The organism is Streptomyces sp. NPDC050535, from assembly GCF_044457665.1.
Lineage (GTDB): Bacteria > Actinomycetota > Actinomycetes > Streptomycetales > Streptomycetaceae > Streptomyces.
Map to the genome: position 1 here is coordinate 168110 of NZ_JBITHE010000005.1, position 56746 is coordinate 224855.

The 56746-nt window shown below is 70.4% G+C and carries 50 protein-coding genes and 1 tRNA gene (2 of these 51 cut by a window edge); 24 read left to right on the top strand and 27 right to left on the bottom strand.

Annotated features, from left to right (window positions below; translation table 11 throughout):
- The 3 genes from ACIBLC_RS13885 to ACIBLC_RS13895 form a co-directional block, all read left to right on the top strand.
- Window positions 1-1071, top strand: partial view of an acyl-CoA dehydrogenase gene (locus ACIBLC_RS13885; RefSeq protein ID WP_399211117.1) — the 3' portion only. It extends 771 nt beyond the left edge of the window; 1071 of the gene's 1842 nt are visible here — the last part of the coding sequence; its start codon lies off the left edge, out of view; it ends in the stop codon at window positions 1069-1071.
- Between the two features lie 170 nt (window positions 1072-1241).
- The gene (locus ACIBLC_RS13890) at window positions 1242-2549 is read left to right on the top strand and encodes a M18 family aminopeptidase (RefSeq protein ID WP_399211118.1); all 1308 of its coding nucleotides are present in this window, start codon (window positions 1242-1244) and stop codon (window positions 2547-2549) included.
- A gap of 100 nt (window positions 2550-2649) precedes the next feature.
- Complete coding sequence (locus ACIBLC_RS13895) at window positions 2650-2895, top strand: DUF6458 family protein (RefSeq protein ID WP_399211119.1); 246 nt, start codon at window positions 2650-2652, stop codon at window positions 2893-2895.
- A gap of 166 nt (window positions 2896-3061) precedes the next feature.
- Here the strand turns inward: ACIBLC_RS13895 and ACIBLC_RS13900 are convergent, their stop codons facing one another.
- Window positions 3062-3454, bottom strand: a complete 393-nt coding sequence (locus tag ACIBLC_RS13900) for a cupin domain-containing protein (RefSeq protein WP_399211120.1) — start codon at window positions 3452-3454, stop codon at window positions 3062-3064.
- Between the two features lie 204 nt (window positions 3455-3658).
- On the opposite strand from ACIBLC_RS13900, the gene ACIBLC_RS13905 reads away from it, so the two are divergent.
- Window positions 3659-4618: a GlxA family transcriptional regulator gene (locus ACIBLC_RS13905; protein WP_399211414.1), complete on the top strand. Its 960-nt coding sequence runs from the start codon at window positions 3659-3661 to the stop codon at window positions 4616-4618.
- Window positions 4615-5109: an LURP-one-related/scramblase family protein gene (locus ACIBLC_RS13910; RefSeq protein WP_399211121.1), complete on the top strand. Its 495-nt coding sequence runs from the start codon at window positions 4615-4617 to the stop codon at window positions 5107-5109. The genes ACIBLC_RS13905 and ACIBLC_RS13910 overlap by 4 nt, the downstream gene beginning before the upstream one ends.
- Window positions 5110-5213: 104 nt before the next feature.
- On the opposite strand, the gene ACIBLC_RS13915 is transcribed toward ACIBLC_RS13910, so the two are convergent.
- A complete protein-coding gene (locus ACIBLC_RS13915) occupies window positions 5214-6026 on the bottom strand; it encodes a carbon-nitrogen family hydrolase (protein ID WP_399211122.1) in 813 nt (270 codons plus the stop codon).
- A 154-nt stretch (window positions 6027-6180) separates the two neighbouring features.
- Here ACIBLC_RS13915 and ACIBLC_RS13920 point away from each other — a divergent pair, with 154 nt between their 5' ends.
- Entirely contained in the window at window positions 6181-7005 is an 825-nt protein-coding gene (locus tag ACIBLC_RS13920) for a maleylpyruvate isomerase family mycothiol-dependent enzyme (RefSeq protein WP_399211123.1), read from the top strand.
- A 107-nt stretch (window positions 7006-7112) separates the two neighbouring features.
- Here the strand turns inward: ACIBLC_RS13920 and ACIBLC_RS13925 are convergent, their stop codons facing one another.
- Together ACIBLC_RS13925 and ACIBLC_RS13930 are read right to left on the bottom strand one after the other, a co-directional pair.
- The gene (locus tag ACIBLC_RS13925) at window positions 7113-8411 is read right to left on the bottom strand and encodes a nitrate/nitrite transporter (RefSeq protein ID WP_399211124.1); all 1299 of its coding nucleotides are present in this window, start codon (window positions 8409-8411) and stop codon (window positions 7113-7115) included.
- The gene (locus tag ACIBLC_RS13930; protein WP_399211127.1) at window positions 8408-9088 is read right to left on the bottom strand and encodes a GntR family transcriptional regulator; all 681 of its coding nucleotides are present in this window, start codon (window positions 9086-9088) and stop codon (window positions 8408-8410) included. The genes ACIBLC_RS13925 and ACIBLC_RS13930 overlap by 4 nt, the downstream gene beginning before the upstream one ends.
- 184 nt (window positions 9089-9272) lie before the next feature.
- Between ACIBLC_RS13930 and ACIBLC_RS13935 the strand changes: the two genes are divergently transcribed.
- Entirely contained in the window at window positions 9273-10169 is an 897-nt protein-coding gene (locus ACIBLC_RS13935; RefSeq protein ID WP_399211128.1) for a D-alanyl-D-alanine carboxypeptidase family protein, read from the top strand.
- 155 nt (window positions 10170-10324) lie between these two features.
- Here ACIBLC_RS13935 and ACIBLC_RS13940 read toward each other — a convergent pair whose 3' ends face one another.
- Genes ACIBLC_RS13940 through pdhA (ACIBLC_RS13950) form a run of 3 tightly spaced genes read right to left on the bottom strand, consistent with a single transcriptional unit; the run spans window position 10325 to window position 14023 of the window.
- Window positions 10325-11806 carry a dihydrolipoamide acetyltransferase family protein gene (locus ACIBLC_RS13940; RefSeq protein WP_399211129.1) on the bottom strand — a complete coding sequence of 494 codons (1482 nt, stop codon included), beginning with the start codon at window positions 11804-11806 and terminating at the stop codon, window positions 10325-10327.
- A gap of 10 nt (window positions 11807-11816) precedes the next feature.
- On the bottom strand, window positions 11817-12797 hold the full coding sequence (locus ACIBLC_RS13945; protein WP_399211130.1) for an alpha-ketoacid dehydrogenase subunit beta: 981 nt from the start codon (window positions 12795-12797) through the stop codon (window positions 11817-11819).
- Window positions 12798-12799: 2 nt separating this feature from the next.
- The gene (gene pdhA, locus ACIBLC_RS13950; RefSeq protein ID WP_399211131.1) at window positions 12800-14023 is read right to left on the bottom strand and encodes a pyruvate dehydrogenase (acetyl-transferring) E1 component subunit alpha; all 1224 of its coding nucleotides are present in this window, start codon (window positions 14021-14023) and stop codon (window positions 12800-12802) included.
- A 380-nt stretch (window positions 14024-14403) separates the two neighbouring features.
- Here pdhA (ACIBLC_RS13950) and ACIBLC_RS13955 point away from each other — a divergent pair, with 380 nt between their 5' ends.
- The 3 genes from ACIBLC_RS13955 (at window position 14404) to ACIBLC_RS13965 (ending at window position 16761) form a co-directional block, all read left to right on the top strand.
- Window positions 14404-15069 carry a response regulator gene (locus tag ACIBLC_RS13955; RefSeq protein ID WP_399211132.1) on the top strand — a complete coding sequence of 222 codons (666 nt, stop codon included), beginning with the start codon at window positions 14404-14406 and terminating at the stop codon, window positions 15067-15069.
- 96 nt (window positions 15070-15165) lie between these two features.
- Window positions 15166-15600, top strand: coding sequence for a pyridoxamine 5'-phosphate oxidase family protein (locus tag ACIBLC_RS13960; RefSeq protein WP_399211134.1), 435 nt, complete (start codon window positions 15166-15168; stop codon window positions 15598-15600).
- A gap of 102 nt (window positions 15601-15702) precedes the next feature.
- Window positions 15703-16761 (top strand): phosphotransferase, encoded by a 1059-nt coding sequence (locus ACIBLC_RS13965; RefSeq protein WP_399211416.1) that lies wholly within the window; start codon window positions 15703-15705, stop codon window positions 16759-16761.
- Window positions 16762-16903: 142 nt separating this feature from the next.
- On the opposite strand, the gene ACIBLC_RS13970 is transcribed toward ACIBLC_RS13965, so the two are convergent.
- Window positions 16904-18481 (bottom strand): protein kinase, encoded by a 1578-nt coding sequence (locus ACIBLC_RS13970; protein WP_399211136.1) that lies wholly within the window; start codon window positions 18479-18481, stop codon window positions 16904-16906.
- A gap of 411 nt (window positions 18482-18892) precedes the next feature.
- Here ACIBLC_RS13970 and ACIBLC_RS13975 point away from each other — a divergent pair, with 411 nt between their 5' ends.
- Complete coding sequence (locus ACIBLC_RS13975; protein ID WP_399211137.1) at window positions 18893-20548, top strand: protein kinase; 1656 nt, start codon at window positions 18893-18895, stop codon at window positions 20546-20548.
- A gap of 152 nt (window positions 20549-20700) precedes the next feature.
- Here ACIBLC_RS13975 and ACIBLC_RS13980 read toward each other — a convergent pair whose 3' ends face one another.
- Entirely contained in the window at window positions 20701-21231 is a 531-nt protein-coding gene (locus ACIBLC_RS13980) for a bacterial proteasome activator family protein (RefSeq protein WP_399211138.1), read from the bottom strand.
- A gap of 158 nt (window positions 21232-21389) precedes the next feature.
- Between ACIBLC_RS13980 and ACIBLC_RS13985 the strand changes: the two genes are divergently transcribed.
- A complete protein-coding gene (locus ACIBLC_RS13985) occupies window positions 21390-21833 on the top strand; it encodes a hypothetical protein (RefSeq protein WP_399211139.1) in 444 nt (147 codons plus the stop codon).
- Between the two features lie 197 nt (window positions 21834-22030).
- Here the strand turns inward: ACIBLC_RS13985 and ACIBLC_RS13990 are convergent, their stop codons facing one another.
- Window positions 22031-23011 carry an NAD(P)H-quinone oxidoreductase gene (locus ACIBLC_RS13990; protein WP_399211140.1) on the bottom strand — a complete coding sequence of 327 codons (981 nt, stop codon included), beginning with the start codon at window positions 23009-23011 and terminating at the stop codon, window positions 22031-22033.
- 243 nt (window positions 23012-23254) lie between these two features.
- Here ACIBLC_RS13990 and ACIBLC_RS13995 point away from each other — a divergent pair, with 243 nt between their 5' ends.
- Window positions 23255-24298, top strand: coding sequence for an ATP-binding cassette domain-containing protein (locus tag ACIBLC_RS13995; RefSeq protein ID WP_399211142.1), 1044 nt, complete (start codon window positions 23255-23257; stop codon window positions 24296-24298).
- Window positions 24295-25143, top strand: a complete 849-nt coding sequence (locus ACIBLC_RS14000) for an ABC transporter permease (RefSeq protein ID WP_399211144.1) — start codon at window positions 24295-24297, stop codon at window positions 25141-25143. The genes ACIBLC_RS13995 and ACIBLC_RS14000 overlap by 4 nt, the downstream gene beginning before the upstream one ends.
- A 13-nt stretch (window positions 25144-25156) precedes the next feature.
- On the opposite strand, the gene ACIBLC_RS14005 is transcribed toward ACIBLC_RS14000, so the two are convergent.
- The 6 genes from ACIBLC_RS14005 to pdhA (ACIBLC_RS14030) form a co-directional block, all read right to left on the bottom strand.
- Window positions 25157-26266, bottom strand: a complete 1110-nt coding sequence (locus ACIBLC_RS14005; protein ID WP_399211145.1) for a potassium channel family protein — start codon at window positions 26264-26266, stop codon at window positions 25157-25159.
- Window positions 26263-27804, bottom strand: a complete 1542-nt coding sequence (locus ACIBLC_RS14010) for a molybdopterin molybdotransferase MoeA (protein ID WP_399211147.1) — start codon at window positions 27802-27804, stop codon at window positions 26263-26265. Before ACIBLC_RS14010 ends, ACIBLC_RS14005 begins: the two co-directional genes overlap by 4 nt.
- Window positions 27801-28907: an NTP transferase domain-containing protein gene (locus tag ACIBLC_RS14015; RefSeq protein WP_399211148.1), complete on the bottom strand. Its 1107-nt coding sequence runs from the start codon at window positions 28905-28907 to the stop codon at window positions 27801-27803. Before ACIBLC_RS14015 ends, ACIBLC_RS14010 begins: the two co-directional genes overlap by 4 nt.
- Before the next feature lie 63 nt (window positions 28908-28970).
- Entirely contained in the window at window positions 28971-30530 is a 1560-nt protein-coding gene (locus ACIBLC_RS14020; protein ID WP_399211149.1) for a dihydrolipoamide acetyltransferase family protein, read from the bottom strand.
- Window positions 30530-31534, bottom strand: coding sequence for an alpha-ketoacid dehydrogenase subunit beta (locus ACIBLC_RS14025; RefSeq protein WP_399211150.1), 1005 nt, complete (start codon window positions 31532-31534; stop codon window positions 30530-30532). Before ACIBLC_RS14025 ends, ACIBLC_RS14020 begins: the two co-directional genes overlap by 1 nt.
- Complete coding sequence (gene pdhA / locus ACIBLC_RS14030; protein WP_399211153.1) at window positions 31531-32694, bottom strand: pyruvate dehydrogenase (acetyl-transferring) E1 component subunit alpha; 1164 nt, start codon at window positions 32692-32694, stop codon at window positions 31531-31533. Before pdhA (ACIBLC_RS14030) ends, ACIBLC_RS14025 begins: the two co-directional genes overlap by 4 nt.
- A gap of 175 nt (window positions 32695-32869) precedes the next feature.
- Between pdhA (ACIBLC_RS14030) and ACIBLC_RS14035 the strand changes: the two genes are divergently transcribed.
- Window positions 32870-33370 (top strand): Lrp/AsnC family transcriptional regulator, encoded by a 501-nt coding sequence (locus tag ACIBLC_RS14035; RefSeq protein ID WP_399211154.1) that lies wholly within the window; start codon window positions 32870-32872, stop codon window positions 33368-33370.
- Between the two features lie 161 nt (window positions 33371-33531).
- On the opposite strand, the gene ACIBLC_RS14040 is transcribed toward ACIBLC_RS14035, so the two are convergent.
- Together ACIBLC_RS14040 and ACIBLC_RS14045 are read right to left on the bottom strand one after the other, a co-directional pair.
- Entirely contained in the window at window positions 33532-34122 is a 591-nt protein-coding gene (locus ACIBLC_RS14040) for a TetR/AcrR family transcriptional regulator (RefSeq protein WP_399211155.1), read from the bottom strand.
- Complete coding sequence (locus ACIBLC_RS14045; protein ID WP_399211156.1) at window positions 34119-35633, bottom strand: 3-hydroxyacyl-CoA dehydrogenase; 1515 nt, start codon at window positions 35631-35633, stop codon at window positions 34119-34121. The genes ACIBLC_RS14040 and ACIBLC_RS14045 overlap by 4 nt, the downstream gene beginning before the upstream one ends.
- A 159-nt stretch (window positions 35634-35792) precedes the next feature.
- Here ACIBLC_RS14045 and paaN point away from each other — a divergent pair, with 159 nt between their 5' ends.
- Window positions 35793-37499, top strand: a complete 1707-nt coding sequence (gene paaN / locus ACIBLC_RS14050; RefSeq protein WP_399211157.1) for a phenylacetic acid degradation protein PaaN — start codon at window positions 35793-35795, stop codon at window positions 37497-37499.
- A gap of 30 nt (window positions 37500-37529) precedes the next feature.
- On the opposite strand, the gene ACIBLC_RS14055 is transcribed toward paaN, so the two are convergent.
- Genes ACIBLC_RS14055 through ACIBLC_RS14065 form a run of 3 tightly spaced genes read right to left on the bottom strand, consistent with a single transcriptional unit; the run spans window position 37530 to window position 40650 of the window.
- Window positions 37530-38348: a TrmH family RNA methyltransferase gene (locus ACIBLC_RS14055; protein ID WP_399211158.1), complete on the bottom strand. Its 819-nt coding sequence runs from the start codon at window positions 38346-38348 to the stop codon at window positions 37530-37532.
- Window positions 38345-39568 (bottom strand): HTTM domain-containing protein, encoded by a 1224-nt coding sequence (locus ACIBLC_RS14060; protein WP_399211159.1) that lies wholly within the window; start codon window positions 39566-39568, stop codon window positions 38345-38347. The genes ACIBLC_RS14055 and ACIBLC_RS14060 overlap by 4 nt, the downstream gene beginning before the upstream one ends.
- Window positions 39565-40650, bottom strand: coding sequence for a DUF5819 family protein (locus ACIBLC_RS14065; RefSeq protein WP_399211160.1), 1086 nt, complete (start codon window positions 40648-40650; stop codon window positions 39565-39567). Before ACIBLC_RS14065 ends, ACIBLC_RS14060 begins: the two co-directional genes overlap by 4 nt.
- 430 nt (window positions 40651-41080) lie before the next feature.
- On the opposite strand from ACIBLC_RS14065, the gene ACIBLC_RS14070 reads away from it, so the two are divergent.
- On the top strand, window positions 41081-42211 hold the full coding sequence (locus ACIBLC_RS14070) for an acyl-CoA dehydrogenase family protein (RefSeq protein ID WP_399211161.1): 1131 nt from the start codon (window positions 41081-41083) through the stop codon (window positions 42209-42211).
- A 50-nt stretch (window positions 42212-42261) separates the two neighbouring features.
- Here the strand turns inward: ACIBLC_RS14070 and ACIBLC_RS14075 are convergent, their stop codons facing one another.
- From ACIBLC_RS14075 to ACIBLC_RS14090, 4 genes are all read right to left on the bottom strand, one after another.
- Complete coding sequence (locus tag ACIBLC_RS14075; RefSeq protein ID WP_399211417.1) at window positions 42262-42591, bottom strand: rhodanese-like domain-containing protein; 330 nt, start codon at window positions 42589-42591, stop codon at window positions 42262-42264.
- Between the two features lie 103 nt (window positions 42592-42694).
- A complete protein-coding gene (locus ACIBLC_RS14080; protein ID WP_399211419.1) occupies window positions 42695-43498 on the bottom strand; it encodes a hypothetical protein in 804 nt (267 codons plus the stop codon).
- Window positions 43499-43980: 482 nt separating this feature from the next.
- The gene (locus ACIBLC_RS14085) at window positions 43981-45471 is read right to left on the bottom strand and encodes a DUF2252 domain-containing protein (protein WP_399211162.1); all 1491 of its coding nucleotides are present in this window, start codon (window positions 45469-45471) and stop codon (window positions 43981-43983) included.
- 259 nt (window positions 45472-45730) lie between these two features.
- On the bottom strand, window positions 45731-46093 hold the full coding sequence (locus ACIBLC_RS14090) for a winged helix-turn-helix transcriptional regulator (RefSeq protein ID WP_399211163.1): 363 nt from the start codon (window positions 46091-46093) through the stop codon (window positions 45731-45733).
- Window positions 46094-46256: 163 nt separating this feature from the next.
- Here ACIBLC_RS14090 and ACIBLC_RS14095 point away from each other — a divergent pair, with 163 nt between their 5' ends.
- Entirely contained in the window at window positions 46257-46910 is a 654-nt protein-coding gene (locus ACIBLC_RS14095) for an FMN-dependent NADH-azoreductase (RefSeq protein WP_399211164.1), read from the top strand.
- A 262-nt stretch (window positions 46911-47172) separates the two neighbouring features.
- Here the strand turns inward: ACIBLC_RS14095 and ACIBLC_RS14100 are convergent.
- Window positions 47173-47255, bottom strand: a tRNA-Leu gene (locus ACIBLC_RS14100).
- A gap of 578 nt (window positions 47256-47833) precedes the next feature.
- Here ACIBLC_RS14100 and ACIBLC_RS14105 point away from each other — a divergent pair.
- The 6 genes from ACIBLC_RS14105 to pknB all read left to right on the top strand — a co-directional run bounded on the left by ACIBLC_RS14105 (window position 47834) and on the right by pknB (window position 55993).
- Complete coding sequence (locus ACIBLC_RS14105; RefSeq protein WP_399211165.1) at window positions 47834-48691, top strand: FhaA domain-containing protein; 858 nt, start codon at window positions 47834-47836, stop codon at window positions 48689-48691.
- Window positions 48692-48701: 10 nt separating this feature from the next.
- Window positions 48702-49223 (top strand): FHA domain-containing protein, encoded by a 522-nt coding sequence (locus ACIBLC_RS14110; protein ID WP_383678850.1) that lies wholly within the window; start codon window positions 48702-48704, stop codon window positions 49221-49223.
- A 128-nt stretch (window positions 49224-49351) separates the two neighbouring features.
- On the top strand, window positions 49352-50881 hold the full coding sequence (locus tag ACIBLC_RS14115; RefSeq protein ID WP_399211166.1) for a Stp1/IreP family PP2C-type Ser/Thr phosphatase: 1530 nt from the start codon (window positions 49352-49354) through the stop codon (window positions 50879-50881).
- 26 nt (window positions 50882-50907) lie between these two features.
- Window positions 50908-52344: an FtsW/RodA/SpoVE family cell cycle protein gene (locus ACIBLC_RS14120; protein WP_399211167.1), complete on the top strand. Its 1437-nt coding sequence runs from the start codon at window positions 50908-50910 to the stop codon at window positions 52342-52344.
- Window positions 52341-53831 (top strand): peptidoglycan D,D-transpeptidase FtsI family protein, encoded by a 1491-nt coding sequence (locus ACIBLC_RS14125; protein ID WP_399211168.1) that lies wholly within the window; start codon window positions 52341-52343, stop codon window positions 53829-53831. Before ACIBLC_RS14120 ends, ACIBLC_RS14125 begins: the two co-directional genes overlap by 4 nt.
- 170 nt (window positions 53832-54001) lie before the next feature.
- Window positions 54002-55993 carry a Stk1 family PASTA domain-containing Ser/Thr kinase gene (gene pknB, locus ACIBLC_RS14130; protein ID WP_399211169.1) on the top strand — a complete coding sequence of 664 codons (1992 nt, stop codon included), beginning with the start codon at window positions 54002-54004 and terminating at the stop codon, window positions 55991-55993.
- A gap of 215 nt (window positions 55994-56208) precedes the next feature.
- Here pknB and ACIBLC_RS14135 read toward each other — a convergent pair whose 3' ends face one another.
- Window positions 56209-56746, bottom strand: the 3' portion of a protein-coding gene (locus ACIBLC_RS14135; protein ID WP_399211170.1) for a class E sortase. It continues 209 nt past the right edge of the window; only the last 538 of its 747 coding nucleotides appear in the window; its start codon lies off the right edge, out of view; the stop codon is at window positions 56209-56211.

The following is a 56746-nucleotide window of genomic DNA, read 5'->3' on the forward strand; positions in this document are numbered from 1 at the left end:
ATGGGGATCAAGGCCTCCAACACCTGCGAGATGACCTTCGGCGACCGGCACCCCGCCAAGGGCTGGCTGATCGGCGACAAGCACGACGGCATCCGCCAGATGTTCCGGATCATCGAGTTCGCCCGCATGATGGTCGGCACGAAGGCCATCTCGACGCTGTCGACGGGGTACCTGAACGCCCTGGAGTACGCCAAGGAGCGCGTCCAGGGTCCCGACCTGGCGAACTTCATGGACAAGGCCGCGCCCAAGGTCACCATCACGCACCACCCGGACGTACGCCGCTCGCTGATCACGCAGAAGGCGTACGCCGAGGGCATGCGCGCGCTGGTGCTGCACACCGCGGCCGTCCAGGACGAGATCGCGGTCAGGGCCGCGGCGGGCGAGGACACCGCGCGCCTGCACGCCCTCAACGACCTGCTCCTGCCGATCGTGAAGGGCTACGGCTCCGAGAAGGGCTACGAGCAGCTCGCCCAGTCCCTCCAGACCTACGGCGGCTCCGGGTTCCTCCAGGAGTACCCGATCGAGCAGTACATCCGCGACGCCAAGATCGACACCCTGTACGAGGGCACGACCGCGATCCAGGGCCAGGACTTCTTCTTCCGGAAGATCGTCCGCAACCAGGGCGCGGCGCTGAACTCCCTCGCCGAGGACATCAAGGAGTTCCTGGCGCTCGGCACGGGCGGCGAGGAGCTCTCCGCGGCCCGCGAGCAGCTCGCCGAGGCGGCCGTCGAGCTGGAGGCCATCGTCGGCCTCATGCTCACCGACCTCGCGGCGACCGAGCAGGATGTCAAGAACATCTACAAGGTGGGCCTGAACACGACCCGGCTGCTCATGGCCTCCGGTGACGTGGTCGTCGGCTATCTGCTGCTGCGCGGTGCCGCGGTCGCCGCCGAGCGGCTGGAGAAGGCCTCGACGAAGGCCGTCTCCGCCAAGGACGTCGCCTTCTACACCGGCAAGATCGCGGCAGCCAAGTTCTTCGCCGCCACCGTCCTGCCGGGTGTCACCGGTGCGCGCAAGCTCGCCGAGGGTGTCGACCTGGACCTGATGGAGCTGGACGAGGCGGCCTTCTAGGGCCCGGGGCCCAAAGCCTCGTCGCGTAGCACTCCGGGACAGGGCGGACACCTGACCGGAAGCTGTCCTTCCGGTCAGGTGTCCGGTCATGTCCGCCCTTCACAACCCCGTTACGAGGGCCCACTCCCATCCCCGGGAGTGGGCCCTTGAGCGTAGTTAAGGTGAACCCCATGAGCACTCCCTCCCGCTTCGACCGCGGCCACACCGACGACCTCATGCCGTTCCTCGCGGCGAGCCCGACGCCGTACCACGCGGTGGCGAACGCCGCCGAGCGGCTGGAGAAGGCCGGATTCCGTCAGGTCGCCGAGACCGACGCGTGGGAGGGGACGAGCGGCGGGAAGTACGTGCTGCGCGGGGGGGCGCTCATCGCCTGGTACGTGCCCGAGGGCGCCGAGGCGCACACCCCGTTCCGGATCGTGGGCGCGCACACCGACTCCCCCAACCTGCGGGTGAAACCGCGCCCGGACAGCGGCGCGCACGGCTGGCGGCAGGTGGCCGTGGAGATCTACGGCGGGCCGCTGATGAACTCCTGGCTGGACCGGGACCTGGGCCTGGCGGGCCGGCTGACGCTGCGGGACGGCTCGACGCGCCTGGTGGACATCGACCGGCCGCTGCTGCGGGTGCCCCAACTCGCCGTCCATCTGGACCGTTCCGTGTCCACCGAGGGCCTGAAGCTGGACAAGCAGCGTCATCTCCAGCCCGTCTGGGGTCTGGGCGACGACGTCCGCGACGGCGACCTGATCGCGTTCCTGGAGGAGGAGTCGGGGCTGGCGGCAGGCGAGGTGACCGGCTGGGACCTGATGACCCACTCCGTCGAACCGCCCGCCTACCTGGGCCGCGACGAGGAGCTGCTGGCGGGCCCGCGCATGGACAACCTGGTGTCCGTGCACGCGGGTGCGGCGGCGCTGGCTGCGGTCGGCACGGCCGACTCCGGGCAGTCCTACCTCCCGTACATCCCCGTCCTCGCCGCCTTCGACCACGAGGAGAACGGCTCGCAGAGCGACACCGGCGCCGACGGGCCTCTGCTGGGCGGGGTCCTGGAACGTTCGGTGTTCGCGCGCGGAGGCGCGTACGAGGACCGGGCGCGAGCCTTCGCCGGCAGCGTCTGTCTGTCCTCCGACACGGGTCACGCCGTCCACCCCAACTACGCGGAGCGGCACGACCCGACGCACCACCCGCGCGCGGGCGGCGGCCCCATCCTCAAGGTGAACGTCAACAACCGCTACGCCACGGACGGTTCGGGCCGCGCGGTCTTCGCCGCCGCCTGCGAGAAGGCCGGCGTGCCCTTCCAGTCCTTCGTCTCCAACAACGCCATGCCCTGCGGCACCACGATCGGCCCCATCACCGCGGCCCGGCACGGAATCAAGACCGTCGACATCGGGATCGCCATCCTGTCCATGCACAGCGCGCGCGAACTGTGCGCCGCCGAGGACCCGTTCCTGCTGGCCAACGCGATGGTGGCGTTCCTGGAGGGCTAGCGGGACCGGATGCCTCCACATCCGGCGCATGGTCAGGTCCCTTGCGGGTACTTGGAGTTGGCCAGAACGACACCGAGTGGAATGCAGGGAGGCGACACCCATGGGCCTGGGCGGATGCATCATTCTGATTGCCGCAGGAGCGATCCTCACCTTCGCGACCGACTGGGACATGCAGGGGGTCAACCTCGACCTGGTCGGCCTCATCTTCATGATCGTCGGACTGATCGGGGTCGCGACGTTCAGCAGCATGGCCAGGCGCAGGCGCGTGGTGATGCAGCCGAGCACCCCGGTGATCGAGGAGGAGCGCCCCCACCGGGGCGGCTACAACGACGGCTACGGCGCCTGAGCAAGGCGTTTGAGCAGGACTCTTGAGCACGGCTCTTGAGCGTGCGGAGCGGATCGGGCGCGGGAGAGATCGATTCCCGCGCCCTCGCCGTTGCCGGGACCTAGGTCCTGTCGTCAAATTCCCGTCTGCCGCGCTCCGGGCGACGACGGGAATTTGACGACAGGACCTAGGCCAGGGTGTGGCCCGTCGTCGCGTCCACGTGGTCCGGAACCTCTTCGTGGCGGTCGCCGACGGTGAGGGTGCCGGTGGGCTCGAACATCAGGATCGAGGCGCCGGTGGAGGCGGTCGGCTTGTGTTCGGTGCCGCGCGGGACCGTGAAGACGGAACCCCTGGGCAGGACGACCGTCCGCTCACCAGCCGGCTCCCGCAGGGCGATGGCCAGCTCGCCGTCCAGGACCAGGAAGAACTCGTCCGTGTGGTCGTGCACGTGCCAGACGTGTTCGCCCTCGACCTTGGCCACGCGTACGTCGTAGTCGTTGACGGCGGTGACGATGCGAGGGCTCCAGAGGTCGGAGAAGGAGGCGAGGGCGGCGGTCAGGGAGACGGGTTCGTTGGCCATACCGTCATCCTCGGCGGTGGTCCGCCCGCCGCACGAGTGCTAGAAATCGCACATGCCGCAAGGATCCTCGCACGGCCCGTCGCCGGTGCCATCCCAACCACCCTCGCCGGTGCCACCCCGACACCTCTCGCCGGTGCCGACGCGGCAGCCTTCGCCCGCGCCGCCGCCGTACCCGACGCCGGCACGCCCCCGCACCGCGTCGCCGTGATCATCGACGAGGGTACGAACCCGTTCGAGGTAGGTGTCGCGACCGAGTTGTTCGGGCTGCCGCGGCCCGAGCTGGGCAGGCCTGAGCCGCTGTACGAGCTGACCCTGTGCGGCCCCGCGCCCGGCGTGCGGATGAACCACGGGTTCTTCTCGCTGGCCGGCCTGCCGGGGCTCGACTCGGTGGACGACGCGGACACCCTGATCGTGCCGGGCCGCCCGGACAACGTCGTACCGCGCCCCGCCGCCGTGCGCGCCGCGATCCGGCGTGCCCACGCGCGCGGCACCCGGATCGTGAGCTTCTGCACCGGCACCTTCGCGCTCGCCGAGGCCGGGCTGCTCGACGGGCGCCGGGCCACCACCCACTGGCGCTGGGCGGACTCCTTCCGCGAACTGCATCCGAAGGTCCTGCTGGAGCCCGACGTGCTCTTCGTGGACGAGGGAGACGTGCTGACGGCGGCCGGCAGCGCGGCCGCGCTGGATCTCGGCCTGCACCTCGTCCGGCAGGACCACGGCGCCGAGACCGCCAACGCGGTGTCCCGGCGGCTGGTGTTCGCCGCGCACCGCGACGGCGGGCAGCGGCAGTTCGTCGAGCGGCCGATGCCCGACGTACCGGACGAGTCGCTCGCCCCGCTGCTGGCCTGGGCACAGGAACGGATCGGCGAACCGCTCACCGTCGCGGGCCTCGCGGCGCGCGCCGCGGTCAGCCCGGCCACACTGCACCGGCGCTTCCGGGCCCAGCTCGGCACCACCCCGCTGGCCTGGCTCACCGGGGAGCGCGTCGCGCTGGCCTGCCGGCTCATCGAACGCGGCGAGGAAAGGCTCGACGTCGTCGCGGCACGCAGCGGTCTGGGGACGGCCGCGAACCTGCGCGAGCGGCTGCGGCGCGCGACCGGACTCAGCCCGTCGGCCTACCGGCGGCGTTTCGGACCGCCCGCCGGGGAAGCGGTGAAGACATGAGATTCCTCGTACGCGACCGGCTCCTCGGCATCGGTGACGACTACTGGATCGAGGACGACCACGGAAACAAGGTCTTCCTCGTCGACGGCAAGGCGATGCGGCTGCGGGACACCTTCGAGCTGAAGGACACCCGCGGGCGCGTCCTCATCGACATCCACAAGAAGATGCTCGCCCTGCGCGACACGATGATCATCGAGCGGGACGGCAACCCGCTGGCGACCGTCAAACGCAAGCGCCTGTCCCTGCTCCGCAACCACTACCGGGTGTCCCTGGTCGACGGCACCGAACTCGACGTCAGCGGCAAGATCCTCGACCGCGAGTTCGCCATCGACTACGACAACGAACTCCTCGCCCAGATCTCCCGCCGCTGGCTCCATCTCCGCGACACGTACGGCGTGGACATCGTGCGGGAGGACGCCGACCAGGCACTGCTGATCGCGGTGGCGGTATGCGTGATCCACCTGGCGGAGAAGGAACGGGGGGACGACTGACCCCGGCCGGCCGGACGACCCCGGGTTCCGGCCCGGACGACCGCCGACCCCGTACAGAGCTGCCGCGGGCCCCGTGCGGGACTGCCGCCGAACCCCGGGCCGGCCTACCGTCGCGGAGTGTCCAGCCCCAGTAGCCGGTCCTTCAGCGCCGGGAACTGCTCGCGCGTGGCGGCGACCCGCGCGGGGTCGAACTCCACCGTGAGGACCTCCTCGCCGGGGCCCGCCTCCGCGAGGACCTCGCCCCAGGGGTCGATCACGATCGAGTGCCCGGCCTGCGGAACTCCCGCGTGCGTACCGGCCGTTCCACATGCGAGGACGTACGCCTGGTTCTCGACGGCACGGGCCTGGGCGAGCAGCGTCCAGTGGGAGCGGCGGCGCTCGGGCCAGCCCGCCGACACGACGAGGGTCTCGGCGCCCGCGTCGACGAGAGCGCGGAAGAGCTCGGGGAAGCGGAGGTCGTAGCAGGTGGCGAGACCGACGGTGGTGTCCGGCAGCGGGACGGTCACCAGTTCGGACCCGGCGCCCATCAGCACGGCCTCGCCCTTGTCGAAGCCGAAGCGGTGGATCTTGCGGTAGGAGGCGGCCAGTTCACCGGAGGGCGAGAAGACGAGGGAGGTGTTGTAGAGCGCGCCCGTCGCGGAGTCGCCGTCGGACACGCCCCGTTCGGGGATCGAGCCCGCGTGCAGCCACACGCCCGCGTCGCTCGCGGCCTTCGCCATCACCTCGTAGGTGGGCCCCACCAGCGGCTCCGCCTCCGCGCCGAACTCCTCGTACGCGAACGCCCCCGTGGTCCACAGCTCGGGCAGCACGACGAGATCGGCGCCGGCCTGCTCCCGTACCAGAGCCGCGACCCGCGTACGACGTGAATCGACGGATTCGGTGTCGTTTACGTCGATCTGAAGGAGAGAGGCGCGCACACTACCACCGTCCTGGCATTCGAGCCGTTGACACGGGCCTACGATCGTCACACCAAAGCACTGCCGGGGTGCCACACAGCAGCGTAACTTAGCGTCCCAAGACACCCGCTGCCTGTGCACTGCCCGCGACCAACCGCCCGAGGGGTCCCGTTCCGTGAGTCTGCATCCCAGTCTTCAGTCCTACGCCGACGCCTGGAGCCACTCGATCGAAGCGATATCCGAGCTGGTGTCGCCGCTCGTGGAAGGCCAGTGGAGCAGGTGGACGCCGTGCCCCGGCTGGTCCGTGCGCGACCTCGTCTCGCACGTCATCGGTCTGGACTCCGAGATGCTCGGCGACCCCCGCCCGATCCACACGCTCCCGCGCGACCTATACCACGTGACGAACGAACAGCAGCGGTACACGGAGATGCAGGTCGACGTGCGCCGTCACCACACCGCGCCGGAGATGACCTCCGAGCTGGAGTACACGATCATCCGCCGCAACCGCCAGCTGCGGAACGAGAACCGGCAGCCCGACACCATGGTCCGCGGCCCTCTCGGCACCCAGGTCACCCTCGAACACTCCATGCGCACCCACGCGTTCAACGTGTGGGTGCACGAGCAGGACCTGCGCGTCGCCGTCGGCCGGCCGGGTGACCTCGACTCCCCGGGCGCGTTCATCGCCCGCGACGAACTCCTCGCCGCCCTCCCGAAGGTGGTCGCCAAGGACGCCGGAGCGCCCGCGAACTCGGCGGTCGTCTTCGATGTCCACGGGCCGGTGGAGTTCCTGCGGACGGTCCGCGTCGACGCCGAGGGCAACGGCACGATAGACGGTGCGCCCTCGCTGGGCCCGGCCGCCACCCTCACCCTCGACTGGGAGACGTTCTCCCGCCTGGCCTGCGGACGGGTGACGCCCGAGGCGGTCGCCGACCGCATCAAGACGGAGGGCGACCCGGAACTGACGACGGCGATCCTCCGCAACCTCACGGTCACCAGGTAGTTCTCAGCCCCTCCGGCGTTTGAGGAGCGGGGTCTGGGGCGGAGCTCCAGGAACAAGGGACGGGTAGGGGCGGAGGGGGCGAAGACGATCCCCCGACCCCCCACCACCTATGCCGGAACGTGCACCGTCTCCACCCGGCTCGCAACCAGCCGCTCCCGCTCCCTGCGAGCCGCCTGCTTCCGCAACCGGAAGATCTGGCTCAGCCCGGCCGCCTGGAGCACGAACACGGCGGAGAAGGCGACCCGGTAGTTGTCACCGGTCGCGTCGAGCAGCACACCGATCGCCAGCAGCGTCGTCATGGAGGCGACGAAACCACCCATGTTGGTGATCCCGGAAGCGGTGCCCTGCCGCTCGGGCGGATTCGCGGGGCGCGCGAAGTCGAAGCCCAGCATGGACGCCGGCCCGCAGGCCCCCAGCACCGTGCACAGCACGATGAGCACCCACATGGGCGCGTACTCACCGGGATAGACCAGCACCCCCGCCCAGACAACCGCCGTCGCGGCCACCGTGCCGAGCGCGAGCGGCAGCCGCGCCGCGTGATGCCGGGCGACGACCTGGCCGTAGACGAGTCCGACGACCATGTTGGACAGCACGACGAGCGTGAGCAGTTCACCGGCGGTGGCCCGCGACAGGCCCTCCGCCTCGACGAGGAACGGCAGCCCCCACAGCAGCAGGAACACCATCGCCGGGAACTGCGTGGTGAAGTGCACCCACATCCCGAGCCGGGTGCCGGGCTCCCGCCAGGACGCCGCGATCTGGCGCCGGACGTACGCGGACCCCTGGTGCGGGAACGGCTCCGGCTCGTGCCCTTCGGGGTGGTCCTTCAGGAACAGCAGCATGAGGACGAGGACGACGACACCGGCGCCCGCGCTGCCCGCGAACGCCGCCGTCCACCCCACACCGTGCAGCAGCCGGGCGATCACCAGCGTCGAGACGAGGTTGCCCGCCATGCCCACCAGGCCCGCGAGCTGTGCGACGAGCGGCCCGCGCCGGGCCGGGAACCAGCGGGTGCCGAGCCGCAGCACGCTGATGAAGGTCATCGCGTCGCCGCAGCCCAGCAGCGCGCGCGAGGCGAGCGCCATCCCGTACGAGGGGGAGAACGCGAAGCCCAACTGCCCTGCCGTGAAGAGCACTACGCCGATGGTCAGCACCTTCTTGGTGCCGAGCCGGTCGACCAGCAGGCCGACCGGTATCTGCATGCCCGCGTACACGAGGAGCTGGAGGATCGAGAAGGTCGACAGCGCGGAGGCGTTGACGTGGAAGCGGTCCGCCGCGTCCAGGCCAGCCACCCCCAGCGAGGTGCGGAAGATGACGGCGACGAAGTAGACGGAGACGCCGACACCCCAGACGCCGAGGGCGCGCCGTCCGCCGGGCGGATCCCCGGGCAGTGTGGCCGCGGAACTCATCGGACCTCGCCCCGCGCCAGGTTGGAGAACCAGCTCACGTGCCCGTGGATGAGGGCGACGACCGCCTCCGCGTCACCGGAGCGCAGCGCGGCGAGGATCTGCTCGTGCTCGGTGAGCGTCTTGGTGATCCGGTCGGGGTGGGCGTGCATCACGGCGACGCCCATCCTCAACTGCCGGTCGCGGAGCTGGTCGTAGAGCCGGGAGAGGATCTCGTTGCCGCCGCTGCGGACGATCTCTGCGTGGAAGCAGCGGTCGGTGACGGCCGCGGCGGCCAGGTCCCCGGCCGCGGCCTGCTCCTTCTGCTGGGCGAGCAGCTCCTCGAGGCGGGCGATGAGCCGCGGTGACGCCGGTACGGCCTTGCGCGCCGCATGGCTCTCGACGAGCTGCCGCGTCTCCACGACGTCCGCGATCTCCTGTGCGGAGACGGGCAGGACGAGCGCGCCCTTCTTCGGGTAGAGCCTGATCAGGCCCTCCACCTCGAGCCGGAGCAGCGCCTCGCGCACCGGGGTGCGCGAGACCCCGACGGCCTCGGCGAGCTCGCCCTCGGTGAGCAGCGTGCCGCCCTCGTAACGGCGTTCCAGGACACCCCGCTTGATGTGCGCGTAGACGCGGTCGGCGGCGGGGGGTTGCTTCACGGACATGGTCGGGGTTGCCGCGGGGGACGGGGCGGAAGGCATGGGCACAGCATAGATACATCACGTACGCATGGTCACCCTCTTCCAGAATGCGGACGCCGGAAGTGCGCACGAACACTTCTCCGATAAACCGCACAACCTTTCGTGATACTTACGTGTCACACGAGAGGCGGCACTCCCATGTAGCCGCGCTCCTTGGGCATTTAACGTAATCGGGGTAGGAAACTTGATAACCGGCATTAAGGGCACGCGCGTCCGCAGAGCTGCCGCCGTGGTCGTCACGACCGGCGCCATGATCGCGACCGGAGCCCTCAGCGCGGCTCCCGCACAGGCTCTCGCGACGCCCACGATCGCCGCCAAGGGCGGCTACGTGATGAACAACGGCACGGGCACCAGCCTGTACTCCAAGGCTGCGAACACCCGCCGTTCCACCGGCTCCACCACCAAGATCATGACGGCCAAGGTCGTGCTCACGCAGACGAACCTCAACCTGGACGCCAAGGTCACGATCCAGAAGGCCTACAGCGACTACATCGTCGCGAACAGCGCCTCCTCCGCGCGCCTGATCGTCGGCGACAAGGTCACCGTCCGTCAGCTCCTGTACGGGCTGATGCTGCCGTCCGGCTGCGACGCCGCGTACGCGCTCGCCGACAAGTTCGGCACGGGCACGACGCGCGCCGCCCGGGTGAAGTCGTTCATCGGCAAGATGAACTCCAAGGCCAGCCAGCTCGGCCTGACGAACACCCACTTCGACTCGTTCGACGGCATCGGAAACGGCGCCAACTACTCGACGCCGAAGGACCTGACGAAGCTCGCGAGCAGCACGATGAAGAGCTCCACGTTCAAGACGATCGTGAAGACGAAGTCGTACACCGCGAAGACGATCACGAGGACCGGTTCCACCCGCACCATGGGCAAGTGGACCAACACCAACGGTCTGCTGAGCAGCTACAGCGGCACGATCGGCGTGAAGACCGGCTCCGGCCCCGAGGCCAAGTACTGCCTCGTCTTCGCCGCCACCCGCAACGGCAAGACCGTCATCGGCACGGTCCTCGCCTCCACGTCCATCACGGCCCGTGAATCGGACGCCAAGAAGCTGATGAGCTACGCCTTCGCCCGGTAACACGCGCGCGAAGACATGCGTGTAGACCGGTAGCAGGCACGAGGACCGGTAACGCGTATGAAGAGGGAGCCCGCCGCACTTACGCGGCGGGCCCCCTTTTTCGTTCTCCTACTGATCCCCCTGATCCCCGTCCTCGCCCACCGGGCCGGGGAGGGTCACGACCAGGTGATCAACCGCTTCGGCTGCTCCAGGACCGCCGCCACGTCGGCGAGGACCTTGGAGCCCAGCTCCCCGTCGACCAGACGGTGGTCGAAGGACAGCGCCAGCGTGGTGACCTGACGCGGCTTGACCTTGCCCTTGTGGACCCAGGGCTGGAGCTTGATGGCGCCGACGGCGAGGATGGCCGCCTCGCCGGGGTTGAGGATCGGCGTGCCGGTGTCGACGCCGAAGACGCCGACGTTCGTGATGGTGACCGTGCCGCCCTGCATCGCCGCGGGTGACGTCTTGCCCTCGCGGGCGGTGGCCACCAACTCACCCAGGGACTCGGCCAGTTGCGGCAGGGTCTTGGCGTGCGCGTCCTTGATGTTCGGCACCAGCAGGCCGCGCGGCGTGGCGGCCGCGATGCCCAGGTTCACGTAGTGCTTGAGGACGATCTCCTGACTGGCCTCGTCCCACGACGCGTTGACGTCCGGGTGGCGCTTGATGGCGACCAGCAGGGCCTTGGCGATCAGGAGCAGCGGGTTCACGCGGAGACCGGCGAGATCCTTGTCCTGCTTGAGCTCCTCGACCAGCTTCATCGTGCGCGTCACGTCGACCGTCACGAACTCGGTGACGTGCGGCGCGGTGAACGCCGAGCCGACCATCGCCGCGGCCGTCGCCCTGCGGACACCCTTGACCGGGATACGGGTCTCGCGTGCCGTGTCGTACGAGGGGACCGGGGCGGTGATCTGGACGGGGGCGGCCGGGGTCGCCCGGCCGGCCGGCTCCGGTGCCCGCACCGCGGGTGCCGCGGGCGCCGGGGGTGCGACAGCCGCGTGCACGTCGTCGCGCGTGATGATGCCGTCCGGGTGGGACGGGACGATCGTCGCCAGGTCGACGCCGAGGTCCTTGGCCAGCTTGCGGACGGGGGGCTTGGCCAGCGGGCGGGCCGCGGCGGACACGGAGTGCCCGTGGCCGTTCAGCTCGGCCTGGATCGCCGAGGCCGCGAGGAGGGGCTCGGGGGCCTGTGTGGGGACCTCGGTGCCCTTTCGGGGGCGGCGCTTGGTGGAGGACACGGAAACGCCGTAGCCGACCAGGACCGGCTTGCGGCCCTCGGTCTTGGGCTCCTCGGTCACGGTCTCCTGGGCCGGGGCGGATGCCTCGGCCGGAGCCGTCGCCCCGGCGGGGACGGTCGCCCCGGCCGGAGCGGCCGAGCCTGCCGGAGCTGCCGCGCCGGCCACCTCCACCGCGATGATCACCTGGCCCACGTCCACCGTCGTCCCCTCGGGGAAACGGAGTTCGCGCACCACACCGTCGTACGGGATGGGCAGTTCCACGGCGGCCTTGGCGGTCTCGACCTCGCAGACGACCTGGCCGTCGGTGACCTGGTCGCCGATCCGGACGTACCACTTGAGGATCTCCGCCTCGGTGAGCCCTTCGCCCACGTCGGGCATCTTGAACTCACGGAGTCCCGACGCGTTCTCGGTCATCGTCGTCACGGCCCTCTCCTCAGTACGCAAGCGAGCGGTCGACGGCGTCGAGCACCCGGTCCAGGCCCGGGAGGTACTCGTCCTCCAGACGCGCCGGCGGATAGGGGACGTGATAGCCGCCGACCCGCAGGACAGGCGCCTCCAGGTGGTAGAAACACCGCTCCGTGATGCGGGCGGCGATCTCCGCGCCCGTGCCCAGGAACACCGGCGCCTCGTGCACCACGACCAGGTGGCGGGTCTTCTCCACCGACGCCTGGACCGAGTCGAAGTCGATCGGGGACATCGACCGCAGGTCCAGGACCTCGACCGACTTCCCCTCCTCCTGCGCCGCCGCCGCGGCCTCCAGACAGACCTTCACCATCGGGCCGTAGGCGACGAGCGTCAGGTCGGCGCCCTCACGGACCAGCTGCGCCTTGTGCAGCGGTCCGGGGATCGACTCCCTGTTGACCTCGGACTTGTCCCAGTAGCGGCGCTTCGGCTCGAAGAAGATCACCGGGTCGTCGCTCTGGATGGCCTGCTGCATCATCCAGTAGGCGTCCGAGGAGTTCGAGGGGGAGACCACCTTCAGGCCCGACACGTGCGCGAACAGCGCCTCGGGGGACTCGGAGTGGTGCTCGACCGCGCCGATCCCGCCGCCGTACGGAATGCGGATCACCACGGGGAGCTTGATCTTGCCCAGCGCCCGCGCGTGCATCTTCGCGAGCTGCGTGACGATCTGGTCGTAGGCGGGGAAGACGAAGCCGTCGAACTGGATCTCCACCACCGGGCGGTAGCCGCGCAGCGCGAGGCCGATCGCGGTGCCGACGATGCCCGACTCGGCGAGCGGGGTGTCGATGACCCGGTCCTCGCCGAAGTCCTTCTGGAGGCCGTCCGTCACCCGGAACACGCCGCCGAGCTTGCCGACGTCCTCGCCCATGACCAGGACCTTGGGGTCGGTTTCCAGGGCCGTGCGCAGCGATTCGTTGATCGCCTTGGCCAGCGCCAGCTTTTCCGCCGTCATCGCTACTTGCCCTCCCCTTCGTCCGCGAACGACGCCTGGTAGGCGGCGAACTGGGCCCTCTCCTCGTCGACGAGCGAGTGCCCGTCCGCGTACGCGTTCTCGAAGATGGCGAAGTGGTCCGGGTCCGGCATGGCCCGCACGACTTCGCGCACTCGTCTGCCCAACGCTTCGCTTTCGGTCTCGAGTTCCGCGAAGAATCCCTCGTCCGCGTGGTTTGCGCCTTCGAGGTAGGTGCGCAGGCGCAGGATCGGGTCCTTCACCTGCCAGGACTCGGTCTCCTCGTCGGCCCGGTACTTGGTCGGGTCGTCGGAGGTGGTGTGGGCCCCCATGCGGTAGGTGAAGGCCTCCACGAGGGTGGGGCCCTCGCCGCGGCGGGCCCGCTCCAGGGCCCACTTGGTGACGGCCAGGCAGGCCAGGACGTCGTTGCCGTCGACGCGGACGCCGGGGAAGCCGTAGCCCTGGGCGCGCTGGTAGAGCGGGACCCGGGTCTGCTTCTCGGTCGGCTCGGAGATGGCCCACTGGTTGTTCTGGCAGATGAACACCACGGGGGCGTTGTAGACGGCGGAGAAGGTGAACGCCTCGGCGACGTCGCCCTGGCTGGAGGCGCCGTCCCCGAAGTAGGCGATCACGGCCGAGTCGGCGCCGTCCTTGGTGATGCCCATGGCGTAGCCGGTGGCGTGCAGCGTCTGGGAGCCGATGACGATCGTGTAGAGGTGGAAGTTGTTGGTGTTCGGGTCCCAGCCGCCGTTGTTCACGCCGCGGAACATGCCGAGCAGGTTGGCCGGGTCGACCCCGCGGCACCAGGCGACGCCGTGCTCGCGGTAGGTCGGGAAGACGTAGTCGTCCTCGCGGGTGGCGCGCCCGGAGCCGATCTGGGCGGCCTCCTGGCCGAGCAGCGAGGCCCACAGGCCCAGCTCGCCCTGGCGCTGGAGGGAGGTGGCCTCGGCGTCGAACCGGCGGGTCAGCACCATGTCCCGGTACAGGCCGCGCAGCTCTGCGGGGGTGATGTCGGCGACGTACGGGTCGTAGGTGGCGTCCTTGACCCGCTTGCCCTCGGGCGTCAGCAGCTGGACGAGTTCCGGGTCCGCGCCCGGTGACTTGCCGGCGCCGGCGCGCTTGGCCCCGGTGCTCGCGGCGCGCTTCGTACCGGCCGTGCCGGTACTCGCGGCGCTCTTCGTCCCGGCGCTGCGTCGCGGCTTCTGCGCGGCAGTGCTCTCCACGGTCACGTGTGCTCCTCCGTCGGTCCGGCCCCCGGGGTTGCCGGTCGGCCAGTGCGGCTCGCCCGCTCCAGTACCTGTGCACGGGGTGGGTGCACTCGGCCGGGAACAGGCGTGACAGGTGCCCCGGCGAGCGCCCTGCGTCAGCCACGTTACCCAGTGCTTCACATTTCTGTGAAAACCCTCCTGACCTGCGATTTTGCTCGGATTTCCAACTACTTTTTAGTCGGATTTCCAACTACTTCGCCTCGGTCGGGAACAGTCGCTGGTCACAGCGCTGGTAACAGCCTTGCAGGGGGCCGGAACACCGGCACGTTATCCCGGTCACCCCAGGCACGGGAAGAGTTCACCCCGGGGCAGGGCCAATGGTCCTGTGTGACACTGACACTGTGCGCGAAACGGCAAAAACAACCGTATTTCTCCTCGACGATCACGAGGTGGTCCGGCGCGGCGTCCACGAGCTGCTCTCCGGCGAGGACGACATCGAGGTGGTCGGCGAGGCCGGCACGGCGGCCGACGCGCTGACCAGGATTCCGGCCACCCGCCCCGACGTCGCCGTCCTGGACGTACGGCTGCCCGACGGCAGCGGCGTGGAGGTCTGCCGTGAGATCCGCTCCCGGAACGAGGACATCAAGTGCCTGATGCTGACCTCGTACGCCGATGACGAGGCCCTCTTCGACGCGATCATGGCGGGCGCGTCGGGCTACGTCCTCAAGGCGATCCGCGGCGACGAACTGCTCTCGGCCGTACGTGACGTCGCCGCGGGCAGGTCCCTGCTCGACCCGGAGGCCACCGCCCGCGTCCTGGAGCGGCTGCGCGACGGCGGCACCGCCAGGAGCGAGGACAAGCTCGCGCACCTCACCGACCAGGAGCGCAGGATCCTCGACCTGATCGGCGAGGGACTCACCAACCGCGCGATCGGCGAGCGGCTGCACCTCGCCGAGAAGACGATCAAGAACTACGTGTCGAGCCTGCTGTCCAAGCTGAGCATGGAACGGCGGTCCCAGGCGGCGGCGTACGTGGCCCGCCTCCAGGCGGAGCGGCAGCGGCACTAGCCACCCCTGTCCGCGCCGTCCACACGGGACCTATGGCCCCTCTTCAAAGGGCTGGTGGCTCTTCTGCGGGTCTCCCCGGTGCCGGAGATTGGGCGTATGCCCGACGCACAGCCGGCCGACGAACAGCGCGCCGTGGACCTGATCTCCCGCACCGACTACGGCCGGGTGGCCACCAGCCTGCACGCCCTGCCCTTCCTCGCACTCACCCGGCACATCGTGGCCGACGGACGCGTACTGCTGCGGATGGCCCGGAACTTCGGGTACCACCAGGCGTGCGCCGACAGCATCGTCGCGTACGGCACCGACAACCTGAGCTCCGCGCGGCCGGGCGAGGACCTGTGGTCCGCGCAGATCGTGGGCCGGTGCTTCACCGTCGAGCCGACCGAGGCCCAGCTGGAACGCTTCGGCCTCCCGCCACGACTGGTGGACGGCGAACCGTACGAGCCCGTCTATCTGGGCATCGAGCCGCAACTCCGCACCGTGCACGCGATGGACCGTGGCCTGGAACGGCGGTTCCAGCACGTTCTGTGACCGATCTTGCGAGACGTACGACTGTGTGTGACAAACCCGAGGTCAGAGGCTTTTTCGTGCCCTAGCATCTGCCGCGTGCCGCGCCCTCCCGCACCACCCCCGGTGTCTCACGCGCCCCCCTTGGGCGCCCTCCTCCGCCAGTACGCCGCCGGGTCCGCCCTGACCTGCGAACCCGTCGACCAGGGTCTGCTCAACCGCGGCTACCGGCTGCGCACCACCCGCGGCCGGTACTTCCTCAAACACCATTTCGACCCCGAGACCGCCGACCCCGCCGCGATCGCCCGCCAGCACCGCGCGACCCAGCGCCTCGCGGACCTCGGTGTCCCGGTCGCCCCGCCGCTGACCGGCACCGACGGCCGCACGGTCGCCGTCGTCGGCGGTCACGCGTACGCGCTGCACCCGTGGGTCGACGGACGGCACCGGCACGGCGGCCAGCTCACCACCGCGCAGTGCGCGCGGCTGGGGGCGCTCCTGGGCGTCGTCCACGCGAGCCTGGAGCAGGTGATGCCGGTCCAGGGACGCGGGCCCGCGAGACCGGCCGCCGGTGCCGAACCGGCCGAGCCCGGCGCCCCGGCCCCGCGCAACGATCCGGCCGATGGCGCCGACCCCGCCGACACCTTCGCGCTCATCGACCGGCTGCTCGCCCGGGTACGCCGCCACCGTCCGCCCGACGCCTTCGACGAACTGGCCCGGCACCGGCTCCTGGAGCGGCGTCTCCTGCTGGAACGGCATGCCGACCGGCGGCCTCCGCGAGGCGGTTCGGTGGGCTGGGTGCACGGCGACTTCCACCCGTTCAACCTGCTCTACCGCGACGGCGAACCGGCGGCGATCGTCGACTGGGACCGGCTGGGCGTCCAGCCCCGCGCCGAGGAGGCCGTACGCGCCGCGATGATCTTCTTCGTCCAGCCCGTCGGCACCCTCGACCTGCCGAAAGTGCGTGCCTACGCGCGCGCGTACCGGCGTACCGCGGGCGCCACCCCCTCCGAACTCGCCGCCGCCGTGCACCGCGTGTGGTGGGAGCGCCTGAACGACTTCTGGATACTGCGCTGGCACTACGAACGCGGGGACACGCGCGCCGACTCGCAGTTCCCCGCGGCGTCGGCGCTGGCGGTGTGGTGGACACGGGAGTACGACCCGGTGTGCGAGGCGTTCACGGGGTGACGCGGCGAAGCCCGGCTCCCCTGTCCGGGGGGGCCGGGCTTCGATGCGGTTCGAAGCGAACGGCACGTGCGCCGGGAGTTCGATTCGAAAGGCATGCGCGCGTGGAGGCGGTTTTCACGCCGGCACGCCGGTGAAGCGCCTGTCAGCCGCCGGTCAGGCCGCTGGAGGTGTCACCGGTGACGCCCCCCGTATCGGTGGGCTCCTCGGTCACCGGGTCCGTCGGCTCCTCGGTGGTCGGCTCGTCCGACGGCTCCGTGGTGGTCGGCGCGGTCTCGCTCGGCTCGGCCGTGGGCTCGTCCGACGGCTCGGTGCTGTTGCTCGGCGACGGCGTGTACGAGGGCGTGGTTCCCCATCCGGAGCCGTTGCTGGTGCCCTTGTCCGTCGACTCGTCGGTGGCGGTTTCCGAGGCCTCGTCACTGGGGCTCGCGCTGGAGTCGCTCTTCTCGGTGGACGACGACGACGTCGTGGGCGACTGGCTGGTTCCGGTCCCTCCCTCGCCGCCCCCGGTGTTGTTGAGCGCGAGCGCGACGCCCGCCGCGATGGCGACCACCGCGAAGACCGCGAGGATCCACAGCTTGCCGCGGCCGCCGCCCTTGTTGCCGTGGCCCTCGAAGCCGCCGTCGTCCCCGCCGCCGTACCCGCTCGGCAGGATCGGCTGCGGGATCTGCGACGTACCGGAGTCGCCGGGACGCGGCAGCGCGGCCGCACCGGCGAAACCCGCCACCGGGGTGCGCTGGCCCTGGTCCGCGTCGACGGGGCCGGTGTTCCAGGTGCCGGTGTGGCTGCCCTGGTCGTACAACATCTGCAGCCCGTACTGGACGAGCCCGCGCATCTCCTCGGCGGTCTGGAACCGGTCGTCCGGATCCTTCGCAAGTGAGCGCATGACCAGACCGTCGAGCTCCGGCGGCGCCGCGTCGGAGACCTCGGACGGCGGCACCGCGATGTCCTGTACGTGCTGGTACACGACCGCGAGCGGCGTCTCACCGGTGAACGGGGGCCGCAGCGCGAGGAGTTCGTAGAGCAGGCAGCCCGTCGCGTACAGGTCGGAGCGGTGGTCGACGGCCTTGCCGAGCGCCTGTTCGGGGGAGAGGTACTGCGGGGTGCCCATGACCATGCCGGTCTGGGTCATCGTCGACTGCGCGCCGTGCAGGGCGCGTGCGATGCCGAAGTCCATCACCTTGACCGCGCCGGTCTCCGTGATGATCACGTTGGCCGGCTTGATGTCCCGGTGCACGATGCCGTGCTGGTGCGAGTAGGCGAGCGCCTCCAGGACACCGGAGACGATGATCAGCGCCTGCTCGGGCCCGGGGGCCTCGGCGTTGATCAGCAGGTCGCGGATCGTGTGGCCCTCGACGATCTCCATCACGATGTACGGGACGACGCGGGAACCGACGACGTCCTCGCCGGAGTCGTACACGGCCACCACGGCATGGTGGTTGAGCCCGGCGACCGACTGGGCCTCGCGGGTGAAGCGGGCCTTGGAGACCGGGTCCTCGGCCAGATCGGAGCGGAGCAGCTTGACGGCTACGGTGCGTCCCAGGCGTACGTCCTCGGCCGCGAACACCTCGGCCATGCCGCCCCGGCCCAGCCGGTGGGTGAGCCGGTACCGGCCGTCGCCGACCAGTCCGCCGTTACCCCACAACTCCGGCGCATCCGACATACCGCCGCCGCCAGTCGCCTCGGGGTCGGACGGGCCCTGAGCGCGCTGCTGCTGTGCCATCAGTCCTCGCCGTCGTTTCTGCCCGCGGTCTGCGCGGTGGTTGTCACGGTCTCCGTCGGGCCACGCTACAGGCATCTCGCAAGGCGCCGGTCCGAGACGGAAGTGGGATGGATCGGCCATCCAACCCGTCCCGGGTACCCACGTGCAAATCCTGTGCACCGGCCGTACGACACCTGTAACGCTTCCGCGACGCTTCCTTCGCAGACGGTCACGGAACGGGCACCGAGCTTGACGTGTCAGTGGCCTCGGGCAGACTTGGCCGGGAATGAGCCAATCGATCACCGAACACCGGCCGATCACCGGGCAGATCGCACCACCGATCACCTCACCGATCATCACAATCGAGTCATCGAGTCACGGACCGCGGGAGCGAACAAGCCGCTGCCGCCGCGCCGATGGGGGACGCAGAAGATGAGCCAGGACGGCGCACAGGGCCGGTATGCGGGGCGTGCGGTCGCCGGCGGCCGCTACCAACTGCGCGACTTGCTCGGCGAGGGCGGCATGGCCTCGGTGCATCTCGCGTACGACTCGGTACTCGACCGCCAGGTCGCGATCAAGACGCTGCACACCGAGCTCGGCCGCGAGCAGGCCTTCCGTGAGCGGTTCCGCCGCGAGGCCCAGTCGGTGGCGAAGCTCACGCACACGAACATCGTCTCGGTCTTCGACACCGGCGAGGACGTCCTGGACGGCATGACGACGCCGTACATCGTCATGGAGTACGTCGAGGGCCGCCCGCTCGGCTCGGAGCTCGACCAGGACATAGCGAGTTACGGCGCCATGCCGGCGGACAAGGCCCTCAGGATCACCGCGGACGTGCTGGCGGCCCTGGAGATCAGCCACGAGATGGGCCTGGTCCACCGGGACATCAAGCCGGGCAACGTGATGATGACGAAGCGGAACGTCGTCAAGGTGATGGACTTCGGCATCGCCCGCGCCATGCAGTCCGGCGTCACCTCGATGACCCAGACCGGCATGGTCGTCGGCACGCCGCAGTACCTCTCGCCCGAGCAGGCCCTCGGCAGAGCCGTGGACGCCAGGTCCGACCTGTACTCCGTCGGCATCATGCTGTTCCAACTCACCACCGGGCGGCTGCCCTTCGAGGCGGACTCGCCGCTGGCCATCGCCTACGCGCATGTCCAGGAGGTGCCGGTCGCGCCCTCCTCGGTCAACCGCTCGCTGCCTCCGGCCGTGGACGCGCTGGTCAGCCGCGCGCTGAAGAAGAACCCGAACGAGCGGTTCCCCAGCGCCGAGGCGATGCGCGACGAGTGCCTGCGCGTCGCGCAGTCGCTGCACGGCACCGCGCCGAGCATCGTGCCGGGCGCCCAGACGCCGAGCGGCGCGGGCGTCTCCTCCGCGGTCTTCCCGCCCGTCGACCAGGCCGCTCCCGCACCCGGTCCGGTGCAGATGCCCTACCAGCCGGGTCCCTACGGTCCGCCGACTCCCGTGTCGCCCCACACGCCGAACCCGACGCCGGCGCCGTCGTACGGCTATCCGCAGCAGGGCGGCTATCTGGCGCCGCCGGGGGCCTCGGCGTACTCCCCGCAGCAGGGCGTCTCCACCCCGCCGCCGTACAACCTGACGCCTCAGTACCCGACCCCCCAGCCGGGCGGCTCCGGGGGCGGCCGCAAGGGCGGCAAGGGGGTTGTCGTCGGCTCGATCGCGGTCGCGCTCGTCGCGGTCGGCGGCCTGATCACGGCGCTGCTGCTCCAGAACGGGTCCGGTGACGACGACAAGGGCGGCGGCGATGCCAGCCGGTCGCCGTCCGTGGTGGCCGGGCACCGGGGTCCGGACACGACGAAGACGATCGAGACGGAGAAGTGCACGGAGCCGCAGGAGTCGTACAACGACGAGACCAAGATCCGCGTCCCGGACTTCTCCTACCGGTACATCAAGTCGGTGAAGTCCTGCTTCCAGGCCGCGGGTTGGAAGATGAAGATCGAGTACGTCGACGAGAACACGTACGGCGAGGGCACGATCATGGACCAGTTCCCCTCCGAGGGCACGGACGTCGACCCCCGGGACATGCCCGATATCGAGCTGAAGGTGTCGACGGGCAACCCGTCCTGATTCCGCCCGGTCCCGAGCCTTCTCCTGGTCTGCTTCTCAACTGCTCCTGACCTACCTGCTCCGGATCTGTCTGCTCCGGATCTGCTTCTGAGATGCGAGGGGCCCGGCACTTTCGTGCCGGGCCCGTTTCGTTGTGCGGGTGTCGCCCGGGGTTACAGGTACGGTCCGCCCGTGTGCGGGTTCTCGTCTCCCTCGGCGCCGCCGACGCCCGGCGGAAGGGCGCGGCGCATCGACTCCAGCTGGGCCCTCGCCGCCATCTGCTGGGCGAAGAGGGTGGTCTGGATCCCGTGGAAGAGGCCTTCCAGCCAGCCGACCAGCTGTGCCTGCGCGATGCGGAGTTCGGAGTCGGAAGGGATCCCCTCGTCCGTGAACGGAAGGGAGAGACGCTCCAGCTCGTCGACCAGGTCGGGGGCCAGACCGTCCTCCAGCTCCTTCACGGAGCTCGCGTGGATCTCCTTCAGCCGGACGCGGCTCGCCTCGTCCAGAGGTGCCGCGCGCACCTCCTCGAGCAGCTGCTTGATCATGCTGCCGATGCGCATCACCTTGGCGGGCTGTTCCACCATCTCCGTCACCGGGATCTCGCGGGAGTCCTCGTCCCCGGCGCCGCCGAGCGCCATTCCGTCCTGGCCCACGACCAGGATCTGTGGGTTCTCCGGCGACCGTTCGTTCCTCGGCATCTCCATGCCGCCCATTGTCTCGCACCCGTCCACCGCGGCATCCGTCGGGCCGCCCGTCGGCCAGGACACCGGCGCGGAGGGACCGGCCGAGATGCCGGGGCAAAGGGGACATGTGAGGCTTGACCCACTGATCATGGACTCCTCACCGGGAGGGGGTCACCGGCGTGACTCCATGGCTCCGTGCGCTGCGCGTGGTGGGACTGCTGCCGGCCCTGACGATCGGGGCCGCGCCTCTTTCGTACGCCGCGTCGCCCGCCGGCCCGCATGCGGCTCCGTACGCCGTTCTGTACGCCCCCGAGCCCAGTGGCGACCCCTCCCGTGCGGGGAGCCATCCGGGTGAGGGCCGTCAGCGGCCCGGGCGGCAGCCGGAGGGCGAGGCCGCGATGCCGACGTACGCGGATCGCGACCCCGCCGTCCCCGGCCGCCTCGACGCGAGCGCGGCCTCCCAGCCGCCGCGGGAGGCCGCGATCCCCGTACGGCAGATCGTCGTCCGCCCCGGGATCGCCCCGGAACCGGTGCTCCGGATCGTGCCCCTGGGCAGCGGGCTCATACTCATCGGGCTGGGGCTGGGCCTGGCGTTCCTCGCCCTGCGGTTCCGGCGTGGCTGAAGGCTGGACGAAGGGCTCGGCCGAAACCGCCGCGCGGGGCCCGGCATCCGCTTCTCGGCTTCAGCTCGGCCGGGCGCGGCCGGGGCCCGGCTTCAGCCACTCGGCTTCGAGCTCGGCCGGGGCTCTGTGGAAGCCCCGGCCGAGGGGTCGGCGGAAGCCCCGGCCGAAGGACCGGCCGAAGGCGGTCGGGTCCCTCCTCAGGGAGCGACCAGCAGCACCTTCCCGATGTGTCCGCTCTCCTCCAGCACCCGGTGGCCCTGCGCCGCGTCGTCCATCGGCAGCTCACGGTCGACGACCGGGCGGACGTGACCGGAGGCGATCAGCGGCCACACGTGCTCGCGTACGGCCGCGACGATCGCCGCCTTCTCCGCCGGCGGGCGGATCCGCAGCGAGGTCGCGGTGACGGCGGCGCGCTTGTTGAGGAGGGTGGCGATGTTCAGCTCGCCCTTGATGCCGCCCTGCATACCGATGATCGCGAGCCGTCCGTTGACGGCGAGCGCCTTGACGTTGCGGTCCAGGTACTTGGCGCCCATGTTGTCGAGGATGACGTCGGCGCCCGCCCCGTCGGTGGCCCGCTCGATCTCCTCGACGAAGTCCTGCTCGCGGTAGTTGACGAGGATGTCCGCGCCCAGTTCGGCACAGAAGTCGAGCTTCTCCTTGGTGCCCGCCGTGACCGCGGCCCTCGCGCCGACGGCCTTCGCCAGCTGGATCGCCATGGTGCCGATGCCGCTGGAGCCGCCGTGCACGAGCAGGGTCTCGGCGGGGCGGAGATGGGACACCATGAAGACGTTCGACCAGACGGTGCAGGTCACCTCGGGCAGCGCGGCGGCCTGCCGGAGGCCGACACCCTCGGGCACGGGCAGCAGCTGCCCGGCCGGAACCGCGACCTTCTGCGCGTACCCGCCGCCCGAGAGCAGTGCGCACACCTCGTCGCCGACCGCCCACCCCGAGACACCGGCGCCGATCTCGACGATGCGGCCCGAGCATTCGAGACCGGGGTACGGGGACGCGCCGGGCGGCGGATTGTAGAGGCCCTGCCGTTGCAGCAGATCAGCGCGGTTCACGGCGCTGGCCACCACCTCGACCAGCACTTCGCCGTGACCGGCCACCGGATCCGGGACCTCGTCCCACACCAGCGCCTCGGGCCCACCAGGTTCAGGAATCGTGATCGCGTACATGAGAGGGACGCTACTCCTCGCGGTTATCGGGGCGTGCGCCCGCGGTAATCGGGATGCGCGGATCCGCCGGTAGAGGCACGGTGTAGGCAAAGAGACCGCAAAGCCGGCGAGACGTGGCCGCGGACGACTGTGCGAACGGCGGAGACGGACACCTGCGCGAACTGCCCAGGCCGCGGGCGATGAGTTCGCGTCACCGCACCGGTCTCCCTTGCGTAGCCCCCGTCCCCGGAAGGACTCCGAGACATGAGCGCACTCAGCGCACCGAGCACACCGGCCTCCGGTCTGGCCATCGAGACCGCGGGTCTGGTGAAGACGTTCGGCGAGACCCGGGCCGTCGACGGCGTCGACCTCGCCGTACCGGCCGGCACCGTCTACGGCGTCCTCGGGCCGAACGGCGCCGGCAAGACGACCACCGTGAAGATGCTGGCCACCCTGCTGCGCCCCGACGGCGGCCAGGCGCACGTCTTCGGCCACGACGTCGTACGGGAGGCCGACCAGGTGCGCTCCAGAGTCAGCCTCACCGGCCAGTACGCGTCGGTGGACGAGGACCTGACCGGCAGCGAGAACCTGGTGCTGCTCGGCCGCCTCCTCGGACACCACAAGCGGGCCGCCGGCATCCGCGCCGCCCAGCTCCTGGAGGCATTCGGGCTGAGCGAGGCGGCGGGAAAGCAGGTCAAGCACTACTCGGGAGGCATGCGGCGGCGCATCGACATCGCCGCCTCCATCCTCAACACCCCCGACCTGCTCTTCCTGGACGAGCCGACCACCGGCCTCGACCCGCGCAGCCGCAACCAGGTGTGGGACATCGTGCGCGCGGTCGTCGCCCAGGGCACCACCGTGCTGCTCACCACGCAGTACCTGGACGAGGCCGACCAGCTGGCGTCCCGGATCGCGGTGATCGACAAGGGCAAGGTGATCGCCGAGGGCACGAAGGGCGAGCTGAAGGCGTCCGTCGGCGCCGGTTCCGTACATCTGCGGCTGCGCGATCCGGCGCAGCGCCCGCAGGCGCGGGAGGTGCTGCGCCTCACCCTGGACGCCGAGGTCAAGCTCGAGCCGGACCCGGTGGCGCTGACGGCCCGGGTCGGCGGAGGCGCCGCCAACGGCCGGGGCGCGGCGGAACAGGCGGCGCGCGCACTCGCCGAGCTGGCCCGCACCGGCGTGGTCGTCGACAACTTCTCGCTGGGCCAGCCGAGCCTGGACGAGGTCTTCCTCGCCCTCACCGGACATGTGACCGACCCCGAGGTTCCCGCGGCCGACGACACGATGGACAAGGAGGCGGCGGTATGAGCACCGCGACGACCACCGAGAACCAGGAACTCGCCCCCGTCAGCGCCGAGTCGCTGGCCGAGCTCCTCATCAGCAAGGAACGCCCGCCGCGGCCCAGCGCCCTGTCGGCGTCGCTGACCTTCGGCTGGCGGGCGATCCTCAAGATCAAGCACGTGCCGGAGCAGCTCTTCGACGTCACCGCGTTCCCGATCATGATGGTGCTGATGTACACGTACCTCTTCGGCGGTGCGCTGGCCGGATCGCCGAAGGAGTACATCCAGTTCCTGCTGCCGGGCATCCTGGTGATGTCGGTCGTGATGATCACCATGTACACGGGTGTCTCGGTCAACACGGACATCGAGAAGGGCGTCTTCGACCGCTTCCGCACGCTGCCGATCTGGCGGCCGTCGGTGATGGTCGGCTATCTCCTCGGCGACGCCCTGCGCTACACGATGGCATCGATCGTGATGCTCGTCGTCGGCGTGATCCTCGGCTACCGCCCGGACGGCGGGGTCCTCGGCGTACTCGCCGGCATCGTGCTGCTGCTGGTCTTCTCGTTCGCGTTCTCGTGGATCTGGACCATGTTCGGACTGCTGCTGCGCACCGAGAAGTCGGTGATGGGCGTCAGCATGATGGTGATCTTCCCGCTGACCTTCCTCTCCAACGTCTTCGTCGACCCGAAGACCATGCCCGGCTGGCTTCAGGCCTTCGTCAACAACAGCCCCATCACCCACGTCTCCTCGGCGGTCCGCGGCCTGATGGCAGGCGACTGGCCGGCCGCCGAGGTCGCCTGGTCACTGGGCTGGGCGGGCCTGCTGATCCTGGTCTTCGGACCGATCACGATGCGGCTCTACAACCGCAAGTGACCCTGCGCGAGCGCTAAAGCCTGTGCTGGTCCATGCGCAGGCGCTGGACGTCGGGTGCCACCTGGGTGCCCGGCGTCACCCGCATGATGGTGATGAGCCGGTCCGTCAACTGGAGTGTCCCGACGGCCGGATCGTCGTATCCGAGCACCCGATGGCCTCGTACGACACTCACCACCAGGTCGTCCGTCTCCCGTACGCCCTTGCCCACCTCGGCCTTGACGACCGGCCGCTCCACGATGTCGAGCCCGCTGCCCTGCTGGATGAGGTCCTCCATGACCATGCCCGCGGCGGGACTGAGCACGGAGAGCCCGAGCAGCCGCCCGGCCGCGCTGGCGCTGGTGATCACGGCGTCGGCACCGGACTGGCGCAGCAGCGGCGCGTTCTCCTCCTCCCGCACGGCGGCGACGATCTTCGCCCCGCTGTTGAGCTGCCGCGCGGTCAGCGTGACCAGCACGGCCGTGTCGTCCCGCTGGGTGGCGATGATGATCTGCCGCGCCTTGCGCACCTCGGCCCGGTCCAGCACCTCGCTGCGCGTCGCGTCCCCGACGACCCCCGCGTACCCCTCGGCCGTAGCCGCGTCGACCACCTTGGAGCTTGGATCGACCACCACGACCTGTTCCTTCTTCAACCCGGTCGCGCAGACCGTCTCTATGGCCGACCGCCCCTTGGTACCGAAGCCGACAACAACGGTGTGATCTCGCAAGGCCGCCCTCCAGCGGTTCTGCCGCCATTCCTCGCGGGTGCGTTCCGTGAGGACTTCGAGCGTGGTGCCGACCAGGATGATCAGGAACAGCACGCGCAGCGGTGTGATGAGGAAGATGTTGGTGAGCCGGGCGCCGTCGCTGACCGGGGTGATGTCGCCGTATCCGGTGGTGGAGAGGGTGACGGTCGCGTAGTAGAACGCGTCGAGAAGGTCGACGGAACCGTCCGAGTTGTCGGTGTAGCCGTCACGGTCGGCCCAGACGATGAACGCCGTGGCCGCGAGCACCAGCAGCGCGATCGCCACCCGCTTGCCGACCTGGCGGATCGGGCGTTCCACGATGTTCCTCGGGAGTTTCACCCGATGGGTCACGAGGTGCTCGTCCGCCTGGCGGGCCATCGCGTCGTGGCCCGGAAGTTTCACGTGAAACACACTCCGATTCCTGCTGCTGCCCAGGGCAGATCGAGCAGCTCCAGCTCCTGACCCGCACGTGCCCCGCCCGGTGGTACGACCGCGAGGGCGTCGGCCGCCGCGATGCCACGCAGCATCGCAGGTCCGTTGTAGTGCAGCGGCACCGCCCGGTCGGCGCGCAGGACGACGGGGACGAGCCGCGTGTCGTACGGGTGCCCCTGCACAGCTTCTTTCAAAGGCAGCGTGTACGACTCCGCCGCCGCCCGTCCGGCGAGGACGCGCAGCAGGGGTTCGGCGAGCGTGAGCAGCCCGGAGACGGCCGCCAGGGGGTTGCCAGGCAGGCCGACGAGGTACTGGTCCGGCTTGGTGCGGGCCAGGAGCATGGGGTGGCCCGGGCGCACCTTGACGCCGTCGATGAGCAGTTCGGCGCCGATGCGCCCCAGGGTGGGGTGGACATGGTCGACGGGACCGGCCGCGGTACCGCCGGTGGTGATGATCAGGCCGGCCGCGGAGCCGGTGATGGCCCGTTGCAGGGCCTTGGCGTCGTCACCGAGCCTGCGCACCGCGATGACCTCGGCGCCGAGCGCGCGCAGCCAGGGCGGCAGCATCGGGCCGAGAGCGTCCCGGATCAGCCCTTCCTGGGGCAGCCCCTCGGTCAGCAACTCGTCGCCCAGCACGAGGACTTCGACACGCGGCCGGGGGATGACGGCGAGGGTGTCGTACCCGGCGGCCGCCGCGAGACCCAGCACGGCGGGCGTGACCAGCGCGCCGACCGGCAGGAGCTGGTCGCCGCTGCGGCACTCCTGGCCACGCGGGCGGATGTCCTGCCCGTGCACGACGTTGGGGGCCACCCGGGCAGCGGCGGAGCCGGAATACTCGGGGAGCGCCGCGTGCAGCCGCCCCTTGTCGTCGCCGCGCCCGTGCTCACTGCGCAGTACGGCGGTGGCGTCCTGTGGGACACGCGCCCCGGTGGCGATCCGCACCGCCTCGCCGTCGGTGAGCGCCGCGGGCTGCGCGTGCCCCGCGAGCACTCCTTCCTCGCGCACGTTCCAGGGGCCGGGCCCGGCGACCGCCCAGCCGTCCATCGCCGAGGTGTCGAACGGGGGGAGGTCCGTCAGCGCGGTGAGGGGGGCGGCGATGACCAGGCCGAGGGAGGCGTCCAGCGGTACGGACACGGGGGCGGGGCGGGGGAGGGAACCGGCGGCTCGCTCGGCGGTGGTGCGGGCCTCGGGCCATGGGGTGGCCTCGTGACGGACGCCGTGGTCACCGCCACGATGGTCTCCGTGGCCGCTGCCGCTGCGGTCTCTGTGGCCGCCGACGCTTTGGTCTCCGTGGCCGCTTCGGGGGGCGTGCGCGCGAGGTTCGCCCGGCGGGGTGGAGACGGGTGCGGAGGGCGCACGGGAGCCGCCTCGGGCAGCCCTGTCGCCGGGGCCCGGCTCGGCCGAGGCTCGGGCGCTGCCTTCCTTGACCAGCGCCAGCGCCTCCTCCACCGCGAGGTCGTCGAGGTCGCCGGCGCCCTGGCTGTCCCGGGTACCGCGCGCGGCGGTCATCCGGCGTCCGGCCCGGAGACGGGCCCCGCACCGGTTCCGTCCGCGGGGCCCGTCTCCGGCTTGGCTTCGGCGGCCTCCTCGTCGGCCCAGCGGAGCGCCAGCGCGGCGGCCTTGCGCGCGGCCTCGGCCACCGCCTCGGGGCCTCCCCCCGCCCGGGCGGCCGCGTACCCCACGAGGAACGTGGTCAGCGGCGCCGCGGGCCGGGCCACCCCGTGCGCGGCGTCGCGAGCCAGGTCGAGGAGGACGCTGATGTCGACGTCCAGATCGATGCCGAGTTCGTCCTTGACTGCGGAAATCCATTCATCCAACACGTGCCCATGCTCCCTGATACGTGCCCGGGCGGCGGCGATGTCGTCCCAGGTGTCGCAGTCGAAGGACGCGACGGGGTCGGAGATTCTGATGAGATCGAGCGCGGCGGTGAGCTTCCGGAGCGGCAGCCCGGCCAGAGTCCGGCCCGCGGCGGAGTCACCGGTGGACGTATCGGCGGTGAACGCGTCCAACTCCCGCCGCAGCGACCGTACTCGGTAAGCCGCCACGAGTGGCTGGTCCCTGCCCTCGGGATCGACGAGCAGGACGCCGTCGGGGCCGGTCTGCTTCCCTTCGGTACCCGCCGGCTCGATGGCACCGGACTTTTCTCCGGCGTCCCATGTGTCGGCGACGCCCGGCTTCCGCCCGGCATCCACCGGACCGGCGACACCCGGTTTCCCTCCGGCATCCACCGGACCGGTGCCGCTCGCCCGAAGTGCCTCCACCAGTCGCCCCACCGTCCCCGCGGTCAGGAACGGCAGGTCGGCGGAGAGCACGACGACGTACTCGGCGGTGGTGTGCCGCAGCCCGGCGTCGAGCGCGGCGAGCGGTCCCCCGCCGGGCGGGTCCTCCCGGGCCCACAGGACGGGGCGAGCGGTCGGCCGGGGGTCGGCCACGACCACGGTGGTGGCGGCGTCGGCGCAGGCGGTGAGCACCCGGTCGAGCAGCGCCCGGCCGCCCACCCGCACCGCGGGTTTGTCCACCCCGCCGAGCCGCCGGGCGGCTCCTCCGGCGAGCACGACGGCGTCGTACGGGAGAGGGGCGCCGGGGTCACCCGGTGCCTCGTACGCGTTCATCCCCCGAGTATGGGTGTCCGAAGGATCATTGCCACCCCCTGAGCGGCATGTGGACGGGGGCGGTCACAAGGTCCGCAGCAGCACCGCCGGCTGTTCCACGCAGTCCGCCACGTAGCGCAGGAACCCGCCTGCCGTGCCGCCGTCGCACACCCGGTGGTCGAAGGTGAGCGAGAGCTGCACGACCTGACGCACGGCCAGCTCGCCCTGGTGCACCCAGGGCTTGGGGGCGATCCGGCCGACGCCCAGCATGGCCGCCTCGGGGTGGTTGATGATCGGCGTGGAGCCGTCGACACCGAACACCCCGTAGTTGTTCAACGTGAAGGTGCCGCCCGTGAGTTCCCTGGGTGTCAGTGTCCCGGTCCGCGCGGCTTCGGTCAGCCGCGCGAACTCCGCGCTCAGCGATTCCGCGTCACGGGCGTGCGCGTCCCGTACGACGGGTACCACGAGTCCCCGCTCGGTCTGCGCCGCGAAACCCAGGTGCACCTGGTCGAGTTGGACGACTTCGCGCGCTTCCATGTCGACCGTCGAGTTCAGCTCCGGGTGACGGGCCAGCGCGGCGGTGCAGATCCGGGCGAGCAGGGCGATGAGGGAGATCTTCGGGCCGCCCGCGTCGTTCATCCGCACGCGCGCCCGCATGAGTTCCGTGGCGTCGGCGTCCACCCAGCAGGTCGCGTCGGGGATCTCCCGACGGCTGCGGGAGAGCTTGTCGGCGACGGCACCGCGGATACCTCGCAGGGGCACGCGGGTGCCGTGCGGGGTGCCGGCCGAGCCGGGTACCCCGTTCGCCGGCTGTTGCGGGGACCGGGAAAGGGGTGCGCCGAGAGGAGCGACGGGACCGTGTCCGACGACCGGTGCCAGGAGGGGGTCCGCGGCGGGCATCCGTGCGTGACCCGTCGCCGCCGCGCGCAGCGCGTACTCGACATCCGCCCGCAGGATCAGCCCGTCGGGCCCCGAACCCTCCAACTCGCGCAGATCCACGCCGTTTTCACGCGCGAGCCGCCGTACGAGCGGAGAGATGACCGGCACGGGGCCGTCCCCGCGCGTGGCCGCGCCGCCGTGATCACCGTTGACCGGTCGCCGGGTATGCGTACCCGGCCCGTACCCGCCCTCGGTGACCGTGTGGTCCCCGTCGCCGGAAGGCGCGGCGGAACCGCCTCCGGCCCGTGTGAGGTCACGCCCCCCGTTCGGGGCGACCGTCACACCGTCCGCCTCCACCCGCGTGCCCGGGGGAGTCCCAGGCCGGCGCGAGGCCGGCGCGCCCGTCGTGTCCGGGGGCCGGACCCTCCTGCGCCGTGCCGGAGGCGCCCCCGTGCCGTATCCCACCAGCACGTTCCCGGATCCCTCGTCGCTTCCCTCGTCGCTCTCCCCGTCGGCGGACGCGCCCACGGCGACGGTCAGCAGGGGTGCGCCCACGGGAAGTTCCGCGCCCTCCTCGCCGAACCGGGCGGTGACCACACCGCCGTACGGGCAGGGGACGTCGACCATCGCCTTGGCGGTCTCGACCTCGACGACGAGCTGGTCGACGACGACGACCTCGCCGACCTCGACCAGCCAGCGGACGATCATCGCCTCGGTGAGTCCCTCCCCGAGGTCGGGAAGCCTGAACTCCAACACTTGGGCCATCAGCTGTCCGCCTCCCATTGCAGACGCCCCACGGCGTCCAGGATCCGGTCGACGCCAGGCAGGTGGTGCCGCTCCAGCATCGGCGGCGGATACGGGATGTCGAACCCGGCCACGCGCAGCACCGGCGCCTCCAGGTGGTGGAAGCAGCGCTCGGTGATCCGCGCGGCGATCTCCCCGCCCGGCCCGCCATACCCACCCGACTCGTGTACGACGACCGCACGCCCGGTCCGCCGTACCGAAGCCGACACCGTCTCGTCGTCGAACGGCACCAGGGAGCGCAGGTCGACGACTTCGAGGTCCCAGCCCTCGTCCCGGGCCGCCTCGGCGGCTTCGAGGCAGACGGGCACGGACGGCCCGTACGTGACGAGTGTGGCGCTCCGGCCGGAACGCCGCACCATCGCGCGGCCTATCGGTTGAACGGCCGGCGGCTCGTCCGGGTTCCAGGAATCCTTCGACCAGTACAGCCGCTTGGGTTCCAGGAAGACGACGGGGTCGTCGGAGGCGATGGCGGCGCGCAGCAGACCGTAGGCGTCGGCGACCGTCGCGGGCGTGACGACATGGAGGCCCGGAGTCGCCATGTAGTACGCCTCGGAGGAGTCGCTGTGGTGCTCGACGCCGCCGATGCCGCCGCCGTAGGGGACGCGGATGGTGATGGGCATCGGCATCGCGCCGCGCGTGCGGTTGCGCATCCGGGCGACATGGCTGATCAGCTGCTCGAACGCCGGGTAGGCGAACGCGTCGAACTGCATTTCCACGACCGGCCGCAACCCGTACATGGCCATGCCGACGGCCGTCCCGAGGATGCCCGCCTCGGCGAGCGGTGTGTCCGTGCAGCGGTCCTCGCCGAACTCCTCGGCCAGCCCGTCGGTGACCCGGAAGACGCCGCCCAGGGTGCCGACGTCCTCGCCCATGACGTGGACGGCGGGGTCGGCGGCCATGGCGTCGCGCAGCGCGCGCCCGAGAGCCTGCGCCATGGTGGCGGGTTTCAGGGCAACGGTCGTCATCGCCCGGCTCCCTCTGAGCCGGATGCCTCGGCCGAGCCGTGTGCCTCGGCCGCCAGCTCCGCGCGCAGTTGCGCCTGCTGCTCGCGCAGTTGCGGTGTGGGCTCGGCGTACACGTGGGCGAACAGGTCCATGGGGTCGAGCACCGGGTCCTGGTTCATCCGCTCGCGCAGATCCGCGGCCATCGTCTCGGCGTCCTCGCGCACGGCCCGCATCCGGTCCTCGTCGAGCAGCCCGCGCTCGGTCATCTCGTGCTCCAGGAGCGCGATCGGGTCGTGCGCGCGCCAGGTCTCGACCTCGGAGTCGCCTCGGTAACGGGTGGCGTCGTCGGCGTTGGTGTGGGCGTCGACGCGGTACGTGACGGCCTCGACGAGCGTCGGGCCGCCCCCCGCGCGCGCGTGGCGCACGGCATCGCTCAGCACCTCGTGCACGGCCGCCGCGTCGTTGCCGTCCACCAGGCGGCCCGGCATCCCGTAACCGACGGCCTTGTGGGCCAGCGACGGGGCGGCGGTCTGCTTGGCGAGCGGTACGGAGATGGCGAAGCCGTTGTTCTGGACGAGGAAGACGACCGGGGCCTGCCAGACGGCGGCGAAGTTCAGCGCCTCGTGGAAGTCGCCCTCGCTGGTGCCGCCGTCGCCGACCATCGCCAGGGCGATCACGTCGTCGCCCTTGAGGCGGGCGGCGTGCGCCAATCCCACGGCGTGCGGGAGCTGGGTCGCCAGGGGCGTGCACAGCGGGGCGACGCGGTGCTCGCGGGGGTCGTAGCCGGTGTGCCAGTCGCCGCGCAGCAGGGTGAGCGCCTGAACGGGGTCCAGGCCCCGGGCGACGGCCGCGAGGGTGTCGCGGTAGCTGGGGAAGAGCCAGTCACGGTCCTCCAGGACGAGCGCCGCGGCGATCTCGCAGGCCTCCTGGCCCGTGCTGGACGGGTACACGGCGAGGCGGCCCTGCTTGGTGAGGGCGGTGGCCTGCGTGTTGTAGCGGCGCCCGCGCACCAGCTCCGCGTACAGGCGGTGCAGCAGGGCGGGGTCGACCCGGGCGGCCGCGTCGGTGCCGAGCACGCGGTAGGGCAGCGCGTCGGGCAGCAGCGGCGCGGGGTCGGTACGGGGCTGCCAGGCGGGCGGCGGCGTTGGCCGGTAGGCCCCTCGCTGCTCCATGACGGTCATGACGGCACCTCCTCGTGGGAGACGGCTTCAGACGCGTCACGGGTGTGACGCGTCGCACCTACCGATTGTTCGGTCGTCGACACATTTTGGCTACAGGCACCGTCAACCTGTGGACAAACGGTTCTGCACATCCTGGAATGGACGCAGTACGTCCATGGTAGGGAGGCGGGGGGACATGGCACCTGAACAAATGGCCGAGCCGCCGGAGGCCGTCCCCGCGCTGCCGCCGGCCCGCCCCCTCGACGCCATAGACCAGGACATCCTCCAGATGCTCCAGGCGGACGGCCGCGCCTCGATACGGTCCGTGGCCGAACGCGTCCACGTGTCGCGGGCCAACGCCTACGCACGTATCAACCGCCTCATCGAGGACGGCGTGATCCGCGGCTTCGGGGCGCGCGTGGACCACGAACGCGCCGGGCAGGGCACCTCGGCGTACGTCACCCTGAAGATCGTGCAGAACTCCTGGCGCACGGTCCGCGAGCAGCTGAGAGTGCTCCCCGGGGCATCCCACATCGCCCTGGTGGGCGGCGATTTCGACGTCCTTCTCCTGGTGCACACCCCGGACAACAAGGCACTGCGCGAACTGGTCCTCACCCGCCTCCAGGCCATCCCGGAGGTGCTCAGCACCCGGACACTGCTGGTGTTCGAGGAGGAGGACCTGGAACCGCAGGGCTGAACCCCCCGGCCACCGGGACACTCAGGGCTCCGGTCGCGACCGACGGGGGTATTCAGGGCCTCGGCCTACCGGTGTGCTCAGGCCCCGCCCGTCGAACCGACCGGGGCCTACAGGACTCCTCGGTGACCGGCCGGGGCAGGGCCCGTTGGCGTCCGAGGCGTTCAGGACTCCTTGCGCAGCCCGCCGAAGACCAGTACGGCCACCGCGTCGGCCACTTCCCGCTCGCTCGAGCCCCGCCCGTCGGGCCGGTACCACTCCACGACCGAGTTGATCATCCCGAAGACCAGCCGGGTCGCGAGCCGGACCTCCACGTCACCGCGTACGTCCCCGTCCGCGGCCGCCGCCTTCAGCAGCTCGGCCACCCGGTGGTCGAAGTCGCGGCGCCGCTCCAGGGCCCAGCGCTCGGTGGCCGTGTTGCCCCGCACCCGCAGCAGCAGCGTCACGTACGGCAGTTCGGCGGTCAGCACCTCGACCATGCGCCGCACGACGTACTCCAGGCGCTCCACGGCACGCCCCACGCGCGCGTGCTCCTCGTCGAGGATCCCGAAGAGGCCGTCCAGGGCCCGGCTGACGGCCCTGCGCAGCAGCTCCTCCTTGCCGGAGACGTGGTGGTATATCGACGACTTGGAGATACCCGCCGCCTTGGAGAGGTGCTCCATGGAGGTGCCGTCGTAGCCACGCTCGATGAAGACCTGGACGGCGACGGAGAGCAGGGTCTCCGGGGTGTACGTGTCCCGCTTGGCCGTGGTCATGAGGTGCCCTCCCGCTTGTCGGCGGTGTGTCCGTGGCGGTACAGCGCGAGCGAGGGCGCGTAACGGCCGGAGGGTTCGCGCAGATGCAGCTCCTCCAGGAGGTCGTGGGCCCAGGTCCTACCGAGCCTGCGGCTCCATTCGAAGGGGCCCAGGGGGTAGTTGACGCCGAGACGCATCGCGGTGTCGATGTCCTCCTCGGTGGCCACTCCCTTGGCGACGGCGTCGTGCGCCAGGTCGACGATCCGGGCCACGGTCCGGGCCACGATCATGCCCGGGGCGTCGCCGATGACGCTGACGTCCTTGCCCAGCGCCTGGAAGAGACCGATGGCCTCCGCGAGGGTCTGGGCAGCGGTGTCCTGGCAGGCCGACAGGGCGATCCGGGTCGCCTTGCGGTAGTCGAGCGCCAGGTCGAAGTAGACGACGTCACGGAACTCGACCGAGGTCTGGCCGTCGGCGAGGACCAACTGACCGCCGCTGGGCAGCATCAGCCGCGTGCCGTGGTCCTCCTCGTCCTCGCGGACCTGGATGCCCGCCTCGCGGATCAGCGCGACGAGCTCGGCCGCGGGGCCCAGGTCGCCCTCCACGACGACGTGGGCGGGCGGCTGCGCCTGTTCCGCGGTATGCGGCTCGGGCCGGTCGGCGCCCTCCCCGTACTCGTACCAGCCGTGCCCCGTCTTGCGGCCGTGCCGGCCCGACTCGACGAGCCGGCGCTGGGCGAGCGAGGGCGTGAACCGCACGTCCTGGAAGAAGGCCTGCCACACGGAGTGCGTGACGGACTCGTTGACGTCCTGCCCGATGAGGTCGGTCAGTTCGAAGGCGCCCATCCGGAACCCGCCGGATTCGCGCAGGACCGCGTCGATGGTGGCCGGGTCCGCGGCCTGGGACTCGAACACCGCGAAGGCCTCGGCGTAGAAGGGCCGCGCGATGCGGTTGACGATGAAACCGGGGGTGTCGGCGCAGGCCACCGGGGACTTCCCCCAGGAACGCGCCAGCTCGTACGCGCGCGTGGCCGACGAGAAGTCACTGGCGTACCCGGAGACGACCTCCACCAGGGGCAGCAGCGGCGCCGGATTGAAGAAGTGCAGTCCGACGAGCCGGCCGGGGTTGCGCAGGGCGCCGCCGATGGCCGTGACGGACAGGGACGAGGTGTTGGTGGCGAGCAGGCAGTCGTCGACGACGATGTCCTCGAGATCGCGGAACAACTGCTGCTTCACCTCGAGCCGCTCGGCCACCGCCTCGACGACGAGCACGCAGTCGGCGAGGTCGGTGAGGGCCTTCGCCGGGCGCAGCCGAGCACGCGCGGCGTCCCGGGCCGCGCCGCTGAGCCGGTCCTTCTCGACCAGCCGGTCCAGGCGCGCGCCGATGGCCGCGGCCGCCGCGTCGGCCCGCCCCGGCACGGCGTCGTGGAGCCTCACCAGGTGGCCCGCGACCAGCGCGACCTGGGCGATGCCCTGGCCCATGGTGCCGGTGCCGACGACGGCCACAGGGCTACTGAGGTCGAGTGCTGTCATGCTCGCGATCCTCCCGCACAGGGTTTTCCACAGATGCGGCGGACCCCCTTGTCCCGACCGATCGTTCGGTTACTCTAACTCTGTCCGCCTGTTTCTGCGCCTGTTCCTGCCCAGGTCATGAGCTCACGAAGTGTTCTTGAGACGAGGAGTTGGTCCTTGATGGCCGCCGAACTCACCACGCACCAGCTGATCGCCCAGCACCGGCCCACCCTCGACCGGACGCTGGAAGCGATCGGCACGCGCGCGTACTGGTCCCCCCACCCCGAACACCCCAAGGCGTACGGCGAGAACGGCAGCCTGGGCATGGCGGAGGGCAAGGCCGCCTTCGACGCCCTCCTGGGCACCCGTCTCGACCTCGGCCAGCCCGGCACCGACGACTGGGTGGGCGGCGAGGTCTCGCCGTACGGCATCGAGCTGGGTGTCACCTACCCGCACGCGGACGTCGACGTGCTGCTGCCCGCCATGCGCGCCGGTCAGCGTGCCTGGCGCGACGCGGGCGCGGAGGCGCGTGCCGCGGTCTGTCTGGAGATCCTCAAGCGGATCAGCGACCGCACCCACGAGTTCGCCCACGCTGTCATGCACACCAGCGGCCAGGCCTTCATGATGGCGTTCCAGGCGGGCGGCCCGCACGCCCAGGACCGCGGCCTGGAAGCGGTGGCGTACGCGTACGCGGAGCAGGTCCGCACCCCGGACAGCGCTCAGTGGGCCAAGCCCCAGGGCAAGCGGGACCCGCTCACCATGACCAAGGAGTTCACGCCGGTGCCGCGCGGCACCGCCCTCCTTGTCGGCTGCAACACCTTCCCGACGTGGAACGGCTATCCGGGCCTGTTCGCCTCCCTCGCCACCGGCAACGCCGTACTCGTGAAGCCCCACCCGCGCGCGGTGCTGCCCCTCGCGCTCACCGTCCAGGTGGCCCGCCAGGTACTCGCCGGGACCGGCTTCGACCCGAACCTGGTCGCGCTCGCCGCGGAGCGCCCAGGGGAGGGCATCGCCAAGACCCTCGCCGTACGGCCCGAGATCCGGATCATCGACTACACGGGCTCGACGGCGTTCGGCGACTGGCTGGAGACCAACGCCCGCCAGGCGCAGGTCTACACGGAGAAGGCCGGCGTCAACACGGTGATCGTGGAGTCGACGGACGACTACAAGGGCATGCTGTCCAACCTCGCCTTCTCCCTGTCCCTCTACAGCGGCCAGATGTGCACCACCCCGCAGAACCTGCTGATCCCGCGCGACGGCATCACCACGGAGGACGGCTCGAAGTCCTTCGACGAGGTGGTCGCCGACCTCGCCAAGTCGGTCGGCGGGCTCCTGGGCGACGACGCCCGCGCCAACGCGCTCCTCGGAGCCCTCGTGAACCCCGACGTGAAGAACCGCCTGGAAGCCGCCTCCGGCCTCGGCGAAGTCGCCCTCCCCTCAAGGGAGATCAGCAATCCGGAGTTCCCGGAAGCGGTCGTCCGTACGCCGGTGATCGTCAAGCTCGACGGCGCGCGGAAATACTGGGAGGGGACGGACGACGAGGCCGCCTACATGAGCGAGTGCTTCGGCCCCGTCTCCTTCGCCGTGGCCGTCGACTCGGCCACGGACGCGGTGGACCTGCTGCGCCGCACGGTCCGCGACAAGGGCGCGATGACGGTCGGCGCGTACACGACCAACGGGGAGTTCGAGCGGGCCGTCCAGGAGGTCTGCCTGGAGGAGTGCGCCCAGCTCTCGCTGAACCTCACGGGCGGGGTGTACGTCAACCAGACGGCCGCGTTCTCCGACTTCCACGGCTCGGGCGGCAACCCGGCGGCCAACGCGGCGCTGTCCGACGGAGCGTTCGTCGCCAACCGCTTCCGCGTCGTGGAGGTACGCAGGGACGCCTAGGGGGTGTCGTTCGGATCCGAACGACACCCCCTAGGCCGTCGCGCCCCCGGTCGCGCTCCAGTGGAACAGCGTCATCGCCACACTGGTCGCGAGGTTGTAGCTGGAGACCTGGGGGCGCATCGGCAGGGACACCAAGTGGTCGGTGCGGGCCCGGAGTTCGGCGGACAGGCCACTGCGCTCGGAGCCGAAGGCGAGGACAGCGTCGTCGGGGAGCTTGATCCCCCGGATGTCCTCGCCCTCCGGGTCGAGGGCGAACACCGGGCCCGGCGGCAGTTCGGCCACCGTCAGCCGCTCCACGGCGGTCGCGAAGTGCAGGCCCGCCCCGCCGCGTACGACCGTGGGATGCCAGGGGTCGAGCGAACCCGTCGTGACCACCCCGGTCGCGCCGAAGCCCGCCGCGAGCCGGATCACGGCCCCGGCGTTGCCCAGGTTGCGCGGGTTGTCGAGGACCACGACGGGCGTGCGGCGGGGCATGCGGGCCAGCGACTCCAGATGGGCCGCCCGGGACGGACGTACGGCGAGCGCGGCCACCGAGGTGGGGTGCGGGCGCGGCACCAGTGCCTTCAGCGTCGCCTCCGGGACCTCCACCAGCAGCCGGTCGACGGCCTCCCGTACGTCGGGGGCCAGTTCCCCGGCCAGCGCGAGGGCCGCGCGCCGGTCGGTCGTGACGGCCACCGGGATACGCGCCCGGAAGCGCAGCGCGTGCTTGAGGGCGTGGAAGCCGTCGAGCAGGACGGAACCGTCGGCGAGCCGGTGCCAGGCGCGTACGGCGTCCCGGGGGTCCGTGGCGCCGGGCCGACCGGGCCCGCTGTCGGGGTCGCTGTCCCGCCCGTTGTCGGGGTCGCTCATGCCTTGAAGCCTACGTGCGTGGCCTCGGCCGGATCCGAAGCGCTCGGCTCCTGCTCACGCTGACTGGGCACCACAGGCCCGTCGCCGCCCGAGAACAGCCCTCCACGCGCGCGTGCGACCCATCCGCCGAGCAGCAGCAGGAACGACGTCGGCAGGAACACCGCGTCTGCGGCGATCATCGCCAGCGAGAAGAACGGCAGGCCGAGCACCACGGCGATCACCGCGTGCTCGGTGATCATGACCACCAGCAGGACGTTCTTCACCCGCCGGTTGAAGAGGGTGAAGGGGAAGGCGACCTGCGCGATGACCGTCCCGTACGTCACCAGCATCACGATCGTGCCGTATCCGGTCAGCAGGTCGGACAGGGCGGGCCAGGGCGAGAAGTAGTCCAGGTGGAGCGGGTAGTAGACCGCGGTGCCGTCCTGCCAGCGCGAACCCTGGATCTTGTACCAGCCGGCGGTCGCGTAGATCAGACAGGCCTCGGCCATGATCACGAACAGGGCCGCGTTGTGCACGAGGTTGGCGACGATGTCCAGCAGGATCCGGGGCTCGGCGCCGCGCACGCGGCTGTTGACGACCCACCACAGGGCCTGCACCGCCCACAGCCCCCAGAAGACCATCAGCCAGCCGGCACTGAGCCGCCCCGCGAGCGTCGCCGCGGCCAGCGCGAGACCCAGCACTCCCCACAGCGCCGGGCCGACCCGGTCGGGCCCCACCCGCTCCCCACGCGCGCGTGCCTCCCTCCCGAGCCGCGCCCGCCGCGCGTCCAGCGACCACACCTGGCCGCAGCGCGTGAAGACCAGGTAGATCGCCATCAGGTGGATGACGTTGTCGCCGCCGTCCCCCATGAACACGCTGCGGTTCTGCAGCGAGAGCACACCCACCATGAACAACACGGACGCCGCGCGGGTCCGCCAGCCCAGCACCAGCGACAGACTCGACAGCACGGCGAGGACGTAGACGATCTCGAACCAGACCTGGCTGTCGGACCACATCAGGACCGTGAAGGCGTGGTTGTTCGCGATGAGCTGCTGGGCGATGTCCCAGCTCCACGGCGCGTCGGGCCCGTACATCTCCTGGCGGTGCGGAAACTCGCGCAGCAGGAACAGCAGCCAGGTCACGGAGAACCCGATACGGATCACGGCGCTCTGGTAGGGGCCGAGCGCCGCCTCGGTGACCTTGGTGATGCCGCGCGCGAGCGACAGGGCGAAGGAGTTCATCGGGCGCTCGCCTCCGTCGTCTCCTGCTGCCGGTCACTCTCGGAGACCGGCCACCAGGGCAGTTCGCGGAGCACGGGTTTGCCGGCCACCTGCTCCTCGCTCCACTTGGGGGGCGTCACATTGGTCGTACGGGAACGGACCTGGACCTTTTCGACGAGCGCTTCCTTGCCGCCCGCCTCCAACCGGTCCAATCGCAGCACCACGACCCGGCGCAGATACCGTTCGGAGAGGTCGCCGCGCATACCCGTGGGCCGGTTCTCGCCGTCGTGCGAATTCACGAAGAAGTCCCAGGACCGGCGCAGTTCGTTCTGGTCGGTGTGGCTCGGCAGCAGATTGCCGTCGATGGCCGCTCCGTCGAGCGCGGACAGGTCGTACCAGCCGGTCTCACGGCTGGTGCCGTCCGGCGTACGGACCTGGGCACGGACCTGGACCGCGATGTTCTGCTGCAAGGGGTTCGGCGCGAAGAGCTTCCAGTTCTGCTCGAACTCGGGGTAGATCCACTCCTCGATCGCGCGGCCGTTCTGCTTGGAGACGGTGTTCGAGGGCGCGAGATGCAGGAACACCATGCCCAGGTGGACACAGGCGGCGACCGCGACGATCGCCATGGCGAAGGCGGCGGTGACCTGGTAGCCGAGGGAGAGGTTGGCTATGCCCGTGGGAGCGGGCGGCGAGCCTTCCGCGGTGGGGGGCAGCCGGTCGGCAGGTCCCTCGGACGGGGCGGGCGCGGTGGGCACGCTCGACGCGTCAGCGGCGTTGGACAGTTCAGGGGCACTGGACGGTTCAGGCGCGCTGGACTCGTCGGGTGCGGTGGGCTCGTCGGGTGCGATGGGGAGGTCGGGTACGCCGGGGTTCCCGTGCCTGCTGGAGTTCTCGCGTGCGCTGGAACTCTCGTGTGCGCCGGAGTTCTCGCGTGCGCTGGAACTCTCGTGTGCGCCGGAGTTCTCGCGTGCGTCGGGGCGTTCGCGTGCGTCGGCGGCGTTTGACGCGTCCGGTGCGCCGGGATCGCCGCGCCTGCCCGGCGCGGGCCCGTCGGGCGCGTCCGGCCCGTGCCGGCCGTTCGAGCCCTCGTCGTACGCGTCCATTCCGCCCCTATCCCCGATTTCGGTCCCGCTGCCGGCCGCAGAGGCCGCGCGGCGTGGTCGTAGCGCCCGCGGGCCCCGCACTGCGGCGTTCGCACGGGAACGGTACTCAGACCAGATCGCCCGGCACAGCCCCAGGAGCCACAGCGGCCACATCAGTGGCCACGAGGTCATCCACAGCGGTTGACACCTTACGGCGACTCGTCCCACCATCGAATCAGGCAAACCGAACGGTCGGTCGGAAGCTCGCGTGTGCGGGACGAGGACCGCGGTCGGCACAGATCACGACCGACGTTCGTCACACCTGACATACACCACCGCCGACGCACGTCACCGCCGACCGTTCCCTTCTCATAGAACCTGTTCTATCTTGACGCTCCGTCAGATCAGGCGTCCGCCTGATCGACCGGCCGGTGCGTGGGAGGACGGGACAGTGGACTTCACCTTCACCGAGGAACACCAGGCGGCGGTCGAGGCGGCCAAGGCCGTGTTCGCCGGAGTCGCACCGGACGGGGTGCCCAGCCCCGCGCTCACCCCGGGCGCCGTGGCCGAGGACTTCGACCGGGCACTGTGGGCGAAGCTCGCCGACGCGGACCTGTTGAGCCTGCTCCTCGACACGGAGTACGGCGGGGCAGGCCTCGACCCCGTCGCGCTCTGCCTGGTACTGCGGGAGTCGGCGAGAGTGCTCGCCCGAGTGCCCCTGCTCGAGAGCGGCGCGGCAGCGGTGACCGTGCAGCGGTACGGCGGAGAGGAGTTGAAGGCGCGGCTGCTCACGCGAGCGGGCCGGGGCGAGCTGGTCCTGACGGTCGCCGCGAACGGCCGCAGCGGCCATGACCCGGCCGAACTCGCCGTGACCGCACGGCAGGACGGTGACGCGTGGATCCTGGACGGGACACAGACCGCCGTTCCCTGGGCGCAGAACGCCGACTTCACCCTCGTACCCGCACACACCGCCGACCGGACCGTCCTCGCCCTCGTACCCCGCGGCCACGAAGGAGCCGTACTCGCCGAACAGGTCTCCACCACCGGCGAGCGACTCGGTGAGCTGCGCCTGGAGTCCGTGCGGATCGCCGCCCGGGATGTCATCGAGGCGGACGGCGCATGGGAGTGGCTGCGCGAACTGCTGGTCACCGGCACGTGCGCGCTGGCGCTCGGCCTCGGGGAGGGCGTGCTCGTGATGACGAGCGAATACACCAGCAAGCGGGAGCAGTTCGGCTTCCCGGTCGCCACCTTCCAGGCGGTCGCCGTGCAGGCCGCAGACCGCTACATCGACCTGCGCGCGATGGAAGTGACGCTCTGGCAGGCCGCATGGCGGATCAGCACCGGAGCGTCAGGCGCGCTGCCGGCATCCGGGGACGTGGCCGTCGCCAAGATCTGGGCCTCGGAAGGGGTACGACGGGTCGTGCAGACCGCGCAGCATCTGCACGGGGGGTTCGGCGCCGACACCGACTATCCGCTGCACCGCTACCACGCCTGGGCCAAACAGTTGGAGCTGTCCCTCGGTCCGGCGGCCGCGCACGAGGAGGCGCTGGGAGACCTGCTGGCGGCCCATCCACTGGGCTGAACCGCCCGCCACGGCTCGGACAGCAGCCCTCCAAGTGCGGGTGAGGCGCCTTACAGCACGAAACCCGGCAGGCCCTCGTCGTCCACGACCGGCCGGCCGGTGGCTGCCCACGCCTGCATGCCGCCGTCGACATTCACCGCGTCGATGCCCTGCTGGGCCAGATACATGGTGACCTGCGCCGAACGTCCGCCGGAGCGGCAGATCACGTGCACCTTGCCGTCCTGCGGCGCAGCCTCGGTCAACTCGCCGTAGCGCGCGACGAATTCACTCATCGGGATGTGCAACGCCTTGTCGGCGTGACCCGCCTTCCACTCGTCGTCCTCCCGGACGTCCAGCAGGAAGTCTCCGTCCGCGAGATCCCCGACCACGACCGTGGGCACACCAGCTCCGAAACTCATGCCGCCGACGCTACCCGACCCCACCGACAGTCCGATCCCCGGCGGGAAACCGCCCGCCGACGGCACGGATCCGGACCGGCCGGCTTCAGGGAGCGGTGCCGCCCGCCAACTCGGCCAGCTCCGTCTCGCGCTCACCGACCTGGGTCAGCAACTGTTCGGCGATCTCCTCCAGGAGGCGGTCGGGATCCTCCGGCGCCAGCTTGAGCATCGCGCCGATGGCGCTCTCCTCCAGCTCACGGGCCACGAAGGCAAGCATCTCCTTGCGCTGGGAGAGCCACTCGAGGCGGGCGTAGAGCTCCTCGCTGCGGCTCGGCTTCCACTCCTCGGGCACGGGACCCGCGGCCCACTCCGCGGAGAGCTCCCGCAGCAGCGCCTCGTCGCCCCGGGCGTACGCGGCGTTGACCCGGGTGATGAACTCGTCGCGCCGCTTGCGCTCGTCCTCGTCCTGCGCCAGATCGGGATGGGCCTTGCGGACCAGTTCGCGGTACAGCTGGCGGGCCTCGTCACTGGGCCGCACCCGCTGCGGGGGCCGCACGGGCTGGTCCGTGAGCATCGCGACGGCCTCCGGGAACAGTCCCTCGGAGTCCATCCAGCCGTGGAACAGCTCCTCGACACCCGGCATCGGCATGACCCGCGCCCGCGCCTCGTCCGCCTTGCGTACGTCCTCCGGATCCCCGGTGCGCGCCGCCCGGGCCTCCGCGATCTGTGCGTCCAGCTCGTCGAGCCGGGAGTACATCGGTCCGAGCTTCTGGTGGTGCAGCCGCGAGAAGTTGTCGACCTCGACCCGGAACGTCTCCACGGCGATCTCGAACTCGATCAACGCCTGCTCGGCCGCCCGAACAGCCCGCTCCAACCGCGCCTCGGGCCGCGCCGCGGTGTCGGCCTCCACCTGCGCGGACGTCCCGCCCTCAGCCCCGGCCTCAGCACCAGCACCAGCACCAGCACCAGCACCAGCACTGTGGAGCGTCTCCTCCGCGGGACCGGCTTCGGACCCCGCCTGCGAGGAAGTCTCACCCTCAGTGCCGCTCCGGTGGGTCGAGTCGCCTTCAGGCTGCGTGGACGCCTCGCCCTCGGTGCCGGCCGGCCGCAACGGCTCGCCCACCGGCTCTGCAGAGGAGGATGGCCCGCCCTCAGGCTCCGCCTCGTGGGAATCCGCCACGGCGGAACCGTCCGCCTCACTCCCCAGGGCACCGGGCTGGTCCCGGGCCCCCTCGTCGGTGGGCTCGGACTGGCTCTGCTCGGCTTCCGGCGTCGTCACCCGACCAGCGTAGGCCACAGGGCGTCGGAGGCACTCGGGACCACTGCCTGGGGGCCTCTCCCCTCCCCCCGCCCTCCCCCGCCCCCCGCCCTGCACCTACCTCACCCCACCCCTCAAACCCCCAACTCAGCCCCAATCCGCCCCGCCCGCACCGCGCCCACCAGCTCCGCGTGGTCCGCCTCGGTGCGGTCCGCGTATGCCACGGCGAACGACGCGATGGCCTCGTCCAGTTCCTCGCTCTTGCCGCAGTACCCGGCGACGAGGCGGGGGTCGGCGCTGTGGGAGTGGGCGCGGGCCAGGAGGGCGCCGGTCATGCGGGCGTAGTCGTCGATCTGGTCGGCGGCGAGGGCGGCGGGGTCCACGCTGCCCTTGCGGTTGCGGAACTGGCGTACCTGGAAGGGGAGTCCGTCGACCGAGGTCCAGCCGAGCAGGATGTCGCTGACGACCTGCATGCGCTTCTGGCCGATGACGACACGGCGGCCCTCGTGCGGCACGTCCGGTATCGCGTGGCCGGCCGTGGCCAGATGCGGGAGCAGCGCCGAGGCACGGACCTCCTTCACCTGGAGGACGAGGGGTTCGCCGCGGTGGTCCAGGAGCAGGACGACGTAGGACCGCGTACCGACACTTCCGGTGCCGACGACTCGGAAGGCGACGTCGTGCACGGCGTAGCGGGCCAGGAGGGGGAGGCGGTCCTCCGACAGGGTCGTGAGGTATTCCTCCAGCGACGAGGCGACGACGGCGGCCTCCTCGTCGGGTACGCGGCGCAGCACCGGCGACGCGTCCACGAAGCGCCGCCCCCCGCCTTCCACGGCTTCCGTCGACTTGGCCGCGAACCGCCCGCTGGTGTTGCCCCGCGCCTTCTCGGAGACCCGCTCCAGTGTGCCGAGCAGATCGTGGGCGTCGGTGTGCGAGACGAGTTCCTCGTCCGCGATGGCGTTCCAGGCGTCCAGTGCCGGGAGCTTCGCGAGGAGTCTCAGGGTGCGCCGGTAGGAGCCGACCGTGTCGTGTGCCGCTCTGCGGCAGGTGTCCTCGTCGGCGCCGGCTTCGCGGCCTGCGAGGACGAGTGAGGTGGCGAGGCGTTTGAGGTCCCACTCCCAGGGGCCGTGCACCGTCTCGTCGAAGTCGTTCAGGTCGATGACGAGTCCGCCGCGCGCGTCTCCGTAGAGGCCGAAGTTCGCCGCGTGGGCGTCACCGCAGATCTGGGCGCTGATCCCGGTCATGGGGGTGCGCGCGAGGTCGTACGCCATGAGGCCGGCCGAACCGCGCAGGAAGGCGAAGGGCGTGGCCGCCATCCTGCCGACCCGTATCGGGGTGAGTCCGGGGATGCGGCCGCGGTTGGACTCCTCCACCGCGCCGACGGCATCGGGCCGGCCGGGGTCCGCCGTGAACTCGGCGTGCGTGGTGCGCGGCACGCGTCCGCGCAGGGCTTTGCCCTCTTCCTTCGGCGAACCCTGCACGGGCCACGCCGCGAAGCCGCGTACGGCGCGGGCCCTGGACGTCTGCCTCGGCTGTGTCTGCCGGGCTTCCCGCTCCGGGGCCGCTTCCTGCGCCCGGGCCGCTTCGTCCGCTTCGCGCGCCAGAACTTCTGTACCGAGCTCGGTCATTCCGACCGCCTCCCCCGTGCATGAACATCAACTTGCGACGACCGTACAGCCGGTCGCTGAGAGGCGTCAGAGCCTGTGGACAACTACGAAGCCTGTGGAAAACCCCGCGGGCTCGCGGAGACACACAAGGCAGAGACACCAGGGCGGGACACCAAGGCGGTACGGGAGGCGCCAAACGCCGAGGCACGAAACGCCGAGGCACGAAACGCCGAGGCACGAAACGGGAAGGCGGGCAGGAAGGCAGTGGCCCCGGGTCACGTCACCTGGGACACCCGCCGCCCTCCGGCAGATGCGACTCCGCCCAGGACCCCAGTTCCTTGAGAGCGGGTTCCAGTGCGGCTCCCGCCTCCGTGAGCCGGTACGAGACCCGCAGCGGGGGGCCTTCGTCGACCTCGCGCACGACGAGTCCGGCCACGCCGAGTTCGGTGAGGCGGTCGGAGAGCATGCGTTCGCTGATGCCGGGGATCGCCCTGCGCAGCTCGGCGAAGTGAACCGGCCGCTGCACCAGGACGGACACGACCAGGCCCGTCCAGCGCTTTCCGAGCAACTGGAAAACCCGGGTCATGCCGTCATCGACCTGCCGGCACGGCCCTGCGTCCTCGTGGCTTCCCAGTTCTGGCATGCCTTCAGGGTACGGTGCTCACGCAAGGGGATGAAAAAAAGTAAGTAGCTGTGTTATCTATAGTCCAGTACGAAAGAGAAGCCCTCTTGAGGTGCCGGTCCTGGAGCCCCGAGCGCGGCTTCCCTGCTGACCACCCCACCCCCCACTCCCTTTGGAGATCTCCATGGCCACCCTTCTCCACATCGACTCGTCCGTGTTCCCGGGCCCCGCCTCAGCCTCCCGCGCAGTGACGGACGCGTTCCGCAAGGCCTGGGAGGAGCAGCACCCGGAAGGCACGGTGATCTACCGCGACCTCGCCGCGAACCCGGTGCCGCACATCACCGCCGCCGCCCACTCCGCGGGTTTCGCCGCCCCGGACGCGCACACCCCCGAGCAGGCCGCCGCGTTCGCCGCGCGCGTGGTTCTCATCGAGGAGCTCGAGCGGGCGGACGCGATCCTGATCGGCGCCCCGATGTACAACTTCGCGATCCCCTCGACCCTCAAGGCGTGGCTGGACAGCGTCATCCTCATGGGCCGCACCGCGGCGACCGAGGACTCGAAGATCAAGGGCACCCCGGTCACCGTGGTCGCCAGCCGCGGCGGCTCCTACGGACCCGGGAGCCCGCGCGAGGGCTACGAGTACGTGCAGAACTACCTCGAGGCCATCCTGCGCGACAGCCTCGCCCTGGACCTCGACTTCATCGTCCCCGAGCTCACGGCGGCGCCGCACAACCCGGCGATGTCCGAGCTGATCCCGCTCTTCGAGGCCTCCCGCACGAAGGCCCTCGACGACGCGGCCACCAAGGCCAAGGAACTCGCCGAGCGCCTGGCCGCGTAGCCGCCCCGAGCCCTGAGACGTTCCTCACACACTCCGGCCGGCCACCGGGCCTCACCGCGGCCCGGACAGCCGAAGATCGACAACAGAAACCGGACAACAAACAGCACACAACGAACCACGCACAACGCGGGCTGCCGACGGCTCACAACCGTCGGCAGCCCGCGTTCACACGTCCGGACACAACGAGAACGGGCGGCATCGTGATCACGATGCCGCCCGTTCCCTCAGTACAAACCAGAGCACTTTGCCGGTGCTCCCTGTGTGCGCGAGGGGGGAGTTGAACCCCCACGCCCTTGCGGGCACTGGAACCTGAATCCAGCGCGTCTGCCATTCCGCCACTCGCGCATTCGGTGTGTCGTCCGTCTCCCACCAGTGGTGCGAGCGCCTGCCGACATCGAGAAGATTAGCACGCTGATCGGGGTGGAATCACATCCCTTTGAGGTGGGCACACGCCCCCCGCGGGACCACACCGGCACCCCTCCGGAAACAGGACTCCCGCCCAGGCCACCTCCCCGGCGACGGCCCTGGGTACCAAGCAGAACCTGTTCACGTATCAACCTCGTACCGGTCCTGGGCATCTACCCAGGAGCAGGGCAGCCCGCACAGTCAGGTGCGGGACACTGGTCACGGGCCGCCTCTACGATCCTTCGCAGGAGCAGTGCCCGCAGGAGTTCGAAAAGGCACATCGCAGGGAACTTCGGGAAGGGACTTCGGAAGCCGTCGACATCCGTCGACCGGGCCGACAGGGGGAACCACCCGATTTCCCGGCGCGTAGATACGATCAGTGAGCAGTACGAGCACGACCAGCGGTACGAGCAGGATCCGCACGGCCGGCAACACCCGCAGGACGAGCAGAACCCGCAGTACCGACAACGCCACGACAGCAAGCTGTACCAGGACGGCTACGAAGGAGGAGGTGCCCCATGGGAGTCCTGAAGAAGTTCGAGCAGCGTCTCGAAGGTCTGGTCAACGGCACCTTCGCCAAGGTGTTCAAGTCCGAGGTCCAGCCCGTGGAGATCGCCGGAGCACTCCAGCGGGAGTGCGACAACAACGCCACGATCTGGAACCGCGACCGGACCGTCGTACCCAACGACTTCATCGTCGAGCTGAGCACGCCGGACTTCGAGCGCCTCAGCCCCTACTCGGGGCAGCTCGGCGACGAGCTCGCCGGCATGGTGCGCGACTACGCGAAGCAGCAGCGCTACGCGTTCATGGGCCCCATCAAGGTCCATCTGGAGAAGGCCGACGACCTCGACACCGGTCTGTACCGGGTGCGCAGCCGGACGCTCGCCTCCTCGACCAACCAGCAGGCCCCGGAGCGCGCTCCAGCGGGCCCGGCGGCTCCGGCCCCGGGCCGGGCCGGCGGTTACGGCTATCCGCCCGCCGCCCAGCCCGCGGGCGCACCGCCCATGCCCGCCGCCCCACCGCCCGGCGGACGTCCGGCCCCCGCGCCCATGGGCCAGCGGCCCACCGCGGCACCGAGCGCCCAGCCCGGCGGCCGGACACGGCACTGGATCGAGGTCAACGGCTCCCGCCATCAGATCTCCCGCCCGACGCTGGTGCTGGGCCGCAGCACCGAAGCAGACGTGCGGATCGACGACCCCGGCGTTTCGCGCCGGCACTGTGAGATCCGGACCGGAACGCCCTCAACTGTCCAGGATCTTGGGTCCACCAACGGCATCGTGGTGGACGGGCAGCACACCACCCGCGCTACGCTCCGCGACGGCTCGCGGATTGTCGTGGGCAGCACCACCATCATTTACCGGCAAGCCGAAGGGTGAAGCGGGGGCAATGTCAGAGCTGACCCTCACGGTCATGCGGCTGGGTTTCCTGGCTGTTCTGTGGCTGTTCGTGATCGTGGCCGTGCAGGTCATCCGCAGCGACCTGTTCGGAACGCGTGTCACACAGCGCGGGTCGCGACGGGACGCCAACAGGCAGCAGCCGGCAGCGCGCCAGGCCGCGCCACCACAGCAACGCCAGCAGGCCGCGGCACCCAGCGGCGGCCGCCAGCGGCGCGGCGCCCCCACCAAGCTCGTCGTCTCGGAGGGCACTCTCACGGGCACGACGGTCGCTCTGCAGGGGCAGACCATCTCGCTGGGCCGCGCGCACGACAGCACCATCGTGCTGGACGACGACTACGCGTCCAGCCGGCATGCCAGGATCTACCCGGACCGGGACGGCCAGTGGATCGTCGAGGACCTCGGATCCACCAACGGCACGTACCTCGACCGGAACCGACTGACGACCCCCACACCGATTCCGCTGGGCGCGCCGATCCGCATCGGCAAGACCGTCATCGAGCTGCGGAAGTAGTGCTACATCATGAATAGGCGCGAGCGGAGCGAGCACGCGGCGGCGGTCCAGACGAAGGACGCCCGCGCGCTCCCGACCGGAGGGTGGGCACCGTGCGGATGTACCCGGAGCCGACGGGCGAGGTGCGCATGAGTCTGTCACTGCGCTTCGCCGCCGGATCGCACAAAGGCATGATCCGAGAAGGGAACGAGGACTCCGGCTACGCCGGTCCCCGCCTTCTCGCGATCGCCGACGGGATGGGCGGCCAGGCCGCCGGTGAGGTCGCCAGCTCCGAGGTGATCTCCACGATCGTCGCCCTCGACGACGACGTGCCCGGATCCGACATCCTCACCTCGCTCGGCACCGCCGTGCAGCGGGCCAACGACCAGCTCCGCATGATGGTCGAGGAGGACCCCCAGCTCGAAGGCATGGGGACGACCCTCACCGCCCTCCTGTGGACCGGCCAGCGACTCGGACTCGTCCACGTCGGCGACTCCCGCGCCTACCTGCTGCGAGACGGCGTACTCACCCAGATCACCCAGGATCACACCTGGGTGCAGCGCCTCGTCGACGAGGGACGCATCACCGAGGAAGAGGCCACCACCCACCCGCAGAGGTCGCTCCTCATGCGCGCGCTGGGCAGCGGCGACCACGTCGAGCCCGACCTCTCCATCCGCGAGGTCCGCGCGGGCGACCGCTACCTGATCTGCTCCGACGGACTGTCCGGCGTCGTCTCCCACCAGACGATGGAAGACACCCTCGCCAGCTACCAGGGCCCGCAGGAAACCGTGCAGCAGCTCATCGAGCTCGCACTGCGCGGCGGCGGCCCGGACAACATCACGGTCATCATCGCCGACGTCCTGGACATCGACGGCGGCGACACCCTCGCCGCCCAGCTCTCCGACACCCCGGTCGTCGTGGGCGCCGTCGCCGAGAACCAGCATCAGCACCAACTCCAGGACGACGGCGCGATGCAGACACCCGCCGGCCGGGCCTCCAGCCTCGGCCGCCAGGTGCCCGGACAGGGCGGCGGCGAGTTCGGCCCGCCCGGCAGCGGCGACACCACCGGCTACGTCGACACCAACGGCCTCGGCGGCTACTCCGACGAGGACTTCGTCAAGCCCCGCCCCCGGCGCAGGTGGCTGAAGAGATCCTTCCTCATCGTGCTCGCGCTCGGCGTCATCGGCGCCGGCCTCTACGGCGGCTACCGCTGGACCCAGACGCAGTACTACGTCGGCGCCAAGGACGAACACGTCGCGCTGTTCCAGGGCATCAGCCAGGACCTGGCCTGGGTCTCGCTCTCGAAGGTCGAGAAGGACCACCCCGAGATCGAACTCAAGTACCTGCCGCCCTACCAGCAGAAGCAGATCGAGGCGACCATCGCCGAAGGCGGCCTCAGCGACGCCAAGTCGAAGATCGACGAGCTCGCCGTGCAGGCCTCCGCCTGCAAGAAGGAATCCGAACGCCGCGCCATCGAGGCCGACAAGAACGCCAAGACCGGCGAGGGCGAGGCCGGCGGAACCACGGGAACCACAAAGACCTCCCTGACGTCCAAGGCCACACCGACGCCGACCCCCTCGGCGTCCTCGTCCAAGTCCACGACCGCACCCACTCCCACACCCGGCCCCAGCCTCTCCGACGAGGAGCAGAAGCTGGTCTCGCTGTGCGGTAAGCAGTAAGCAGCCGTGAGGGGCCCTGTCACACCATGAGCAGCAGTACGAACACGCCGACGCACCACACGTCCACGATCGGCTCGATCGGCGCACCGAGCCGGCGCAACACCGAGCTGGCACTGCTGGCGTTCGCCGTCGCCATCCCGGTGTTCGCCTACGCCAACGTGGGCCTCGCCATCAACGGCTCGGTGCCGCCGGGTCTGCTGAGCTACGGCCTCGGCCTCGGCCTGCTCGCCAGTGTCGGCCACATCGTCGTACGCAAGTTCGCACCGTACGCGGACCCGCTGCTGCTGCCGCTGGCGACGCTGCTCAACGGCATCGGCCTGGTCGTCATCTGGCGTCTGGACCAGTCGAAGCGGCTACAGGCGAGCGGCACGTTCGTCGAGGCGGCCCCTCGCCAACTGCTGTACTCCGCCATGGGCGTCGCCCTGTTCGTGGCCGTACTGATCTTCCTCAAGGACCACCGCGTCCTGCAGCGCTACACCTACATCTCCATGGTCGGCGCCCTGATCCTGCTGCTGCTGCCGCTGGTTCCCGGACTGGGCCTGAACGTCTTCGGCGCCAGGATCTGGATCTCGATCGCCGGATTCACCATCCAGCCGGGTGAGTTCGCGAAGATCGTCCTGGCGATCTTCTTCGCCGGCTACCTCATGGTGAAGAGAGACGCCCTGGCCCTGGCCAGCCGCCGCGTCATGGGTCTCTACCTGCCGCGCGGCCGTGACCTCGGCCCGATCCTGGTCGTCTGGTTCGTCTCCATCCTGATCCTCGTCTTCGAGACCGACCTCGGTACGTCGCTGCTGTTCTTCGGAATGTTCATCATCATGCTGTACGTCGCCACCGAGCGGACCAGCTGGATCGTGTTCGGTCTGCTGATGTCGGCGGCCGGCGCCGTCAGCGTCGCCACCTTCGAACCGCACGTCCAGCAGCGCGTCCAGGCCTGGCTCGACCCGATGAAGGAGTACACGCTCAGCCAGCAGGGCGTCGTGGGCCACACCGAACAGTCCATGCAGGCTCTCTGGGCCTTCGGCTCCGGCGGCACCCTCGGCACCGGACTCGGGCAGGGCAACTCCGACCTCATCGGCTTCGCCGCCAACTCCGACTTCATCCTCGCCACCTTCGGCGAGGAACTGGGCCTGGCCGGAATCATGGCGATCCTGGTGCTCTACGGCCTGATCGTGGAGCGTGGCGTGCGCACCTCCCTCGCCGCCCGCGACCCGTTCGGCAAGCTCCTCGCCGTGGGCCTCTCCGGTGCCTTCGCCCTCCAGGTCTTCGTCGTCGCCGGTGGCGTCATGGGCCTGATCCCGCTGACCGGCATGACGATGCCGTTCCTGGCGTACGGAGGATCCTCCGTCATCGCCAACTGGGCGCTCGTCGGCATCCTGATCAGGATCAGCGACACCGCCCGCCGCCCGGCACCGGCCCCCGCACCCAACCCCGACGCCGAGATGACCCAGGTGGTCCGCCCGTGAACAAGCCCCTTCGCCGGATCGCGATCTTCTGCGGACTCCTCGTCCTCGCCCTGCTCATCCGCGACAACTGGATCCAGTACGTCCAGGCGGACACCCTGAGGGCCGACCCGAAGAACCGCCGCGTCGCCATCGAGCGGTACGCCACCCCGCGCGGCGACATCATCGTCGACGGAAACCCGATCACCGGATCCACCAAGACCAGCGGCGACAGCTTCAACGACTTCGAGTACAAGCGCACCTACAAGAACGGCGCCATGTGGGCACCCGTCACCGGGTACGCCTCCCAGGCCTTCGGCGCCACCCAGCTCGAGTCCATCGAGGACGGCATCCTCACCGGCAACGACGACCGGCTCTTCTTCCGCAACACCCTCGACATGATCACCGGCGAGGCCAAGCAGGGCGGCAACGTCGTCACCACCCTCAACGCCGCCGCACAGAAGGCCGCGTACGAAGGGCTCCTCAAGCAGGGCAAGGGCGCCGTCGCCGCGATCGACCCCGAGACCGGCGCGATCCTGGCCCTCGCCTCCACCCCCTCGTACGACCCCTCCAAGTTCGCCGGCAACTCCACGAGCGTCGACGGCAAGGCCTGGACCGCGCTCCAGAAGAAGAACGACCCCAACGAGCCGATGCTCAACCGGGCGCTGCGCGAGGTCTACCCGCCGGGCTCCACCTTCAAGGTGGTCACCGCGGCCGCGGCCCTGGAGAACGGCCTCTACAAGTCCGCGGAGGAGAAGACCGACTCGCCGCTGCCCTACACCCTGCCGAACACCACGACCGAGCTGAAGAACGAGGGGAACATCCCCTGCAAGAACGCGACGATGCGCGAAGCGCTCCGCGTCTCCTGCAACACCGTCTTCGGCAAGATCGGCGCCGACCTCGGCAAGGACAAGATGGTGGCGGAGGCCGAGAAGTTCGGCTTCAACTCCGAGCAGTTCACGCCGGTCCGCTCCAGCGCCTCCGTCTTCCCCGACGACATGGACAAGCCGCAGACCGCACTCAGCTCGATCGGCCAGTTCGAGACCGCCACGACCCCGCTCCAGATGGCCATGGTCGCCTCGGCCGTCGCCAACAACGGCACGCTCATGAAGCCGTACATGGTCGACAAGCTCCAGGCTCCCGGCCTCGACGTCATCGAGCAGACCGAGCCCGAGAAGATGAGCGAGCCGCTGTCCTCGGAGAACGCCCAGATCCTTCAGTCGATGATGGAGACGGTCGTCAAGGAGGGCACGGGCACCAACGCCCAGATCAACGAGGACGGCATCACGGTGGGCGGCAAGACCGGTACCGCCCAGCACGGCGTCGACAACAGCGAGAACCCGTACGCCTGGTTCATCTCGTACGCCAAGCTCAGCGACGGCAGCTCCCCGGTCGCCGTCGCCGTGGTGGTCGAGGACGAGAGCGCCAACCGCGACGACATCTCTGGTGGCGGCCTCGCGGCCCCCATCGCGAAGAATGTGATGAAGGCAGTCATCGACAGCACCAAGTGACCCCCGTCACGTCTCATGCACATCCGTGCACGTTGGGATACCGGTCCTGTATCGGGTGACGATTGTGGCCAGGTCACAGACGGCGAGCCGGGTACGGTATGCCCGGACAGCACACCGCCGGACCACACAACGGTGCGGTCGGGACCGACGGAGAGGGCTGGTAGGTAGCTATGGAAGAGCCGCGTCGCCTCGGCGGCCGGTACGAGCTGGGCCACGTGCTCGGCCGTGGTGGCATGGCGGAGGTATACCTCGCGCATGACACCCGGCTCGGCCGCACGGTGGCGGTGAAGACGCTGCGAGCCGATCTCGCGCGCGACCCGTCGTTCCAGGCCCGGTTCCGCCGGGAGGCCCAGTCGGCCGCCTCGCTCAACCATCCCGCGATCGTCGCCGTGTACGACACGGGTGAGGACTACATCGACGGCACGTCCATCCCGTACATCGTGATGGAGTACGTCGACGGGTCCACGCTGCGCGAGCTGCTGCACTCGGGCCGCAGGCTGCTGCCCGAGCGCACCCTGGAGATGACCATCGGGATCCTCCAGGCCCTGGAGTACTCCCACCGTGCCGGCATCGTCCACCGCGACATCAAGCCCGCCAACGTCATGCTCACGCGCAACGGCCAGGTCAAGGTCATGGACTTCGGCATCGCCCGCGCCATGGGCGACTCCGGCATGACCATGACGCAGACATCCGCCGTCATAGGTACCGCGCAGTACCTCTCGCCGGAGCAGGCGAAGGGCGAGCAGGTCGACGCCCGCTCCGACCTGTACTCCGCGGGCTGCCTGCTGTACGAGCTGCTGACCGTCCGCCCGCCGTTCATCGGCGACTCCCCGGTCGCGGTCGCCTACCAGCACGTGCGTGAGGAACCGCAGGCCCCGAGCGTCTTCGACCCCGAGATCACGCCCGAGATGGACGCGATCGTGCTCAAGGCGCTCGTCAAGGACCCCGACTACCGCTACCAGTCCGCCGACGAGATGCGCGCCGACATCGAGGCCTGCCTCGACGGCCAGCCCGTCGCGGCCACCGCGGCCATGGGTTCCGTCGGGTACGGCGGCTACGGCGCAGACCAGGCCACCACGGCCATGCGCTCCGCGGACGCCGGCGCCACCTCCATGCTCCCCCCGACGAACCCGGACGACGGCGGCTACGGCTACGACGACCGCCCCGACCGCCGCCGCCAGAAAAAGACGAACACCTCGACGATCCTGCTCGTCGTGGCGGGCGTCCTGGTCCTCGTCGGCGCGATCCTGATCGGCAAGTGGGCGTTCAGCGGCAACAGCGCGGCCGACACGAACGTCTCCGTACCCCGCTTCGTGGACCAGACCAAGGCGGACGCGGAGAAACTGGCCGTCAACTCCGACCTGAAGCTGGCCTTCACCGAGAAGCCCTGCGAGAACCAGCCCAAGGGCAACATCTGCTCGCAGGACCCGGCCGCCGACACCGAGGTCGAGAAGCAGAGCACGGTCAACCTGGTGGTCTCGACGGGAGCGCCGAAGGTCGCGGTGCCGAGTGTCGTCGGCAAGAGCCTCGACGAGGCCAAGACGATCCTCGAAGGCGACGACTACCAGCTCGAGGTCAAGACCAAGACGCAGGAGTCCACGGAGGACCCGGACACCGTCCTGTCGCAGGACCCGATTCTCGGCAAGGAGGTGGAGAAGGGATCCACGGTCACCCTCACCATCGCCGTCGAGAAGAAGCAGTCCACGGTTCCGGACGTCCTGAACCAGTCCTGTGACGCCGCCAAGGCGCAGATGACGTCCAGCAACCTGGTCGGCAACTGCACCGAGGTGGAGACCGACGACGCCAACCAGGTCGGCAAGGTCATCAAGACCACACCGCAGGCCGGGTCGAAGGTCGACCCCGGATCCCAGGTGCAGATCGAGATCGGCAAGGCCAAGCCCAAGGAGAAGACGGCCGTGCCCAGCGTGATCGGCCAGACCGTGGCGGTCGCGAAGCAGACGCTCCAGCAGGCCGGCTTCAACAACATCGACTTCGCCGACGGCAGCGACGAGGGCGACAACGCGATCGTCCTCCAGCAGAACCCGGTCAACACCGAGGTCGACAACCCCGGTGACACGACGATCACCCTCACGACCGCCGGCACCGGCGGCGACAACGGCGGAGACAACGGCGGCGGTTTCTTCGGCGGCAACTCCGGATAGTGCCCCGCACGGAGAACTGACTCCGCCCAGCACGACAGCCAAGTCCCGGCCCCTCCCAGAGGAGCCGGGACTTCGTCGTCCGTCCGTTCGGTGAACGGCCCGCGCATCCGGCGCGGAGAAGAGAGCGCCGGCACGGCTCTGCCGGTCCGCCGGCACGGCTCTGCCGGTCCTGGAGCAGCCGCACGACGACGACCCCTCACAGGGGCCTGGTCACCTCAGCGCAGTTCCTTCGGCGGCGTCCGATCGCTGTCCACCTTCTCCACCCGCTCCAACTCCCCCCACACCACGAACCGGTACCGGGACGTGTACACGGGCGTGCACGTCGTCAGCGTGATGTATTGGCCCGGCTTCGTTCTGCCGGACTGCTCGGGGACCGACTGGAGGACCTTGACGTTGTACTTCGAGGTCTCCGGGAGGATGTCGTAGACCTTGTAGACGTACCACTTGTCCTTGGTCTCGAAGACGATCGCGTCGCCCTTTTTGAGCTTGTCGATGTTGTGGAACTTCGCGCCGTGGCCGTCGCGGTGGGCGGCGAGGGAGAAGTTGCCGTTCTTGTCACTCGTCGGCAGGGCGGACTTGACGGGGTCCGTGTAGTAGCCGGCGACGCCGTCGTTCAGGACCTCGGACGTCGTGCCCCTCTCGATCAGGACCTCGCCGTTCCTCATCGCCGGGACATGCAGGAAGCCGATGCCGGCCTTGGTGTCCAGGGCTCCCGGGCCGGTGTCCGCCGACGCCCAGTTGTCGCGGACCTTG

Coding starts and splice junctions, on each gene's coding strand:
- ACIBLC_RS13890 (WP_399211118.1), top strand. CDS start 1,242: ATGAGCACTCCCTCCCGCTTCGACCGCGGCCACACCGACGACCTCATG.
- ACIBLC_RS13895 (WP_399211119.1), top strand. CDS start 2,650: ATGGGCCTGGGCGGATGCATCATTCTGATTGCCGCAGGAGCGATCCTC.
- ACIBLC_RS13900 (WP_399211120.1), bottom strand. CDS start 3,454: ATGGCCAACGAACCCGTCTCCCTGACCGCCGCCCTCGCCTCCTTCTCC.
- ACIBLC_RS13910 (WP_399211121.1), top strand. CDS start 4,615: ATGAGATTCCTCGTACGCGACCGGCTCCTCGGCATCGGTGACGACTAC.
- ACIBLC_RS13925 (WP_399211124.1), bottom strand. CDS start 8,411: ATGAGTTCCGCGGCCACACTGCCCGGGGATCCGCCCGGCGGACGGCGC.
- ACIBLC_RS13930 (WP_399211127.1), bottom strand. CDS start 9,088: ATGCCTTCCGCCCCGTCCCCCGCGGCAACCCCGACCATGTCCGTGAAG.
- ACIBLC_RS13945 (WP_399211130.1), bottom strand. CDS start 12,797: ATGACGGCGGAAAAGCTGGCGCTGGCCAAGGCGATCAACGAATCGCTG.
- ACIBLC_RS13960 (WP_399211134.1), top strand. CDS start 15,166: ATGCCCGACGCACAGCCGGCCGACGAACAGCGCGCCGTGGACCTGATC.
- ACIBLC_RS13970 (WP_399211136.1), bottom strand. CDS start 18,481: ATGGCACAGCAGCAGCGCGCTCAGGGCCCGTCCGACCCCGAGGCGACT.
- ACIBLC_RS13975 (WP_399211137.1), top strand. CDS start 18,893: ATGAGCCAGGACGGCGCACAGGGCCGGTATGCGGGGCGTGCGGTCGCC.
- ACIBLC_RS13980 (WP_399211138.1), bottom strand. CDS start 21,231: ATGGAGATGCCGAGGAACGAACGGTCGCCGGAGAACCCACAGATCCTG.
- ACIBLC_RS13990 (WP_399211140.1), bottom strand. CDS start 23,011: ATGTACGCGATCACGATTCCTGAACCTGGTGGGCCCGAGGCGCTGGTG.
- ACIBLC_RS13995 (WP_399211142.1), top strand. CDS start 23,255: ATGAGCGCACTCAGCGCACCGAGCACACCGGCCTCCGGTCTGGCCATC.
- ACIBLC_RS14000 (WP_399211144.1), top strand. CDS start 24,295: ATGAGCACCGCGACGACCACCGAGAACCAGGAACTCGCCCCCGTCAGC.
- ACIBLC_RS14010 (WP_399211147.1), bottom strand. CDS start 27,804: ATGACCGCCGCGCGCGGTACCCGGGACAGCCAGGGCGCCGGCGACCTC.
- ACIBLC_RS14015 (WP_399211148.1), bottom strand. CDS start 28,907: ATGAACGCGTACGAGGCACCGGGTGACCCCGGCGCCCCTCTCCCGTAC.
- ACIBLC_RS14020 (WP_399211149.1), bottom strand. CDS start 30,530: ATGGCCCAAGTGTTGGAGTTCAGGCTTCCCGACCTCGGGGAGGGACTC.
- ACIBLC_RS14025 (WP_399211150.1), bottom strand. CDS start 31,534: ATGACGACCGTTGCCCTGAAACCCGCCACCATGGCGCAGGCTCTCGGG.
- pdhA (WP_399211153.1), bottom strand. CDS start 32,694: ATGACCGTCATGGAGCAGCGAGGGGCCTACCGGCCAACGCCGCCGCCC.
- ACIBLC_RS14035 (WP_399211154.1), top strand. CDS start 32,870: ATGGCACCTGAACAAATGGCCGAGCCGCCGGAGGCCGTCCCCGCGCTG.
- ACIBLC_RS14040 (WP_399211155.1), bottom strand. CDS start 34,122: ATGACCACGGCCAAGCGGGACACGTACACCCCGGAGACCCTGCTCTCC.
- ACIBLC_RS14045 (WP_399211156.1), bottom strand. CDS start 35,633: ATGACAGCACTCGACCTCAGTAGCCCTGTGGCCGTCGTCGGCACCGGC.
- paaN (WP_399211157.1), top strand. CDS start 35,793: ATGGCCGCCGAACTCACCACGCACCAGCTGATCGCCCAGCACCGGCCC.
- ACIBLC_RS14055 (WP_399211158.1), bottom strand. CDS start 38,348: ATGAGCGACCCCGACAACGGGCGGGACAGCGACCCCGACAGCGGGCCC.
- ACIBLC_RS14060 (WP_399211159.1), bottom strand. CDS start 39,568: ATGAACTCCTTCGCCCTGTCGCTCGCGCGCGGCATCACCAAGGTCACC.
- ACIBLC_RS14065 (WP_399211160.1), bottom strand. CDS start 40,650: ATGGACGCGTACGACGAGGGCTCGAACGGCCGGCACGGGCCGGACGCG.
- ACIBLC_RS14085 (WP_399211162.1), bottom strand. CDS start 45,471: ATGACCGAGCTCGGTACAGAAGTTCTGGCGCGCGAAGCGGACGAAGCG.
- ACIBLC_RS14090 (WP_399211163.1), bottom strand. CDS start 46,093: ATGCCAGAACTGGGAAGCCACGAGGACGCAGGGCCGTGCCGGCAGGTC.
- ACIBLC_RS14095 (WP_399211164.1), top strand. CDS start 46,257: ATGGCCACCCTTCTCCACATCGACTCGTCCGTGTTCCCGGGCCCCGCC.
- ACIBLC_RS14105 (WP_399211165.1), top strand. CDS start 47,834: ATGGGAGTCCTGAAGAAGTTCGAGCAGCGTCTCGAAGGTCTGGTCAAC.
- ACIBLC_RS14110 (WP_383678850.1), top strand. CDS start 48,702: ATGTCAGAGCTGACCCTCACGGTCATGCGGCTGGGTTTCCTGGCTGTT.
- ACIBLC_RS14115 (WP_399211166.1), top strand. CDS start 49,352: ATGAGTCTGTCACTGCGCTTCGCCGCCGGATCGCACAAAGGCATGATC.
- ACIBLC_RS14120 (WP_399211167.1), top strand. CDS start 50,908: ATGAGCAGCAGTACGAACACGCCGACGCACCACACGTCCACGATCGGC.
- pknB (WP_399211169.1), top strand. CDS start 54,002: ATGGAAGAGCCGCGTCGCCTCGGCGGCCGGTACGAGCTGGGCCACGTG.